Genomic DNA, 57,671 nt, shown 5'->3' on the forward strand with positions numbered 1-57,671 from the left:
GAAGGATCTACGTTTGCTGAATCGATAGCGCTGAGCTTCACTTTACGGAATTACTTGTGAAGATACTTCGTTCCTCAGTATGACAAAATTGGGGAAAATAGAAACGGAGCCACCTTGTGTGATTTCTCCTTACGTCGAAATGACATAGTTTGTGGTGAAGCACGCTCAGTTTATAGAATTTACTTCATAAAGTTTCTCCGTTTCTCCGAATTTAAATCTGACAGGTTTCAAAAACCTGTCAGATTTGGGTTTTAGTTATATAATTAAAGTCAAGGCTAACTCCACTCAGGGTGACAAAATGTATAGAATATCACATGGTAAAATACCCCGTTTCGTTTATCGATCCACACTTTGGAATTTGGGATTTAAAAAATTGGAATTTTAAGAGATATCTCGTTAGTACAAATAAAAAAAGAGACTATTTCACTTGCGAAATAGTCTCTTAAATACGGATATTATCTTTCTTATTTGATTTCCGTTATAAACTCGCTTTTAGGAGTTCTCACTTTTTTCATATTAACCAACCAGTCATTCGCTTCATCTCTGTAACCAAGCGTTAGTATTACGGCACTTTTAAGACCAAGTTCATTCAGACCTAAGAGTTTATCAACTTCTGCAGGAACAAAACCTTCCATTGGTGTTGCGTCTACTTCTTGTTCTGCAGCAGCAGCAAGTGCTATACCGAAAGAAATATAAGCTTGTCTTGCAGCGTGATTGGCATGCCATTCCTGACCAAGTGGCTCATACATTCCCCAAAGTGAATTTTTGTAATCGTCCATAGTATTGGCAGGCAATCCTCTTTCGGCAAGTGTTCTGTCGAATACTGTTGAGATTTTTTCTAATGAATAACCGTCCCAAGCTGCGAAAACCAATACATGAGAAGCGTCTGTAATCTGGCTTTGATCGAAAGCTACTGCTCTTAGTTTTTCTTTTACTTCTTTATTAGAAATTACAAAAATCTGGTACGGTTGTATCCCGGATGAGGATGGAGCTAATTTTGCCGCTTCCAGGATGTAATCGATTTTTTCTTGTGGGACAACTTGTCCGTTCATTTTTTTAGTAGCATAACGCCACTCGAGTGCTTTTATTAAGTCCATATTCTTGATGTTAAATTTAAATTGTATTCAAATGTAAAAACTTTAAATGTATTTTTGTCATTCGATTACCAAAAGTAACCGTAACATTGAGGTAACTAACTGACATTTCATGATAAAAGAGCCCGAACACGATCTGAAAAAATGCAATCAACATATTATGGCAGTGCACGATGCCATGTATATTCTGAACGGAAGATGGAAAATTTCGATTATTGCATCCTTATGTTTTAATACTTTACGATTCACAGATTTACTTAGAGAAGTAGAAGGAATTTCGGGTAAGATGTTAAGCAGGGAATTAAAAAATCTGGAAGAAAATCAATTAGTAACCCGCACGGTTCTTGATACGAAACCAATCACCGTCGAATATAAACTAACGGATTATGGCCACACCTTAAAAGAAGTTATAGATTCTTTGGCAAAGTGGGGACATAATCATAGAAAAAAAATAACAGGAAAAGAATACGCTTAACCCTTTAATGCTGATGCCCTTTGGAAGAAACTCTGACTGGTCAGTTTTTGTTCCGCTTCCTCAATGGCTTTCAGGAGATTATTCTGGTTATCTGAAATCTCTGTTAGTACATTTCGAATAAGATTCCAGACAGGTTGCATTTTTACGACAAGCTCTTTGCCTTTGGTGGTAAGTACAATTAATCGTTTCCTTTCATCGAGTTTGTCTTTTTTAGAGCTGATAATTTTTAGCTTTTCCAATTCTTTCAATAAACTTATAGTCGACGGATGGGTGTAGCCAATTTCGTTTGCAATTTCTACTACGCTTAACATTTCTTTTATATGTAAAGTATAAATGACAGGAAACCATTTGGGCTCAAAATCAATATCAAATGATTTGTAAACCAAAGCACCATCCTTTCGCAGCTGTTCGCTCAGTCGTTGTAGTCTGGTTGATAAGGCTAAAACACCTATTTCGTCTATTATATTCATTTTATTTGATTTAGTTGTAGCTGACGGAATACATTGTCGGCTTGCATTAATGGAAAATCATGCGGGAGTGCTTCTTTTTCTATTGCAATAAAATTATTTCTTTCATAAAATCGCAAGGCGGCCTGTAAAATAGAAACAGTTCCCAAATATAAGTTACTTAATCCGTTTTCCTTGCTGTATGTGATTAGTTGTTCTAATAACTGCTGGGCAATATTGTATTCTTTACCTCTGTATTCTTTTAAAACAAACATTTTTCTGACGGCAGCATTTTCTTCATTAAATTTTACCAAGGCAATGGTGCCCACTAGTTTTTCGTCAATAAAAGCACCAAGAAAACAACCGCCTGATTCGTAATAAAAATTCTTAATGTTTAATAAATCCGGCTGATCTTCTAAAGTAATGGCGACATTAAATTCGTTTTGTTGAATGTTTAAAATCAAATTTATGATTTCTCTTTCGTATTCATTTTGGATAGGTTTGATCTGCATTTTTATAAGTATTAAATATAAGTACAAAACTACGTAGTTGAATACATATATCCAAATAAAAAAACTGAAAATCGTATGGTTTGGATTTTCAGTTCATTGTAATAGTCAAAATTTAGTATAAAAATTTAGTTATTGGATTACTAAATAAACAGTCCTTTATTTTCCGATTTTGTAGATCGATGCATTAGAACCATCTGTAACGGCATATAAAGCCCCGTCTTTTCCTTCTAAAACATCTCTGAATCGGCTTTTGTAGGTCGTAAGTAAACGTTCTTCGCCGACCACAACATTGTCTTTAAGTACTAATCTCACGACATGCTGACCACTTAATGCGGCAACAAATAAATTATTCGCCCATTCACCAATCTGATTCCCGGAGTAAAAAGTAATCCCACTTGGCGAAATTACAGGATCCCAATAATAAACCGGCTGTTCCAAACCACTTTTGGTTGTAATTCCTTGACCAATAGGGCTACCACTATATTCAAGTCCATAACTGATTGTTGGCCAACCATAGTTTTTGCTTGCTGTGATTTTATTGATTTCGTCACCTCCTAGCGGACCTAATTCAGCCTCCCACAGCTCTCCCGTAACCGGATGAATGGCTAATCCCTGAACATTCCGGTGTCCGTAAGAATAAATCTCCGGTAATACACCTGTTTGTCCAATAAAAGGATTTCCGGTTGCAGCCGCTCCGTTTTTGGCAATGCGAACTATTTTTCCAAGAGCCGCATCTAATTTCTGAGCCAATGGTCTCGACTGTATATCGGAACGTTCTCCGGTACTCACAAAAAGATTGCCTTGTTTGTCCCACGCAAGACGCGAACCATAATGAAGGGTACTGTTAAATTCCGGAATAGCTTTGTAGATTACTACTGCATTTTCAATTTTTGTTTCGTCAGTAGAAAGTTTTCCTTTTGCTACTGCAGTTGCCGTACCATTCGTTCCGGTTTGCGAAAAACTCCAATAAACCATTCTGTTAGTAGCGAAGTCAGGATCTACAGCAACGTCCAGTAAACCACCTTGTCCGCTACTGTTTACGACTGGAATTCCGGTAATAGTTCCGCCCACTGTTCCTGCCTGAGTTACAATTCGCATAGTACCATTTTTTTGCGTGACCAAAATTCTTCCGTCAGGTAAGTTTTCCATTCCCCATGGGTTGGTTAAACCTGTTGCAAAAACTTTAACGGTGTATTCTGTTTTGGTTTTTACACCTCCAATTCTGGTTTGTCCTTTAAAGGCTGGGTTGTATTTGGAGTTTGCCGGATTCGTTTCTACAGGTGGCAAGGTTGCTGTTGCTTCTTCTTCTTTTTCGTCGGTTGTATTTGATTTGTCATTGTTGCAGGATACTTGCAAAAGCGCGATCAATACAACGGAAAAACACAAGAAAACAGGCCTGTTTTTTAGAAAATGTCTTTTCATAAATGTCATTTTTTAAGATTAGAATTGGGTTTCATTAAATGTAATAATTTTGGAATTATTTTGTCGTTGAAAGAATTACATAATTCCCATGTCTTGAAAAATAATAAGTTACGAGCTTTGAAAGTTTTCACAAGATTTAATTTACCGGACTAACCTCATCGAATTTTCAGGATTTTCAGCTTTAATTTGAAAGTTTAGTTGTACTCTTTTTTTCAATTTTCGGTAGTTTTTATACATCGGATTTTAGTATCAAATAAATCTAACAAAATTAGCCTAAAAGTAAATTTTTGAAACAATTTTTCATTTCTCAGATGGTCACGTAAAGTATATCTTTGGTTGTTACACGAAGAAAAAAAAACAATTATAAAAAAGGAATTATGATAGTTTTAGGGGACAAAGAACATTACAAAGGAATTGGCCAGATTAAGTATGAAGGAAAGGATTCTGATAATCCGCTAGCTTTCAGATATTACAATCCGGAGCAAATTGTTGCGGGGAAAACGATGCGGGAGCATTTTAAATTCGCGATTTCGTATTGGCATAGCTTTGGCGGAAACGGGTCGGACTTATTTGGACAAGGCACTCATCATTTTGCGTGGAATGAAGCAAGAGAGCCGATCAGAGCGGCAAAAATCAGAGCCGATGCAGCATTTGAATTTATAAGTAAAATGGGGTTTGATTATTTTTGTTTTCATGACTTTGACCTGGTTCAGGAGGGAGAAAATCTGGGACAATCTGAAGTGCGGTTGGCAACGATGACTTCGTACTTGAACGAAAAAAAAGCAGGATCGGAAATTAAGGTGCTTTGGGGGACAGCAAATTGTTTTTCGAATGCCCGTTATATGAATGGAGCCGCAACCAATCCTGATTTTAAGATAGTGGCCAGAGCTGCCGCACAGGTAAAATTAGCTATAGATGCTACTATTGCTTTAGGTGGGGAAAATTATGCTTTTTGGGGTGGAAGAGAAGGCTATATGTCTTTACTGAACACCGATATGAAACGCGAATTGGATCATATGGGACAATTTCTGATTCAAGCACGGGATTATGCAAGAGCGCAAGGTTTTAAAGGAAATTTTTTGCTGGAACCTAAGCCTATGGAGCCTTTGAAACACCAATATGATTTTGATTGTGCTACTACAATTGGTTTTTTACGTCAATATGGTTTGGAGAAAGATTTCAAAATAAACATTGAGGTCAACCATGCCACACTGGCGCAGCATACGTTTCAACATGAACTTGAAGTGGCGGCTCAATCCGGAATGTTAGGAAGTATTGATGCCAACAGAGGTGATTACCAAAACGGCTGGGATACCGCTCAGTTTCCAAATAATATACAAGAGGTCACAGAAGCGATGTTGGTTTTTCTAAAAGCAGGTGGTCTTCAGGGTGGCGGAGTGAATTTTGATGCTAAAATAAGAAGGAATTCCACCGATATGGAAGATATTTTCTTAGCTCATATTGGAGGTGTAGATACTTTCGCAAGAGCTTTATTGACTGCGGATAAAATTATAACGTCATCCCCATATGATAGTTTAAGAAAGCAACGGTACAATTCTTTTGATTCGGGGAAAGGAAAAGAGTTTGAAGAAGGCAAATTAAATTTTACCGATTTATATCACATTGCAAAAGAAAATGATCCAATCGAATTGCAAAGCGGAAAACAAGAACTTTTTGAGAATATTATTAATCGCTATATATAATCTGACGTTTTGAAAAAAAGAAAGACGACTCTCAAGACGTCTTTCTTTTGCTGCTTTTTGTAAGTCATTTTACATTTAATTCAAGTTGCGGGTTAATTATTCTTTTTTAACCTGTTACTATTTGAATGGACTCCAGCTTTAGTTCAATGTGATTAAGTTAAGATATTTTTTCACGCAGATTTTGGAGATTCAGCGGATTTTTTATATTTCAATCCGCTAAAATCTGCGTGAGACTTTTTTTGACAATCCTAATAACTTGTTTCATTTTGGAGATAAGAGAATTGGCAACTTGAATAATTTAGTATTGCTATTGAAAATTTCACACTATTTCATATCTGAAAAAAAGCTTACTTCTCCTTTTGCCGTTATTTGAAGCACCGAATTTTTTCCGTCTTTAGAAACCTCAACAAAGTAGTTATCAGTATCCGCAAACTTCTTATCATACCACAATAGATTAGAGTCATTGCTTTCATTATCATTATAAAAAGACACTTGCTTTTTAGTATACTCTTTGTATTTATCGTTTATTATTTTTAATGCTTTTGCCGGTAAATCTGTAATGTTTTTAGCGGTCATGGTTCCTACCAGTTTTGAGTTTGCGTCATAAAAAGCAGTACTAGCGGCTCCGTCTTTTGTGAAGCTGGCTTCATCATAATAATCGGAGCGTTTCCATTTTGCAGCGGTAGCATTTCCAAAATCGGATTTAAACTGATCTCTGGTAGTACTACTTACATCCTGTCCTTCTAATTTGCGAAGTTCTTTTCTTAGATCCTGTTTTTCTTTTTTCGCATTTGGATCGTTTTTATCTACTGCTTTTAGTTCACTCTTTATTTGTGTTTCTTCTGCTGTCTGAGCTTGTGAAACCGAAACATTTACCATTATGGCAACTAACAATACAATTATTTTTTTCATAATTTTAAAATTTAGTTTTTGTTAATGATTTAAGTTCTGAAATAGGTATTATAAGTGATTTACTTCGTTAATGTCTCCTGTATTCCCGTGTATCTCCTAAAAGAATTATCGGAGGCTTTGTTAGTGTTTTTTTATTTTTAAATGACTTTATCAGAGCGGAAATAACTATTTTGAAAAAAATGTAATTACTTGATTGTAATATTGTTATGTATTTTAAATATGACACGTTAGTATAGTAAAGTTACATATTTAAAATGAAGATGGGGTTAAATGAAGAATGTCCTTCGACATTGAAGTTATCCTGCCGCTTTACATCAATGTCATTAAGTCGAAATATTTTTTCACGCAGATTCTGCAGATTTTTTTTATTTCAATCCGCTGAATCTGCGTGAGACTTTTTTTTGATAATCCTTAAATTAATTGCGGTACGCTTTATATTGCTAAATTTTTTAGTTTGTCGGGATTGATAAAATTTAATGGTTTGCAATAGCGTAATTTTATAAACGTAAAGCGGACAGGAATGGCAGTCTGATTACTTTTTTTTCTTCATTTTTTTCAGGTAATCACTTTTTGCCGCAGGATATTTAGCAAAAGTCAGCGCAAAGCTAAAATCTCCAAATTTAGAGTTGTTTATAGTATCTCTTGAGTAAGGAGCAATTGTACTGAAAATATGACAGTCGAAGCACGTTTTGGTGGATTGTACATAGGTTTCCATTGTTGAATTGGCTATTACCGTACCTGCACCACTAAGCATTGTTGATCTATTTATATTTCTTGGTACCCGAATTGGAACAGTAGGATCAGGCTGAATACTCTGCGACCATATTACATCAATTAACTCATAATATTGCCAAACCGAATTGGGATAAAATTTCTTTATTTTTCGTTGCATCAGAGCATTAATAGGGGCGGCATTATTTTTATCAATACTGTTTACGCGAACGGTTTGTATAGGTACCGGACCAGCCTGATTCAGATAATAACGAGGAGGGGTATTAGGAATACAGGGTACAATTACGAGTGAATCCCCATTTGGAGTACGAATTTTGACCTCGCGGTCTTTACATTTGGGATCGTAAAAATTGTAGCCGTCTGGAGGAGCAGATGAGGTATTTAAATTGTCCCTGTCAGGGACATTGTCTATGTGCTCAAACGTAGCCCATACCCATGTAGGCTGATTTTGTGTTTTATGCAGTATGTGCAATCCCACTAGTGCCACAACTGTCCTTCTTAGCCTTCTTGTAATCGGATCTAATACAATGGCTTTAGATAATTTATATCTTTTCCATTTCGATAATTCCGGCTTCACTACTTCCATCCATGCTGCTTTTAATTCGATGGCACCAACGATTCCGTTGTATTCCCCTTGCGGAAAATTAATGGGTAGATTCCGTTTTATAGTGTCATGTTGTACTTTGGCATTGTAAAATCCTTTCTCTACAATAAAGTCATAGTAGTCTTTGTTTAGCATAATTTCATACCACAAATTAGTGAAGTTTTGTGCTCCCAGCCAGCTTGGCTTGCCAACAGGTGATGCCTGATCGGGGGTGAAAGTGATTGCGGCACCGTTTTCTTCAATTTTATTGACAAATGTCAACAGTTTTGTATCTGTTTTATTGAAAAGAAGTTTTTGTGTTTTGAACATGCGGCTGTATTCGTCAGATACCATAGTTCCCCATGCAGGTGGTCTTGAACCGTCATCTTTAAACATTACTTCTCTGTGCATATAAGTTTCCCATTGCACAAAAGAATAATCATGTGGTGTACCAAAATCAGAAGACGGATTTGTAGGCCAGTTCAAAGAAATAAATTGCTGCCATGCAAAGCAATCAGCTAAGATCTGATGATTAAAAGTGAATAAATCGCCGGGTACTATATTATGAAAGGTTATAGGGAGAATATAGCTTGTTGAATCGGTAGCATAACAATTGCAGGTATTGGTCTTGGTTGGGATAATAGCGGTATAAGAGGAGTCGGAGTTTCCAAGTTCTGCTTTTGTGCTAATAGCGGCAAGTGGGATTATTACCACTCCCAGCCATACTATTTTTTTAGAAAGTATCGTTTTTATATTCATTGTTTCCAGGGTTTAAAAGAAAATAAAAGGGAAAACAGCAAGATTGGAATTGGATTCCTGCTTAATAGTTTTCCCTAATAATAGTAAATTAGTGTATTAGCCAATAGTAATTTTAACCGCTATACTGCCAATATTATCAACAAAACCGGCTCCGTAAGTGCCGTTTAGATCATCATTAATGCACAATTCCAATTCTCCCTGAAGATTATCGGGAACAGTAGTTCCCATACCAACAGGAAATAGGGTACTGCCTACTCGTCCTATTAAAGAACCATCATTTTGTCCCGGCAGGGTATAACCGTCTTGAGCGGCTCTAAAGTTTGGAGTTCCTGAAGCGTCGTACAATTGCCCGTTATTATCATCCGGATTTGATGTCCAGAGTCCGCTGTGGTACGCAATTTTTACCGGAGTTCCCGGAATCACTGTCACTCCCATATTTTGCCATTTCACATTGGCTTCTACTCTTCTCGGGGTGACTGTAAGCATTGCGAGCATTGCCTTACTTTGATTTTGACCGACATTGGTAACAAAAATGCCGTGTGATCCAGACGCAGCATTTGCGCCTACGTTTACGGAAATGTACAAAGCCGTATAACTGCCGGGCATACTATTTCCGGGTACAGCATAGTCGATGTTGACGATGACAGAAGTAACCTCTGCTGTAATGTTAGCATCAGTAAAAGTTATTCTTGGAAAAGTGGAACGATTACCGGGTCTTGCAGTACAGGAGTCACAGATCAATACCATGGGTACCCGGTTTGCCGAGTTAGAAATGGCTGGCGGAATAAACGTACTGTTACTTAATAACGGAATAGGATTATTAACAGGATTAGGAACTTTATATTCATACATAGCCAAAAAATAGTCCTGATGAAAAAGTTGTAAAGGCTGGGCAAAAGTGTTGGCCTCGTCCGGTGTACCTACGGCATTATAGCCTCTGGGTGCCACAGGACTGTCAAAAGAGCTGGCAACAATTTGTACTTGAAAAGTAGCCGCCACCTGTGATCCCCATAAAATAGGTTCCTTACCTATGGTTATATCACTAATTGTATAATTTTTTCGATCCGCCTCGGTAATTTCAAATACAGCATGAAGTATAAAATTACCCGGTAAACGATTGCCGAATTGATCTCTTAGATCTCTGTATCCTCGCGTAATTTTCCAAAATTTAGAGGCTTCATCGCGATCAGGAGTTTCATAATTTCCAAAGTTAGGCATTTGAATGTACAATCCCGGGGGATCCGTAATGGTTGCTACTTGCGGTATGTTGTTGCTAAGTAGGCCAGTAACAACATTATTTACATTGCCTCCAATGGCAGGATCGCTGTTACGGTTTTTTTGTCCGTATTGTGCGAAACATAATAAATCGTTGTAGGATCTTGGTGGCCACCTGGTGTCACCTGTAGCCGGATTATTGCGTTGTACCGTTGCGGCAGTAGCCAATCCGATTTCGGTCTGTAACGTATTTGGGGTACTGGTTAAATGCATGGCACCACCTGATGATCTGGTAGATGTAGTACCAACGTTCCATTTATTTAACGGATTGTAAACCGGGCCTCCTGTAATAGGATTTACAGCACCTCTTAAGCTTAAGTCGGCAAGGGTAATTTCGGGTTTGCCCAGTGTTGATCGATACAGTTCCACTACTTTATTGTGGTCAATTAGCCACAGACTGTTCCAGTATTCCGGATTTTCGCAGGTAAAGTCAATTCGAATAATTTTGTTCAGTTCGTTTCTTGTAACGGCCCATTCACAATATTCATCCTGCCAGCCTCTCGGTCCATAAGGAAAATAGGGAATAGTTTCGGTTGGTATACCGCAGGGATTGTTTTTGATATGTGACGGCATTATACCTGTATCTGCGATTTCATTTAATTTAAATTGTGGAACATTTGGAAAATTAAAAGCCAATCTTCCGGGGAAGGCAGACCATGCCATAGGAAATGTTCTACCTCGCGGATTGTTTTCTATAGGATTGTAATAATTGGTTGTACTTGGTGCATTTGTCACATTCCAGGGATTGTTTAACATACCTTGTTGTGTAAAATCATTCAGGTTTGAACTCCATAAAGTATTCAACGCTATCTGTTTTGCACGATCACCTTGAAAATCCTGTATTGCAGCCGGTGTTCTGAATTGAAAATCAACAGCTGAATTATTGATTATAGCAATGTCATCCTGTTCGTTTGTGTCTTTTGTTTCCATAATATTAGTTTTTTGATTGGTCTTACTCGTATGGCTTTTCAGTACTCGCCCCGTTTTTTAAAGTGGGTTCAGGACTCCACATTATTCCTTTGTAATCTGGATTGTGTGGCAGATAAAATGGTATTGCGATAAAGTAAAAGAGGGGTGTAAAAAGAATGGAGCGTGTAGGATAGAGTTTGGACGAGTAAAATTAGAAACAATAGCTGTAAGAAATTAGCGTAGAAATACCTGTTTTAAGTATTTGGTAATCAGTGAATTGTTGTGATTTTTGATCTGGCATTTTTGTTCAAAAGAAAAGCCCGTCTTACAATTTGTAAAACGGGCTTTAGAAAAAAATTTGAACTGTATTAGGAATCGGGAACGCATCTTATTGATGCGTTCTGTATTAAACTCAAAGAGAAGAAATGACAAAGTTTTGATTTTTATAGTATCGGAACAAATGATCATAAATCAGCAGTTCATACGTTCTTTGTTTAGAATTGTATTGTCGGTTAAGCATCATGTGGATATGAGCCGAGAGAAATTGATCGAGAGGGATTTCGATTTTAGCCTTAATTTCTAAAGCTATTTTGTTGCTTTTTTTGGTTTTAGCATCCACAATTTTTCGGATTGCGCCAAAATGGTTTTTAGATTCAGAAGACAAGATTTTAAGCATTTGTGGAGATAGAACCTGATAGTTTTTTGCTAACTCTTTTTTTTGTTCTTTGTCACTTTCGAATTCCTGTTTAAAAATTGTTTGCAAGTGATCCATCAAGAATAATTTTTCCTGATTTGATAATTGAAAAGAATTTAAAAACGAATCAATCGCATAAAAACTGAATAATAAAGGAAGTTCCTGTTGCTTAAACAAGGGCTTAATTTGGATATACTGCAGTATCATTTCACTGTCTCTGTAAAAGAGGCATTCTGAAGTAATCATAGTTGTTTTGCCGTATCGTTCTATTTCTCTTTTATAAGTATCTGCTTGTAGGGTCCAGACCACATTTTGTTGTATCAGTTCCTTAAAAACTGAGTAGAAGGCTTGTATGGCAACGGATAAATGAGCCGGATTTTCTATTAAAAAACGAATACGGAGATGCTCTTCAGGATCTCTGTAGCGAATAAAGAACCATTTTGTAATGATTTTTTTGTGTTGCAAATGGGTGATAACAGGTTCTAGTTTTTCTAGTAAAACAGCATCGGAAGTTTTTACTCCGGTATAAATCTTATAGTACAACCATTCGCTGCCTAAACAAAAATCTCTTTGCATTTTTTATACTTTTTCTTTAAAATAGGAGAGTATAATCTGGTTAGAAAAAGAATCCCCTGTATTATTTTTTACAACTGATTTTTCTGTGAATAAAAATTCTTCAAGGAAAAAATCTTCTTTTTGTTTCACAGCATTTAAAAATAAAGCAATCCCTATTGGAGATTCAAAATCAAACAATAGCGTATTGTCGGAATGAACCCAATTGGCAAAACGCGGAATATTTCTGTCCGATCTCCAATTAAAAAAAGCTTCCGTCGGTAGCTTTTGATCTGTTTGATAAAAAGGTGCTATTTCTTCTTTTCGGACTCTCCATTTCGCTTTTGAAAGTATAATGTCATTGTAAATTACCCTTGGAAAAAAATCATAATCAGCCTCTAAAACGCCCCAGCTAAACGAGTAGGCCGGTTTTTTATGCTGTAGTCCAAGATCACCCAAAAAATGATATAAGGGTAATGAATTCTTAGAGAAGTTATGCGCATTAGATAAATAAGGCAGTACTTCTTTGTTGTGTTTTCGGGAGCGCAAAACAATTTTTTGGGACGTTACAGCAATATACAAATCGTCTAAATCTAAGTTGTTTTCTCTTGCAACACCGGGCGTACACAGGTAGCTAATTTCATGTTTTCGGAGGATAGGTCTTTTTAGTATATTTCCTGTTCTGGACTCGGGAATATGCACGATTTCGGCCAGTATTTTATCATGATGATATTCTTCTTCTTTTTTTACGATCTCTTTGGTGAGGTTATGAATAGCAGTATTACCGTTGCAAAAACGCCCCAATAGCTTTGCAGCACTTATATTTCCGGCGGAGATTACAGCAATTTTATCGTCATTAAAAAGCTCAATCATTATTGAAAAAGTAACTGGTGAATTCTTAAAATGGTCGTCAAAATCCGGAAAGTCCTTTTCGGTTAGTACGATATTTTCTTCGTTGTTAAAAAGACAATTGTGGAGCTTCTTTTGTAGAATATAATCAAAAGCGGTCCAAATCTGTTTTTTTTCTTTTGATTGTTTAGGACGAAATGAGAAATTTTCCAGTATTTCGTGCGTGTCATTCATCTCCTGATTTTGCAGATAACCAATCCCGATTTCTGTATCGAGTACAGTTGCCAGAGGCATTTCTTTAGATTCATATCTTTTAAGAAAAGCTTTTTTAAAATTCTCAAGATTTTCGGATTTTTTCTGAACCTGTATATCGTTTAGAAATTGAATGGCTTTGAGCACTTTTCTCGACACATTTTTATTCAAATTATTGCTAAGAGTTGCCGTATTCAAGTCCGTTTGAAAAAGGTATTTTTCTTCATAACCGGTTCCGATAGCTTCAATAGTCTGTTTGACTTGTTCATAAGACTCCTTTTTTGGAACTAAAGTTGTGTCCAGATCAGAAAGTTTTTCTCTTAGATTTTCAAGTAATCGTATTTCTTTGCCAAAAAGTGGAATGGTATCAAGAATAGAAAAGACTCTTTTCCATTCATCAGTTCCGGTTACAGCCGCATCTAATTCACTTACTAAAAACTGAAAAGAAATTAATTGCTGAATAAATGCCTGAGCCTCTTTTTTTTCGGATGCATCTGCTGCTAAAAAAAGCACCATTTCATCTACCGTACATCCCGATTTTGTCTGAAGCAAAATTTGTTTCAACAAAGCAGATTTACGTAATGCCGATATCGTATGTTCTCGTTTTGTACCAACATATTTATATTCGATGAATCGAAAAAAATCGCCTATTTCGTAAATGGAAGAGTTGGGAAAATACCTCAGATGAGGAGCTACTTTTTTTCTTTTTGCCGTATCCTGAAGCATGGCAACCCAATATTGCATATCAAATTGCGTAAACCGCGTATGTTCGGTGATCGAGTTTAATGTAATATGAGTGGCCGCAGTATGTAAACTGCCCACAGAACATCCGGCGAATAATCCGAAAGGGGTACAGCGGGAAGACATTCTGGAAACATATTTTAAAAAACTAAGCTCTAATCGTGTTTTTTTTTCTTGGGATAATGTTGGCATTTCCGCTGCCCATTTGTCTAATTGTTGTCGTAATTCGGGAGAAGCCAGATTAATGGCTTCTTTTATAACAGGGTCTTTATAGAATTCTACCGCTTTTTCAGAGGAGTAGCCTTTTAGCAGTCCGAGATAAGCGGACAGTGGAAATAAGGGTGTTCTAAGTACGTATTCTGAAAAGCTGTTGATTTTAAAATCAGACATTATTTTTTCTGTTTGTTTATTTTTCAGCAAGTTCCTGGATCTGTTATAATTTGCTTTATTTCTGTGGTAGTAAAATTCCAACCGTTTAGGTCATCTTTATAGCCGTTGTGATCATCATTTATACCATGGTTTGCAATTTTCTTTGAGTAGACCCAAAGTTGTTCCTGCAAATCCTCGTGATTTATATCAGCCTGAGCATCTTTTACAGATTTACAGGAGTAACAAAAAGAAGGCAAAAAGAATAAAACTGATAATAGATTTCACAAACGGTTGGAATGTTTTTTTAGAAAGTTCGTGCATCAGTGTCGACCGTGTCAGTTGGATTTGTGGGTGCTACATTACCGCCAACAATTACACGCAAATTTTTCAATTTGGCCACTTCCATTTTGTCTAAATCAAATTTTTTGTTTTCTTTCTTAATCTTTTTCATGTTTCTTTTATTTGTTGATTTGTTTGTTTGAATCGCAAATATATTTGTAGTTAAGGAATAATAATTAAAATCTGTTTTTGATTTATCGTAATTCATGAATTCCGATATTTGGAGTGGTTTAATTGATTGACTATTAAGCGGTTTTGTCTTTCAATGTCTCTTCAATTTGTTTCATAAAGTAAGTCGGTTTTATACCTGTTTTCTTGTAAAAAGCGATAGAAAATGATTCCGCATTATTGAATCCAAATTCGAGGGCAAGTGCCTGAATGGTGTATTTTCTTAATTTTTTATCTTCCTTTAAAAACGTTACAGCATGTTCAATTCTTAAATCATTTATATACTGTATAAAACTTTTTTGTTTGTACAAGTTTACAATTTTGGATACATATCGGTTATTGGTATCAAAGGCATCGGATAGAGACTGAAGTGTGATATTGGACTCTAAAAAACGTTTTTCTCTTTCAAATTTCTCCAGTTTTTCTAAAATCTGACCCACTAATTCTTCATTTATTCCGATAGTATTTGCTTTTTCGGGATTTATGTTGTCCTGATGCTCTGTTTTAGGCGCTATTGTCTCGATGGTATCAGGCTCTTTTTGCATCAGTTTTTCAAATCGGGCGCGATGTTTCTTTTTTGATTGGTATTGATAGTATCCAAATCCTACAGCCAGAACCACTAAAATGGAGGATATTACTATGCCCCAATTGGATTGTGTCTTCTCTTTTTCTAGCGATTGGATTAAGGTTTCTTTTTCTAAAATTAAATTTGGCGTATCGTATTCAACGCGCAGTTTTTTGGTGAGCTCTTTATAGTTCGCTTGCAAAACACTGTCAATATGCATGTATCGGGTTAAATACTTTAATTGATTGGTCTTATCTCCATTGTTTTTATAGTAAGTAATTAAGTAGGGATAAGCGCTTTTAAATTCCGGGGCAATTGTTCTAGTAAGGTTATAAATGGAATCTACTTTTATAAAATTCTTAACGGCCTCTTTTTTATTGCCTAAACCATCATAAGTCTGACCCAGATAGAAGTAGGAGGCCAAAACATTGTCTGTGTTTTTGCAAAGTATAAGTTTAGGTAATGCCTTATTGATACTGTCTAAAGCGGCTTTGTAGTTTTTCTTTAGCGTCATATTAGCCCCTTCATTCAAAATAAAAAGGGCATTGTACTCCACGTATTTAGGTGATTTAGACTCATTGTACCCTATTTTGTTGTAATAAGTGGTAGAATCGGTCTGATTAAGCGCTTTATACGCATCAGCCAATGCGAATACAGCATTCTGATAGGGATAATAATTAATAGGCAGGCTAATATCCTTTTTTTTGTAATAGTTAAAACATTCTTTATAGCCTACAAGTGCTTCGTTTATTTCACCTAATTCTTCAGATCTTAGAAGAGCGATGGAAAATTTAACCTTATAGAAAAAATCGATATTGTTGCTTTTGGCAATTCGCTCGGCTATTAAAAAGTTGTCTATTGCCTCTTTGTACTGAAATTTATTCTTAAACTGATAGCCTTTTTTGTAGTAGGCATAAGCAGGAAACTTATTATCATTTAGATTTTTTGAAAGAGAGATAACGCTGTCAAAGAGTTTGATGGCTTCATTTCCTTGTTTTAACAATCCGAGTAAGTACAAACCACGTGCTTTTTCGATAGCAACTCCATCCTCATTGGCCTTGCTCAAATAGGCATTGGCACAGTCCAATTGCAGCTTTTTGTCTTGTTCATTATTCATATAAAGCTCTTTTAACTCTGTATAAGAAAGTTTTATAAGATTTTTTTTGGGTGTTTGTGCCAGTAAAGTGGTACAAAAGAATAATAAAAGTAAAGTTTGTCTAAATTCAGATCGGGTCATGCAGTATAATTTTTCATAAAAGTAAGGTATATGCGTAAAATTCGACCTACAAATAGAATTTTTTATGAAATATGTAATCAATTGATTTTGATGTAATTGTGTATTTTTTTTATCGGAATTCAAGAATTTCGTGTCAGGATTCCTGAATTCCGATAGCGTTCATTTGCGAACAATATTATGTTTTATCTAGTTTTGACTTCAGGAAAATGAAACTTTTAGAATAAAAAAAGCCTACAAATGCGATTGATCTTCCTAGGTGTAAATCGTACTTAATATTCCATTTCTAAAAAAGAAACTTTCCTGATGTTTATGATGGAAATAACCATTCAGATCATAAAAGGTTGAAAAAGAATTTGAATACTGGTATTCTGCAAAAGGCCAATTGAGGAAGAACGTATTTAAATAAAGCGCTTGCAAGCAAACCGATGGCACGGTTTATATGCCGAACTTTTAATGTACCCTATTTAAAACAAAAAATTATGAAATTAAGTTTAGACGCTTTAAAAAATAGAGCAGAAGCAGTAGCTTCACAAGAATTATTGGAAACTATCTCAGGCGGAGTTCAAGAAGCTTGTCACGATGTAAAAGTTGTAGCAGCTGAGTAATTAGTTCTATTAATTGATGCAACAGCAATGTGGCATCAATAGTAATGTACTTATAGATTTGTCCGTAATTAACATTTACATTTTTAGTAAAGGTTCTTTACGGACATTTTTTAAATTTTAAATATTTTTAAATTCTATATTATTATGGATAATGTCACTACTGCTAAAACAGAGCTTGTCAATACCATTAAGTTACTTATCTACAAAGAAGCGCCTGCTCTATTGGAAAATGTAAATTTTGATGATGATGATATTTTTTTAGAGCCCCTGTTATTTTCCTATTTCAGTTCTAAAAGAGAGTACACCTTTTCAAATGAACTTTTAGAAGAGGTAATACAAGGTTATTTTGTAGATAAAAAAGAATTAAAAATCAAACATTCTTATCATAATGATATAGCATACATTCCAAATGTCGGCTATTTCCTGAAAGATAAAGAAGAATTACATGAGCCTATATTAAAGATTGGTGATTTTGAAATATTAAAAGAAATACACCCGACACAAAAACGTTTTTTCAGGGAATATTATAAAGGACATATTTTAAATCATAATCCGGAATATAGTTCGGTTTGGAAAGAAAATTACGAAGAGTTATTTGAAGCTATTGAAATTATAAAAAAGAATCTTCCGGAATTTTACGAGCAATTGGTTTTTTCGAACAAAAAAATCTATTTGCATGACAATCCGAAAATCTTAAATTTTGCCACTGTTGAAACGCTTGGCGCACTGTATTTTTATGTCTTGGGGAAAAACAACCTCATCTACTACATTGAAGAATTGATACATCAGGGATCGCACAATTTTTTTTATTATGTATTACAAAATAAAAAAGATTTTTTTAAAATTGATGTAAGCAATTTAAGTATGCGGGAGTATACCAATCAAGAATGGGATTACAGAGATATTTACGGAGCATTTCACGGATTATATACCGTGACAAAAAGAGTAGAGTGTTTTGATTTATTGGTGTCCCAGAATGTTTTTTCGGGAAGGGAAAAACACGAACTGTTAGGCAGGTTTACCGATCAGATCTTCAGATTTAGAACCGGTCTTGAACTTTTGGACTTTGATGTAGTTTTTACCGAAAAAGGAAAAGAGCTTTACGCGGAATATGATACCAGATGTCACACTATTTTAGAAAAGTATAAAAAACTGGCAACCTTTTTTGATTTAAGTAATCGCGATCTGGATTTCAGATATGAGGATTTTTGCAAATTAAATCCAATTGAGGCATTTTATAAAAAGGAAAAAGAAGGTTTTTTTGAATTTTAACGACAACAATACTAATAACAATTACAATGGGATTAAAAATATTTCTTCTGACTTTACTACTATCGTTTACCATCTCTAATTTTGGTCAGACAAAATCCATAACGCTGTCGGCAAATGTCAATTTGCCTAAGGACACAATTGTATCAAATAGACTGGTAAAATCTTTAAATGATTTTTTGGCATTAAAAGAGAATCCAAATAAAGAAAACGTCTTTGTTGAGAAAGAAGATTTGTTGGAAACCTCTTTGTTATTGGATGAAATAAAAAAAATAGAGCGAAATGCTAAAACTAAGGACGATAATTTCTATAAAGGGTATTTAACAAACGTGGTACAACTGGATAAAGATAATTTTTTAGTTCAGTTTTCATATATGGGAGTAAACGAAAACATCCCGGTTTTGGCAGCCAGTTTTGAATTTATCGCAAAACAAAAAGATACTAAATTCTATTTTTCATCACCGCTAAAGCGAAATACAAGCTCGTGGAAAACTAAAAAAATAGGGAATTGTACTTTTCATTTTAAAAATACTTTAGATAACAAAGTCGCTTCTGAATATGTAAAAACGGTAGCGCTTTTGGACAAAAAACTCAATACAACCAATGCACAAATTGAGTGGTACGGCTGCAAAGATTTTCCGGATATCCTGCACAATATTGGAGTGGATTATAAATTAGATTACAATGGCAAAAGTTCAACGAATTTTACAGCAAACGAAAACAACACTTTATTAATCGTAAGTGGTAATGATGATGAAAGCTTTAGCAGTTTTGATCCGCATGATTTATGGCACGAAAGAGCTCGTTTTGCTTATTCAAGAACACTAATAAACAAGCCGGTCGATGAGGGGTGCGCTTATCTTTACGGCGGAAGCTGGGGAATATCATGGGGAGATATCTTAAAAACATTTAAAGAAAAAGTAGCTTCAAACCCGAAAACTGACTGGCTGACTTTAGCCTTGTACGAAACACCTCAACTTAATTTTGGAGAGAGTCAGGAAAAACACTTAATGGCAGATTATGTGGTCAATGCTTTATTAGTTAAGAAAATCGAGAAAGAAAAAGGATTTTCTGCTGTTGTTGAATTTTTATGTTGTGGAAAAAATAAAAAAGGAGGCAGTGATAATTATTTTATCGTTTTAGAAAAGTTGACGGGGATCAACAAAACTAATTTTAATGCTAAAGTTTGGGAGCTGATTACAGAAAGTAAAGTATAAAATGATTAAAAAAAACTTCCACTATTTTAAACAATTGGACTACAGAGATTGTGGTCCGACTTGTTTAAGAATGATTGCCAAGCACTACGGTAAGACGTTTTCAAGAGAATTTTTAAGAGATAAAGCCGGTATAACCAAAATTGGGGTTACTATGGCGGGTATTGTCGAGGCCGCAGAAGCGATAGAAATGCGAACACTTGGCATGCGTATTTCGTTGGAAAGTTTGATCAATGAAGCTCCTACACCTTTTATCGTACCGTGGAGACAAAAGCATTTTGTTGTGGTATACAAAACGTCTAAAACAAAAGTCTGGGTTGCCGATCCGGCGATGGGTTTATTGGTTTATTCGCACGAAGATTTCAAAAAAGCCTGGACCGATACTACAGACGGAACTGGCTTTGTATTAATTCTCGAACCCAATACCAACTTTAATGACCAGGAAGAACATAAAGAAACGTTGCAGGGCTTTTCGTTTCTGTATCCTTATTTCAGGCCGTATAAAAAATTAATTTATCAGATATTTATTGGCTTACTGGTTGCAACGGTCATTCAGTTTATTTTACCTTTTCTGATGCAGTCTATAGTCGATGTCGGGGTTAATAATCAGGATATTCCTTTTATTTATTTAATTCTGATTTCGCAGTTTGTACTGATTTTGTCGCAAACTTTGGTTACGGTTTTCAGAGAATGGATTCTGATTCATATCACCAGCCGATTTAATATAAAAATGATTTCAGATTTTTTATATAAAATGCTGAAGTTACCGGTAAATTATTTTGAAACCCGAAATGCGGGAGAGCATTTACAAAGAATTACAGACCATACCCGTATTCAGAACTTTATATCTTCGTCGAGTTTGAATATGGTTTTTTCGATGGTAACCTTTGTAATATTCAATATCATTCTGGCTTATTACGATTGGACTATCTTTTTTGTATTTATAATTGGTGCGGTGCTTTATGTAGGTTGGACCTTTTTCTTTTTGAAAAAAAGAGCAGAGCTGGATTTTAAAAGATTTGATCAATTATCACAAAATCAAACGTCATTAATTCAAATTATTAATGGGGTTAAGGAAATCAAAATAAATAATTCACAGCGGAAAAATCGCTGGAGATGGGAGTTTAATCAGATCAGTTTGTTTAAGACTTCGTTGAGTACTTTAAAATTAGCTCAATACCAAACTATTGGCGCTAATTTTATCAATGAATTTAAAAATCTTATCATTACATTTCTTTCTGCCAAAGCGGTTGTAGATGGCAATCTAACCCTGGGGATGATGACCTCTATACAGTTTATAGTGGGGCAGCTTAACCTGCCTTTGAGTAATTTTGTGCTTTTTATTCAATCCTGGCAAGATGCAAAAATTAGTTTGGAACGTTTGTCACAAGTGCATCTTAAAGAGGACGAAGACCTTGTTTCTGCGCATAAAGCAAAAGAATTACCCAACGATAAGTCTATTAATTTAAAAGAACTGTCTTTTCGTTATGGCGGAAAAGCGTCTCCTTTAATTTTAAAAAATATTACCTGCACAATCCCAGAAGGCAAAACTACTGCGATAGTGGGTGCCAGCGGAAGTGGTAAAACGACTTTAATGAAACTGTTATTGAAGTTTTACAATCCTACAAAAGGAAGTATCAATATCGGGGCTATCAATTTGAATGATATTCACAATGATTTTTGGCGCTTAAACTGCGGAGCCGTTATGCAGGATACTTTTATGTTTAACGATACTATCGCCGGCAATATTTCTGAATCGGAACAGAATGAATTTATTGACAGAGATAAATTAAATAATGCGGCATTTGTAGCCAATATTGAAGATTTTATCGAAAGATTGCCCAATAAATACAATACAGAACTGGGAACCTCAGGAATCCGTTTAAGCGGTGGACAAGAACAACGTATTATGATCGCCAGAGCCGTTTACAAAGATCCTTTTTATTTGTTTTTTGATGAAGCTACAAGTGCTCTCGATGCTAATAATGAAAAGGTAATTATGGAAAATCTGGGGAATTTTATTCATGGAAAAACTGCCATAATTGTGGCGCATCGATTAAGCACGGTAAAAAATGCGGATAATATCATTGTTCTTGAAAATGGTGAAATTGTTGAGCAAGGCAATCATGAGGACCTGACTAAATTAAAAGGTAAATATTACGCTCTGGTTAAGAATCAATTAGAATTAGGAAATTAAGATGGAAGAACTAAATGATGACCTGAAAATATACAGTGAGGAAGTAAGAGATATTTTATCGGACCCTCCCAAAACCATTCAGAAATGGGGCAATACAATATTATTGGTATTTATAGTAATCCTGTTTTTAATCTCCTGGTTTGTAAAATACCCGGATATTATAGTTTCGCAAATCGTGATAACAACCAATACGCCACCACAGAAATTAGTTGTTAAAACCTCAGGAAGGATTGAGGCTATTTTAGTAAAAGACAAAACACTAGTCAAGCAAAATATGCCACTGGCGATACTCGAAAATTCGGCTAAATACCAAGACGTATTTGTTCTGAAGAATATTTTGGATACAATAAATATAAACAAGAGTGCATTTCCATTTGAGAAATTAAACTCCGCACAACTGGGAGAGGTAGAAAGTGCTTTTGCCAACTTCAGAAAAGAAAGTGTGGCCGATCAGTTAAATGCAAAACTGCAGCCGTATCGCGTAGAAGGAACGGCTCAAAACTACGAAGCAATTCAGCTTCAGGAACGATTAAATCTTTTGGAGTCGCAAAAAGAAATCAATCAGAGTGAATTAGTGCTCCAGAAAAATGAATTAAACCGATTTGAAACCTTATTTCAAAAAGGAATTTATTCTTCGCAGGAAGTAGAGAGACAACGATTGCTTTTTTTACAGGCCCAGAAAAGTTACAAAGGTTTGCTGAGTACGATTTCGCAATTAAAATCGGCATTAAATGAATTAAATCGCAGCAGTAAAACAACTCATATAAACGAAAGCAAAGAACTAATTAATCTGGAGAACAATAAAATTCAGGCCTTTTACCAATTAAAAAAGGCTGTAAAAGACTGGGAATTAAATTATGTTTTAAGATCTTCAATCGATGGTAAAATTAGTTTTTTACAAATTTGGGCAGAAAATCAACCGGTTGAAGCTGGAGTGACGATTTTTGCCATTATTCCAAGTCGCGAAAGTGGTTATATTGGAAAAGTGAAAGCTCCGACATTAAATTCGGGAAAAATAAAAGTAGGTCAGAAGGTCAACATTAAACTTACCAATTTTCCGTACAGAGAATTCGGAATATTAAAAGGTAAAACCCAGGCAATTTCTTTAACTCCGGATAAAGAAGGCAATTTATTAGTTGATGTTTTATTGCCAAACGGTTTGGAAACGTCTTATAAAAAAGGAATTCCTTTTCAGCAGGAAATGCAGGGAAATGCAGATATAGTAACGGAAGACCTGCGATTAATTGAAAGATTACTGTATCAATTTAGGGATATTTTTGAAAGATAAAGGTAAGGGGGGAAATTCCAATTTTTTGAAATTCCAAATTCCAAAACTTGAAACCTGAAACTTGAAACCTGAAACTTGAAACCTGAAACTTGAAACTCAAATCTCAAATCTCAAATTCCAAGTTTTGCATTTTATATTTCACATTTGACATGTTGAGTTTAAAACTTTAAGGAACTTTTAGACTTTCTTGCTGTACCGCAATCCTTTTAATTTCGAAGAAGGAGAAATCACGATCAATATTCCGATATTTTGATTCCTCAATCGTCGAGGGGATATATTTTGCTTTTTTTTCTTTGAAGATACTCACAATTACTTTGTGATCTCTACAAAATAAATTTGTTAAAAAATTGTATCTGAGTGTTTTACTTTCTAAAAAGCAATAAACCGTTGTTTACCTCATCAGATGCTATAAAATAGCTGTTTTCCTGATCGAATTGAATGGAGAAATCCGATTGGAACTCCAGAATTTCAAATTGCGATCCATCTCCGGAAAGAAGTATTCCTAAATGTTCTTCTAAAAAAGCAATTTCATGTTCACAAATTAATTCGTTGAAAGGCAGGAAAAGATCGTAGGTCTTTACTTCTCCATTTTGTTCTGTACGGAATGTTATTTTGTAAATTTCGGCTTCAAATGATACCGGAGAAATTTCTTTGTTTGCAACGTAGAAAGAATTACTTAAGTCGATGCTGTTTCCTGTTCTTTTAATTTTAAATACCCGCTCTAATAAATTGGATGCATTTTTGGTTACTGATTTTAACGTCATTGGTCATGTTGTTCTTTGGAATTTTAAAAAAATGAAACAATTAAATTTGGGGTAATTTGTTGTTAATAGTACTCGTAAAGTTACTTTTTCTTTTTGTTGTGAAGAACGAAATTAACAGCGATTTAGGAGAACAAATTCTTCTTTTTTTAGTTTCTATTTCCTTTGTTTAAAGGTGGTTAAGAGCAAAACAGACCGGTCTTTTTTTGTTTTCTTATTTTATGGTTTGGTGTCTGTAAAAGAGACTTTTTGATGGTGTTATTTTTCGGTATGAAATTTAGGATCAATAGTGATTAGAAGTTTTTTAAACAGCCGTATCAAACTATTTCTAATGGATTTGAGAATTAGTGTCATGGCGTCGAAATTTTCTACTTCTTTTTTTGTCTTTATGGCAATAATATTACTGATTATCGAAATGCCGTCACTTACGATAAGCAAATCCATAACAATGGTTACAAACCATTTAAAGTTATAATTTAGCCCTTTACTCATCAAGGCCAAAGCAGTTGGGATTAACAGCACGGCTAATTTGGATACAAATCCTAAAGCCAGTTTTTTAAAGCTAAAAGCATTTCCTAACACTATAGTTTTGATAATGCCTAAAATAGTATCTAATACCATTAAGTAAAACAATACTTTCACAATTTCGACATCCATTTCTAAGTAAACAAAAATGCCATAAAGCAATAATTTGATTTCGTTTGAATATTCTGAAATTTTATGTATCATCGGGATTGTGGTTTTATTAGTCGGTTGGGATAGGTTTTTTGAAGGGATTAAAATCAATTAGATCCGGTAAGTTGGTTACTCTTTTTCCGAATATCGACAGTGTAGGATGACTGTCGTTTTTTCTTAAATCATTATTTGCAACTTCCTTTACAGTATCAAATTGATGGACAGGAGCAGGGCTGACAAGAGTGTCATTTGTTACAGTTCTGATGATCCTGTTTCCCATAATGTTAAGGTGTAAACGAAGGTTTTTTGAAAATCTTAAATAATCGTTCCAGTCTAATAGGGTATACAGAGTGTAAATAGGGTAAAAGCCTAAAGAACTGAGTAAGGCAGTGGAAAAAAAGATCCATTCGGTATAGTTTTTTTTTGAAATAAAGGAGACGGGCAGTAGCAAAATTGCGATTGGTAATACGGTCAGGATGGTTACTAGTAACCAAAGCAATGCCGCAGCGGTAAAAATAAATTTTACTACTTTCATAGGTAATCTTTTTAGGGTGAATGATTTTAAGTAAGTACTCTTTTGGGGCAAAGTGCCCCAGAAGAGTACAATAAACTTATTATTGCATTGGTATATCTTTTTTATTATGAGCAACAATTCCCGAAATAACATAATTATCTACAGTTTCTACATCCAGAACAGCTACTTCCAGTGCTTCTTCTTTAAAAAGAATCGATTCGATAGCTTTTGTTTTTCCGTTTTTGTCAATCAATGACATACTTTGCAATACATTTTTAGTATTTAGCCATTGCAGGTTTTCACTGTCTTGAGTAATTAGTAAAGGATGTTCTGCAGTAACTTTAATGGTGGTATCTGCGGTTTTAATTTCGTAGTAATTAGGTTGTAAACTCGTTCTTTTGTTTACGACTGTTACTTCTGTTTTTACCGCTTCATTCAATTTTCCTTTCCATAACATAAAATTTCCGGCAGCCTCATCAATTTCGTTTGGAAAAGAAAAACCTTGTAGTTTATCTCCAACGACAATATTTTTTAGTTTTTTCGATTGTCCGGAAGCCATAGTTACCAAAGATTCTACGTCAAAACAAGTGGGGTCTGGCGGGATTATAATTATAGAAAATGGTTCGGTATAGTTAGATGAGTTTCCATTTTGATCAACCGCTTTTACTTTATAATTATGGATTTTTATTTCGTCATAGTACCTGTAATCGGTATAAAAGAGTTGATCCGTTGGAGCGAAATCGCTTGAATTATTAGGAACTCCATCTATTGCTCTATGTACCACATATTGAACTGGACCACTGTTGTTTCCAGCTTCCCATGCAATATGGATCTTACTATCGGCAGGATTATAATCAACCGTTAAATATGTTGGTGTCGCAAGCTGAATCGCGGCAGGAATTTCTACGGTAGCATTATTACTGCCGGAAGAATTTCCTGCTTTGTCTTTTGCAATAATCTGGTACGTGTACGATACGCCTGGAGGCAACCCTGCGTCATAATGAGAAAGAGCGGTACTGAGTTTTGTAGCCAGTAAGGCACCATTTCTATAGACTAGATAATTAGTAACACCAACAGCATCGGATGATGCACTCCAACTTAACGATGCATTTCTGCCGTCGAGTGACACTGTTAAAGTTGGAGCTGTGGGAGCTATTTTATCACTTGGCCGACCTGTATATTCTATGAAATGAACTACTTTGTAAGGACTTTGTAAAGGGAAAGGATACCCTTTTCCGGTTTCTCCTGTTCTGTTTGTTTCAGACAACCCTTCATCTCCATTACCCGAGTTGACTATGGTTTGCATATCATTGCGGCCACCACCATCAGTAGGTAAACCATGAGTGTGAGGGGGCATTTCGTTGATTTCTATGCTTTTAGCTACGTGACCTCCAACGTTTTCTAAGGAGTCAAACGGCCATATCCTATTTCCATTTTCAAAATAATAAGTTAGATTCTCATAATAACTTCTTTGCGCAAATTGCTTAGCTCGTTCTTGAGGATCAGGATTATAAAGTCCTACAGGCATCCTTCCACTCAAGGGCTCATACTCTTCCCATCCCTCAGGAAATGGCGCTGGTTTCCCCCAAATGGCAATCATACCAATAGGCACTGCCGTTGACACAGGTCTTGCTTCTAAAACATCCAGACGACTAATCAAAGAACTGAGAAGCTTATTACTTTTAATAATCTGATTTTGTCCATCTAATAACAACACGGCACCATCGGCATCTGAGGTCAAGGTATTATTTAAATGTACTTTTCCTCCAATGTGGGTATGATCCCAATCTGCTTGATAATTTAGGGTAAGGCTCGAGGTTGTTGCATTTTCGGTGCTGTCTACTACCGCTCTTCCTAAATAATTGGCACCGTGTTTTAATCCTCTTCTTAACGGTGACCCTAGTCTGAAATCGTAGGCTCTTACATTTGCTTCAGGACTTTCACTTACATCTAATCTTGAGATATGATAAGCCGCCATATTCAAATTTCCTTTCATCGCTTTTGAGCCGTCAAGAGGTAGGTAGGTATCTTTAATTACATTAATTTGGTTAGTGTTTTCGTTGATCCCCGGCTTAACGACATTAGCAATATCACCTTCGATTGCAGTAATTCTTGGCTTAACGACATTAGCAATATCGCCTTCGATTGCACTAATTTTTGGTTTAACGACATTGGCGATATCGCTTTCTATTGCATTAATTTTTGGCTTAACAACATTGGTGATGTCACTTTCTATTGCACCAATTCTTGGTTTAATGACATTGGCAATATCGCTTTCTATGGCACTAATTTTTGGTTTAACAACAGTAGCGATATCATTTTCTATCGCATCAATTTCATTCTGTAATCTTTGCAGAATGGCTTCAATAGCAGCAATATCCTTAACTATTTGGAAATCGTCCAATTCATAATAATATACTGTTAAGGCATCATTATTAGTTGTACCGCTTCTATCGGCATTGTTATAGTCGGTTTGACTGATGTATTGGGCTTCGTAATCAAAATAGGCGGTTTGAAATGTTCCCGTACCATATACTAAACTGGTCCCTGTTCGGGTCGTTTTTAAGCAGCTGTCTTGGGCTCCTTTTGCAATTGGATATAAAATACCCTCTATTTTTTCTTCTCCCTGAGCGTTTTTTTCGATTTGGTGTATCACTGCCAAGCCTTGTTTATCGCTTGTTGCGGGAGCTATAATATAATTTATGGCTTCTCCAATAGTGGCAGGAGTCTTAATACTTAAATGTCTTTTTAATGCTTCGTATAATTCAGACCTGTAGGCGGTCTGAAGTCTTTCTAAAGTTTCTTGTTCGAGTGGAAATCCTCCTGAATGACTAAAATTTATTCTTTTCATTTTTTATTAATTTAAATGGCTGTTGTTTTTTTTAAGTTTGTTCATACTTCTCTATTCTAGCTTCTATAAACTCTAGTTTATTTTTCCGGCTCATAAGAATAGCTTTCATAACTTTTACCGGCTAATCTGTAAAAATTAAGAAGATTGTGATAGGCCATAGTGGCCACTTTTATAGGTTCCGTTTTGTGAGGAGAGGCGTCTCTGTTTGCTTCGCAGACTATGGTTCCGTTTTTTAGTAAACTTTCCGGTATAAAAACTCTGAAATTGGCATAGCTTATCTTGGTGTAATCGCTTCGATGAGCCAGATAAACCGGTTTATTGTTTCTTTTTTTATACCCATTACGGTCAAAAATCTTTAACAGCGGAATCGATAGTTTAAAGATTTTTAAGGTTGGAGTTGATAAAACTTTATCCGGTTCGTAATACTCTTTGTTCAGGTAGACATACTGTATGGTAGGTTTGACCGATTCGTCTATATAAATAAACTCCTCCCGTCTTTTTTGCTCCATACTTAAATTAGGATTGTAATTTTTGGTCACATTAAAAGTCTCATTGAGTACTTTCTCCAGATAGATAATCTGACCGGTATGCTGCATTTTATAGAGAGTCTCTTCATAAATCTTAGCGATAGGCGAGAGTAAAACATTAAGCCAATGATAATGTGTCTGTTTTCTAAGAACCGGGGGGATCAGCCATAACAATAACTTTTCCCATTTTACTGTGGTGTATTTATTCATTGTCTATATTAGGTTATTGTTTATCTCGGTAGAAATTATAAGGAATGTAGTTTACCTCAACCGTTAGGGTATCCAAATCAAAATAACCGGCTTTAGGAATGAAATACTCCAGGTTACTAACATCGTAAAGTTCAGGAGCCAATTCATCATTTGGATTTTGAGCGACACTGGTTTGGAGCTTAGTTAATATTGGAATTTTAACGCCTGCGGCTTTCTGTAGCGCATCAACGAGATACGTTTTGACAAAGGCACCGTTAAATTCAATATTTCTTAAATGTTCTTTGGCAGCTTCCAGTATTGGATAAGTCTCGTTATCTGTTATCAATGAGCCGTTTTTGGAGTCCGGTTCGTAACCCTCCAACTCATATTTCTTCAATTTGTCTTTTTGCTCCGGTGTCAGGATACCCGTTAAACTCTTTAATTGATTGTATTCAATATCGTTTGGGTTAATATAAATTTGCAAAGGATCGATATAAACATTTAAATTTAATTTCAGAATATCACCTTGATCTGAAGTGATATGCACCTGATTTCCTGCATCTTTAATTTTGGCGATATATTCTTTAAAAGCATAAAGTTCGTTGGGAACGTCTATTTTGGCGATCTGATCTCCTTTTACCGTAGCGACTTTTATAAAAACAACCCCGATTTTGTTGTGGAAGAAGTCCGAAAAAATTTGTTCAGGTTTTTTTTCAGTATCAAGGATGGTTCCTAAGTCAACCTCACTTACGGCGCAATATTTTATTATTTTAGAGGATTCAATTTGTTCAGGACTAAGATCAGTGGTGTCAAATTGATACGAGCCCTCTTTCCAAACGAGTGACATTCCGTTGCTGGAATCAGGGTCTAAAGGGGTGCCGTAATGAAAGTTTAATGCCTGTTCGCGATACCAGTTTAAGGTATGAGGCCTTGATATTAAGGCATTTTTTTCTACGATTTTTTCGTGTAACCAAACAGCCGTAGCCACAATATTGACCCAAAGATTCCAGACACTTGTCTTTGATTGTGTTAAGTTGTTCAGGGAAGTATATTTCCCTTTCTCTAACAGAATTTCATTCTGTATTTCAGCAATTGTACGTGCCATATTTTAATTTTTTAATATAGTTTAGCCTGTAAGACATGTGTAATATGCTTATAGATACTTGTTTATGTTTGTTTTGTAAATACTACGGAGAAGTAGTTTTCTTTTTAGAGATTTCTAAAAAAGGACGTTAAAGAGGTAGTAGTAGCTGCCAATTGAGTTGTTTTCTAAGCACTATTTCAGGTAATTACAGCTAAGGTTGTTTCTTAATAAATGATAAAATCGTCTTCAATAATCATATAATCAATTCCCGAGAATTTATCCAATAAATACTCTTCTTCTTCGGTAAGAGCGGTTGCGGGCTTTAAATTTCTGGAACTGTAATACTCGACGATATCTTTCTTAAAAGCTTCTCTGCCCGTTTTTAAATCTTTGTAAACAGAAATATCTTCTGTAAGATCAAATTGATCATTGTCTTCTAAAAGGTCGAAGACTTTTTCGATACTTCCGTACTCTTGCAAGGAGATGTCGAAAATGTTTTGGTTTTGTTGTGGTTTAATAGTTCCCATCGATTCTAATGTTTTGTAAATCGTTAACATCCAGTGTTGTCACATGAAAGTTGTCATACGTTAATTGTTTATCTATTTCGTTTTCTAATCTTAGTCTGGAAGTGGCATCAGGACTATTGATGTATTTTTTAATACCTACTCCAAGTATTGGAAACTCTTTATAGCCTCCTTTTTGACTTAGCAGCAGATGTTGCAGGTTTTGCTGATCTGCCACTTCAAGGACAAAATCTTCGCCTGCAATCAGCAAGTCTTCTTCTATGATAAAATCGTTCATATTTCGGTTCTATTTGTTGTTTTTTTTGGATTAATTCTGCTCATGAAATCGTCTTAGAATCTGCGCGCTACATCCTAAAGATGATTTTTATTTGATACTGTAAAAATAAGCTATGCTTTGCCCTTTGCCAAGGTTTTTAGTGAGACTAATCTGTAGTTTCAGTAAGTTTGATTTTGTTTTAGAACGGCTTTTTTTCGTAGTAACAGCAACTTTTTTTAGCCGTTTTTTTGCTTCGAAAATGGGAGGATCAAATTCTGGGAAGTACGAATTCAAGAATGACTTTAAGAATCATTTTTATAATGTTGTTTTTAATGGCATTCAATCTTATTTTAGAGATCCCGGTGTTTTGCAAGGCTTTTAAAACCAATAAATCGAGTTGACTTTTTAAGAGCCATTCAAATTCTTCTTCGGTCAGGGCTGCAGAAGCATACAAAGTGACCCAGCGTTCGAGTTTTTCTTTAGAGGTTTCCAAAAAAAGATTCAGGTCTTTTTCCAATTCGGATTTACGGTCTTTGTAACTTTTTGTTATAAGAATCCTTAACTGTTTTTTTAAGTCTTCTATTAGTTTATCGTGATCCATAAGTTTTAAGTGTTGCCGTTAATTAAATCTAAAAGAGCCTCTTTAGTTTCTTTGTCTTTTTTAATTTCATATTGAATGAGCAAATCCAAAGCATCACTAAGCTGTTTTTTGGATTCTTCGATAAAACCCTGTGACAAAACGCCTTTTGTTTCCCAAAGTTTGAAAAAACTGCTTAGCAGATTTTTTTCCTTATCGGTGAGTAACTTCCACATCGTAAAAGTGATTTCATTATGAGGTTTGTTTTTTTCGTATTCTGTCAATTTTTCAATGTCAAGCAATACTGTTTCAACTTCGTCTTGATGCATGGAGTAGGGAGTATTGGCCTTACTCATTAGGGCAGTGATTGCTACTTTTAATGCGGTCGTTTTTTGATGTGAATACGAATCGTATAAAGCCGTTTTTGTCGAAACACAGGAAGTCATTACAAAAGCAATTAAAAAAGATATAAATTGTAATTTCAAATGTTTCATCTGTTTACTTGTATAAGATTACATAGTTTTTTTTGTCTCGTTTTAACTTGCTGAGTTGTTTCCAGTCGCCACATCCTTTTTTGTCAAAGTGTGGGAGATCTTTAAAAGTTTTCCAGTCGCCACCCCAATTCCAGTTGTATTTGGCGAAAATTTTCACACATTCCTGCCAATCCGAAACTTGGTCGTTGTCCCAGTCTTTTGCAGTATCCCATGAAGCGACTTTGCCGTCTATAATAAGACAGATGTCAACCGCAAAACCAAAGTTGTGAATCGATTGACCTCCTCTGGCATTGGTTACTTTTTTCCCGGGTTTGGTTCGTCCAAAAGCATAAAGATCATCCTGCTCTGAAAAGGTTCTGAGGCCTTGTGTAATGCGCACTTTAGCTTTTCCGGTCAAGGCAAGATCACATTCCGCGATAATTTTGGTAACTTCTTCTCTCACGGTAGGATGAAGCAAATCGATGTGTTTTTTTGTTGTTTGATCCATATTTGTATTTAGTAATGATTTCAGGTTTTAAGCGCAAGAAACCATCCCGATTGTTCGAAAACAATCCTGATGTTGATTTGGCGATAAGGTTATTTGTGTTTGAAATTTATTTTCGACTAAAACCAGGCAACAAATAAATTTCTCAAAAGTTCTTTTTTAGGGTCGCATCCAATCTGGAGCAAATGGTTGTAAAGAACAGTGTAAAAATACGCTGAAATATGGGGTTCTGAAAATTATTTGGCTTTGTAAATCAGTAGTTTCAGTAAGTGATAGTGCGGTTTTTTGATTTTATTTTCAGAGCTTTTAAATCAGAAAAAAGATAAAAAAATACCCGTTTTTCTGTAGTGGAAAAACGGGTATTTAGTTGAAAAAATTAACAATAGACAATTAATTGATGGCTCTTAAAATGATAATTTCTATATTATTTTTTAGAATAGTATTTATTCCAAAATGGAACTGCTACTGTCATTCCATGGTTGAATCTGTTTTTCCAATCCATTATATCCTTATGCTCATCGAATCTCAGTTCAGGACTTACACCGATGCCAAAAAGACCTTGTCCTTTTGCCATTTTTGAGAGAACTTGAATAATCTTTGGGTTTAGCCGTTGATATTTAAAATAAGTTGGACCAACAATATCTCTTTGTTCAACGGTTAACGTTACCGTATCCCAGTTTTTTGCGGTCTGGCCTTTTAAAACGGGGCCATTGTATAAGTCTCTTAATTTTTTAAAAACATTATTAAAAATATCCTTATTGCCAGATTCTGCAAACGCTTTTATATCGGATTCCACATCATTATCAATAAGAGAACTGTTGATACTGTGAATATTGGACATCTGGGCAGCAACAACAAATGCTGCGCCTGCCCATTTCGTTTCGTAACCTCTTAATTCGGTCGTTTTCTGAAACCATTTGTAAAAGCCTGCTCGTTCCTCTATGGTCTTATAGGCATATTCACCGTTTTTTTGTTGAAGATTAAAATGATTCGCATTTTGCCAAACTAAATTATTTGTAATCCTGTCATCTTCTCTCCAATCCCCTTTTCCAAGCACGCCGTTGTAAGAATTTGGGCGTTCAATCGCTGGTGCCATGTCATCAAGGTCATCAGAAACGATAGTATTATTTTGAGACGATGTTACTTGGGGAATAGTACTGTTATGAGATGAAATTTCGTTCTCTTTTGTAATTGCAGTAAGATTCGCAGGATTGTTTATTTGAGAATTTTCAGCATTTTGAAGTAGTTCGACAGCATTTTTCTCGTCTTCCACCTGCTGACGCCAAATGCCAAGAATAATTTGTCTCAGTCTTGCCATTTCTGCCGGACTAGTATCTTTTAAATTTATTTTATGGTTTCGAATAATCATTAGGATGGAGTTTTATAGAAAGACAGAAAGCGATTTTGCGATTACAACACCTCTACTTTTACAGGTTTAGGTTGAATATGATCAGAGAAAGCGGTGGTAATGTTGAGACGTAAATCGTCTTCTTGCTCGATTTTGCCGTCACCGCCCAGGTAACAGTTTTTGAATAAAACTTCCAATGCCTTAAATTCATCCATTTTAGAAGCCTGCAATACCGCCGAACGAATACTGATGTCCGGTACTTTGAAATAAGCAAACAGGATAGTCCCGTCATCATCTGTGATCGTAAGTTTGATTACTTTTTTATGTTTGTATTTCCATTGGTTTAACTGTGCCTGCGTAATATTTCCGTCAAGAACATCGGCTGTTTTGGGTTGAGTTATTTCCATTTTGAAAAGTTTTTAGTTGTTTTTATGATAGGGTAAGTACTGTCTGATTTATGGGTGTCTGTTGTTAATTGCAGTTGCACAAGTAAATACAAAAGCATAAGCATACTTCCCGACACGAGGAATATGATTCTTTAAATAATTAAGGTATTGGTATTGCTTTCTCATTAGCATTTTCATCAAACCTAAAACCTAAAACATGAAACATGAAACCTGAAACTTGAAACATGAAACCTGAAACTTGAAACATGAAACCTGAAACATGAAACATGAAACCTGAAAAAAAAAGAGGCCGCCAGAGTTATTTTTTTGGAGTTAAATAAGCTCAAAGCAGCCTCCTGAAGTAGATTCCCAATCTAAAACGGACCAATCAAGAGCAGGTAGAATAGTTTGCTTGCAAAAATCATGTTCCTTGAACTTCTTTTTTGCGTAACGCAGTTGAATATTGGGTTTCTCTTTGAAGTCGGTTTTAGAGGAAGGGAAGGGGGGAATTATAATTTTAGGAATTTATCAAGTGGATTAATTCCATTCAACGTGAGAGCAGATCAAATCAAAAGAAACGGCAATTTTAGTATCTCCCTGGCTGATTCCTCTGCTGTTTGAGTTGAACTCACAGTTTCTTACGGTGTGTGTAATCACTTCGTTACTGTCATCTAAATAACTTACGATGATGCTGAAAGGATTGATATCCTGTAATCTTTGTCCCTTTGGCAAAGCGGCCAAAATAGCTTCTACTTCATAGTTGTATAATGTAATCGAAGCTTTTGCCTCATATTTACCTCTACCTCTGTGCACTGGCATATCTCCGGCACCATAATGGTTTTCTTTAGATACTGAATCGCTATAGTTTACAGCCGTAATACCGGTAACGATGTTTCCTGCAATACTTACTTCAATTGATGACCAGCTGTGTTGTTGTCCGTTAATTAATGGTAATTTATTCATAATGTAGCTTTTGTTTATTTTTTAATGATCCTGATAACGATCGGGGAGTACCGCCATTCTTCAGTTGTTTGTTACAATTGAAGACTGACGTTATCCGTTGTGAATTTTTATTGTTTTTGAGGTATAGTTTTGGGAAACTAATTAGGCTTTGTCAATTCCAAAAGGATTTTTGAATCCTAAATCAACTTTAATTTTACGAGCCGTTCCAACCGGTGTAATCTCAGCAACTACTTTTAATTCTGAAGTAGCCAGGATGTTTTGTTTTGGATCTACATAAACATCAAATGCAGATACTTCCTGATTGGCTACCATTCCTTCTAAGGCGCTTCTGCATAAACCTTCGAAGCTTTTTGAAACAGATTGTGGTAATTTACCATCGATATCAACTAAAACCGGAGAAGCTAATTTTGGTAATAAAGCCGTACGTAACAAACGAGTTGCTTTATTGATTGTACGGTTGTTTTCTACATAAGCATAGTCTGATGTACCTGCAATACAAGTATGACTATCATTAAAATAAAGACCCGGTAAACCAGTATGGGTTCTCGCGAAAATGTATCTTTTTTCGTTTAACGTTTCTAAAGTCCCCAACGTTTTAATTTCTTGCCCACCAATAAAACCTGCTTTTGCAAAACCTTCACCTGTAAGATTGAATTTTTCGATCCAGGCAATGTTCTCAGACACTTTTGCTCTGGAGATAGCTCCCAATGCCAATCCTACCGCTGCGGTATTTTTGTATGAATCTGTGTAAATGAATTCAATAGCGACTCCATTTACTTTTTTAGGTTCGTTTTGATCATCAAATACGAAATAAATACCCTCATCATCTCCCTTGCCCACTGTTTCATTTGGAGCTAGCGTATAAAGTTTTAAAGTGTCTTTTTGAACTAACTTTTTTTCAAATGCTTTTTCGGCATCCATGGCTACGACAACAGATACATTTTCTGCACCCAATGTATCCAAAGAAGTAGCTTCTGCTGCAATAAAACCTTTTCCTTCTAAAATAACTTCAAAAGGCATATAGTCTTTATAACCAAGTGCTGCTTGTGTTTGTGCTGTTCTGGCTGCAGCTGCCATATCTTTAGCTGATGCACTGCCGCTAAAAATTATTGCCATTTGACGAATGTTTCCATTTGCCAGTTCTTGCATTTCCATTGCTTTTTCAGCGATAGCCGGGTACGAATCGGCAGTAGTTGCCAAAATATACAAGTCTCCTGAAGGATTCATTCTGAAGAATTGTTGAATTTGGTAGTATGCCGATTGTCCATTTACATCATAATCAGCCGTAATTCCTAACGCTTTCGCATCCTCTAATGAAGCTAAACGCTCTATTTTGTCTAATGCTAATGTTGCAGTCGCAACTCCGTCAAAAAGTAATCCTGAAACCATGTCCTGTTCCGGAGTTCTTCTTCCTAATCCGCCTGATAGTTTGCTAATCACTACATCGTTTAATGTACTCATAATATAAATAGTTTAATTGTTTAAAAAATATTTTTGTTTTTTGCTTGAAATGAAGCATAAGAATGGCCGTAACAAGTTGTTAAACTGGTTATTGTCAGTGAATTATTGTTTTTAAATTGAATTGTAATCTAAAAAAGATTGGTGCTTTTGAACCCTTTGTAACAACGGATTCTTTAGTTGGATTTTACTCTTGGCCAAGAGATAAACTTGCTTTTGATATCGAATACAAATTTAAGGCTTAAGATCGCTTTTTCCAATTTTTTTGATGTGCAAAGCCAGTAGTTTCAGTGGTTTAAGCTCTGGCTTCAGAAGAAAGACCTTCGTTTATAATGGTATAAATCGTGCGCTCCGTCAAGAACAAAGTATCGGAAAGTTCAGAGACCACAACCTTCATTTGTTTGGCCTGATTACTATTTAAGTAGTTAATCACATAATCTCTTCTTTTGTCTAATAGTGTTCTGCTTCTTTTCATATTTGTGGTATTAATTGGTAGTGGGTTAGTTTTTTTATGGTGTAGGCTTTAGGCCGCAAGCTTTATTCTATATTCTGTAAACTTAATGTGCTGGTAAATTCAGATTAAATATTGTTTGTTACTTCTACAGTGCCACCCACTTTATTTGGGTTTATTTCAATTATTCCGTTGGTGAGGTCGTAACCAAGATCTTCGAGTGCTTCATTACTTAGTCCGTTATTGAAAAGGATGTATTTCTTTTTTAATATGTTTTCAACTAAAGTGGTTTTATAGGTTATTTGCCAGATGAAATGGTCGTTTTTATTCCAATACACCTGATCATTGTTGCATTGTTTTTCGTTTACTTTAAATGTTGAATTGGTATCGATGAAACTGGTACTGGTACTGGCAGTCAAGATAGCCTTGTCGATACGCTCTGCAATTTCGAATGCCGCTTCATAACTTGTTGAAGAAATAATACCAACGGGCATCACAACATAGAGAGAAAAAGAAACATCAGCTTTGTAATTTTTCTCAGAAGAGGTCTCCCAGGTTACATTGTTGTATTTAAACAGTACTAAAGGTTTTTCGATAGTGGTTTTAAAAATAGCATCACTATACAAATGAACTACCGGCGCATCAGAAATAAACTGTGTTTCGATGGCGCTCTTTTTCTCTTTATAAAAATCTTTTAAAATCATATGTTGGATTATTTTTAAGCAAATATAAAACATATGTTTGGATATTGCAAACATATTACATAAAAAATGCAATAGTTTCAGTAATATGATAAGCCTGCTAATTGCTGTTTTTTGACCTGAAAAAAGGCTGTTTAATACAGTACTTTACTACAATAAAGAGTTCTTTATCTCTTGAAATAGTAGGGTTTAAGAAAAGTTGTACCTATTTCGTTTCAGGAAAAAATAAAAATTGAATTTGGGTATTATTGCAGGTAAGTGTGCTGTATCAGTGATTTAGCACGAGTTTAGTCAGCTTTGCATTACGGAAATCAGGTAAGAAAAAGAGTAATGGAGTATTGATAATTAAGTGTTTAATGAAAAAAAAGAGAAAGAAAGACAATTGTTAAGCATATATTATTTATTTTTGCAACATATAGTGGAATGTTTTACAGGAAATAAAAACATATTACATAAAGCAATGATAAGATGGAAATACACGCTAAAATAAAACGTATTATAGACGAGATGAATCTGAATAATAATTCCTTTGCTAAGTTAATAGGAGTAACGAGTACTACAATAGACAGTATTACTGGAGGCAGATTACAATCTGATGGAAACAGGAAAAGAACTAAACCGGGCTTCGATCTGATCAATAGTATAATTAAACACTGTAATGTAAATCCGGAATATTTTTTTGGTGACAGCGAAGAGATTTTTGTGACTGCAACAAATAGTAATGACGTCAATTTAAAATTACCTAAGATTATAACGGTAAATGAAAAAGGAGACGAGAATATTAATTTTATAGGGGTGAAGGCACGAGCCGGTTATTTAGACGGTTATTCTGATCCGGAATATATGGAGAGCCTTCCTTCCTTTAGCATGCCAATGTTAAAAAACGGAACCTACAGATGTTTTGAAATTAAAGGAAACTCAATGTCAACCACCATACACGACGGCGATTATCTTTTTGGAAAATACGTTGATAATTTTGATGATATACTCGACGGTAGGATTTACGTTATTATCAGCAAGAATGACGGGGTTGTTGTAAAAAGGGTGCTAAACCGAATCAGAGAGAGTGGAAAATTAATTCTTAAATCAGACAACAGAGACGGAAATTACCCGATGTATTCGATTTATGCCGAGGATATTTTGGAAGTTTGGTACGCCAGTATGTACGCTTCTAAGCAAATGCCGGATCCGATTAATATTTATGAAAAACTACATACACTTGAAAGTAAATTCTACGAATTGGAAGAGACTTTAAAGAAAAAACTGAATTAATACAAAAGCAAAAACGAGGCTATCTAAAAATTACTTTTTGATAGCCTCGTTTATTTTAGATGTTTTTAAGTGGAGTGTTTTTTATTGTGAAGTTATTTAAAGTAGCAAATCCGGTATTTTGAAGCTTCGATTAGTTAGTATCTGTCTGATTGAAAGAGTTATTTTTTTGGATTTAATACTGCGGGTTTAAAATCAGAGTATTTTTTTTCCATTTGTTTCTTCCAATTTTCGTAGGTAATGGTGTTGACATTTTTTTTGTGAAATTTCTCGTATTCCTTTGAAAAGTATAGTTGAGCATAATGATCTCTGTCAATTTGTTCCCTTGTTAATTCCTTTTTTCTATTAAACAAAGCAAATATTTTTTCTCCTGTACTGTACAACCAAAGTTCTTTTTTAGTAAGAACTAACTTTTTTAAGCCAGTGTCATAATACATCCAACCGTTCTGATTTTGCCAGGCGGTTGATAAATAAGTGTTTAAAATGGAACGATAGTTATAAAGGACCAGCTTATTGTATTTGTAGTCACTCCCGTCATCAATAAGAGAATAATTTGTATTGCCAAATAGTTGAATGTTTTTAGTTGTAAAATCAGCAAGTTCTTTTAAGAATTCGGAATCGTTGGCTTCTTTACATGCTACCGAAATAAAAGTACCACCATCCGGTAGCCTGTTTATTAAATTTTTTAAACCCAAACAAGCTTTGATTTTTAATTCATCCGGACCGTTTTTGCTAAACAGAAGTTTTGATTTTTCGAATACTCGTAAAGCATATGCATCATCTATAGTAACGGGAACTTCTCCTAATTTAGAAATTACGAGTTTTATTTCACGAATTTTGTTGGAAAATAAAATAGCCCTGTTGTTTTTACCTTTAGAAGTGTCAGAGAAGATATTTCCATGATGTACAATGCAAATATTTTCAAATTCATAGCTATCGCCAAGATTATTAATCTCTTTTAGATTAGCCAGACTATCTAGTTTTTTAACGGTCCAGATGTCATTATAAGTTCTTGAAAATTGTGTTGTACCTCCTAACTCCAAAACAATTAAAAGATTTATCTTTTTCTTTTCTACAACTAATGTTTGATCTTGAAAAGCAGTATCACCGTTAACTTCTTTAATTCTAAATGTTCTTTCCATCTTGTTTGTTACTAGTTTACGGTTTCAATTGCAATTTCTTCTTTTAAAATGGCAAGACCATCTGCATTGACCTCTCCGCTGAATTTTATTAGTTTGGTATTTGTTTTGACATCTTTGCCATCGACTTCGTCGATTACAACTACCACTGTTTCTCCTTCTGCGTAGTTTTTTGTTTTTACAACTAGGCTCACTTTATCTCCAACATAGGCGGTATCGATATCTTGGTCTAAATCTGCATTTTTCCAATTCACGCTTTCGATTTCCTTTGTTAAGGGAGTTACTGTTGGTGGTACATAAGCATCAAATACAACTTTTTTAGGCCCATTTTGAAGCGGATTTGTGATCTTGATTTCGCCCTTAAATTCGCATTTTAAAGTTGAAGTTTCTAAAAGCGCTTTTTTATTGTTTGCATTTACATTGGTCGCGGGTTTCTCCCATTTAGTTATTATATTAGGAGTACACGGCTTATTATTTTGTTTAGAACAGTTTCCGAAAAAAGGAGCTGTGAAAGTTTTTTCTTCGTCTGTAGCCATTAATTTTTCCTGAATAAAAACGGTGCTTTGAGATTTTACTTCTAAGATGCCTACTGCATTACCGCTATCGCACATACATAAAGCACCATCACATACATATTTGGTAGCCATAATTAGTTGATTTTTACGTTGGCTCCGCTAATAGTTGTATCACCGGTAGCATTGATATTTATTTTTTCGGTAGATTTCATATTTATGTTTTTCCCTTCGATGTTAATATCGCCTTCGGTTTTTAGGGTAATGGCTGTTTTTCCTTTTAGTTCAATTAAATTGTTATCGTCTTTTTTTAATCGAATACTATCGCTTTCGCCATTGAGTTCAAATGCCAATTTTTTGAGTTCATCCTCTTGGAACAGATAACCGGCTATTTTTTCTTTTTCAATGGTTAAAGAAGCCTGTTTTTTATCCTGATCGGTTTTTAATAAAATGGCGTACTTTTCGGGTGTTGCGACCAAAGAGTTTAATTCTTTACCTTGATTATTCTTAAATTTTAAGGAAACCGTATCTTTTGCTATCGCCAAAGCCAGACGTTCTTTTACTTCTTTGTTTTCAACAGAATTAAAAGTAGCTGTCAAACTGTCCGGCGAAAAATGCGTAACGGCCAATGGTTTTTCGTCAGCATCAAAGTAGCTGATTTTAAAATTTTGGTCCTTATCAAACTCTATCTTAGCGACATCTGTAATTTTGGCCTCATTACTTTCGCCTTCGGTATCCGTTTTCATGTAACGAATATGCAGTTTGGTACCATCGGCGCTATAATCAAAAAACAATTTGGGATCACTTGTGACTTGTATGCGCCCCATTACTCTGTCGACTTCAGCATATTGCGAAATAAAGGCACGGGTTTCAACGCCATCTATTATAGTAGCCAAAACCCAGCTGTCTTTTTTAGGAATTGTGATAATTCCGTGCTCTAAATCCTGAATGGAGGCCTTTAGTCGTACATTTTTAAGTATGGCACCATCGCTTCGCATAATGTTGACGGTATAAGCATCTTCGGGATTATGAAGTGATGCTTCCTCTTTGTTTATTTCAATGACTCTTGCCGCAAAAGTTTCAATACGTTGATTTTTAGCAGCAACATTTTTTACTAGATCTGTTATATTTTCCATTTGTGTATTTTTATATTGCTTCGACTCTTCTACCTATATAAATCCTTTGTCTGTAACCGTTCTCGCCATAACTTCGTTCTACTTTCTCGACCTGAAAAGTTCCGTTTTTTTCAATATCCTTTGCATTTTCAAGAATCACTTTATCTGTAGGGCGTACAAACGGCTCTCCAAAAGTGAGAAAAGAACCTTCAAAACCACTTGGTTTAGATCCCATTGCTCTGAAAGCAGCATGTTGGAACAATTCTGCAGCAGTTTCTGCAGCAGCTTTTTTAAAAGCCGTTGGATCTGTAGGTAATTCATCTGTATCACTGTGCAATACATGCGTTTTTATTAACTGTCCGTTGGGGTCGCCTAATTCAATATAAATTGGAGTGTTTGAGTTTTTGAAGTATTTTTCTACTCGTGTACGGGTATTCTTCGTGGACTCGTTCACTACTACCAATTTGTCTTCTATAATATTGTAATGAAACCTGAAAAGTGCTTTTCCTAAAAAACCTCCGGGAATGACTTGCATTACTTTGTTTAATTGGGAACTTAACAAGTCAAGGCCTTTATTGATTAGTTTTTTTGTAATCGCTCCTACTAATGGACTTTTAATAAAATTTCGATCGATAAAACCTCCTAATTCAGTGGCCGTATATTGCTGTGGATTATTGGTAATGGTAAGTACCGGCCCAGTTTTTTCGATTTTAAAATAGGTGAAAATCCCGCGATCTTTCAGCATCTCAAATATTTGTGCCAGACTATGGTTTCGGTTAATCATGATGTTACCTAATTCCTCGTTAAGCGCATTTACTTTAAAAGGTAATTTTAGCTCTTTGATTCTTTTTTCGAAGAACGTTTTAGGATTAAAATTTTCAACATTTATAGTAGGGTTTGCCGCAACAACATTAAGGACATCATTCGGATTCTGAACATCATCATTTTTTACTGCTTTTATCTTTTTTAAAGCATACATCATGTCCTCACAAGATATAGTTGCATTGATGTCTGATTGGACTCCGGTTATATACCCTCGAAAAGCCGATTTGTAATCGCCGTCATAGCCTAAAAATATTTCTATAAAATTTTCCAGTTTAAAAAAATCATGAATTGATTTTTCCTTACCACTTGCATTCGAAAACAGATTCTGATCAAAATCTTTGGTATCGGTATATACTTTTTTTGGCATTACAAGAGTTGCTGTATCGGTAAGCGATTTATACGAACTGCTGATGTCTACATTTTTTACATAGGTAAATTCGTAGAACTTCGGAGTTGGGATAAGTTTTACCGTTTCGTAGACTCTAATTTTAGCATTTAGTTTAAACATTGTCTCTAATTATTAGTTCTACGGTTTCATCTGAGGTCGCACTGGCAGTAAATTTTTGAATGTTTTTTGTTCCCGAAATAGAAGGGATAGAGTAGGAATCGATTACTAACTCGTAAATTCCAAATCGATTCAAAATGGCATGCGTAATTCTTAAGGAATAGGGAGCATTTAGAAATTGTTTCAATAAAAAAAGTTTTTCTTTTGGGTATTCGTCCCCTTTTTCATTCGCAATTAATCCGTCAATAGAAATACTAAAATCACCATTGGTAATATGTTCTTTGATCGTTGAATCTCTTCCTTCGATGCTCTCTTTTTTTATGGTTTTTGAACGATTTAGATTAACGGTAACAGCATCGATTCGCAAGCTGGGAAGGGTAAGATCTTTTTTTACCAGAGGTTCGAAAACCAAAGGAGCAAAAACTCTCAGATTAAATTCACCGCCTGTTTTGTCTATAATAAAATCTTTCGATTCCGATTCGTTATAGTTAATACCGGTATATTCGTTGTCTTTGGAGTCTAAAATTTCGTTTACATTAAAATTGAATTTCATACGTATTTATTTTTTTATTTTTAGTTTGAAAATGTTTTAGCAAAGGCTGTGATAAAGGTATTTTCCAGTCTTATCTCGTTGTGTTTTTGCAGCCACAGGGCTTCTTCGAGTAATTTGTAAAACTCGTCCATCGATAATTGATACGGATCTACCTGAAAAGCCTGTCTGATAAGAGCAGCCGATTTTTTGAATTCATCTCTCTGCGGTGTGGCATCGATTGTAAATTCGCTATCTGCTTTTATCGTGGCTACAAGCGAATTTCCTGCAGAAAGCATGAATTCGTCTTCATAATTTTCTTTTTCAAGCACGCATTCTTTAAATAAATACAAAATGGCTTCATGCGGATTGTCCTTGTATATCTTTTGGTATTTTAGAAATGTAGTAAAGGATGGTTTTTTGCAGTAAGCAGTGGTCGATTGATTGTCGGAAGTAAGTTTTAGTACCGTTCCGTATTTTTCTTTTAGTTTTTGAAGGGTAATTTCGTCTGGCATTTTTTGTGATTTTATAAATTAGGTCGTTTTAAGGGGAACCGGAAGTAGCTCTAAAAGTTTTTTGCAGCATTTGACTCTAAATAGCGCTGTCTCTGCTTTCTTTCTTTATGGCTTCAGACAAGCTTTCCTTTTTTTCAGATGGGCTCAAAGGACTAATCGTAAAACTGTCTATAAAAATGTTTCCTTGTACTGGTTGTGCCAGGGGATTTTTAAAAGCACTCATGTCCGGTGGTTTAGGTGTTTCTCCCAGGTCTTTTGGTGTATAATCCATAATTAGTTTATTGTTATTTGATTATTAAAATTGATCTACAATTGTTGAGGTTTTGCTTTAAAATAAGCTGAAAATGAAAGGGAATGACTGCTCTTGTCAGGCGTACTGACAGTAGCATTAGCGTATGTAAAAGTAGTTCACAAGAAGAGAAAAAAAGAAAAATTGAACCTTTGGTTTCTGTAGTTTCAGTAGAAAATAGTAACTGTTTGTTGTTGGTTAACAGTGCGTTATGTTGTGGTGGTTGTTGGTTTTAGAATTGCGTTAGTTTGGCAATATTTACCATTTGTTTTTTACAAACAAAGTACATCAAAGTCTACAAGAAAGCTTAAAAGCTCGAATAGACTTTGATGCACTATTTTTTTATTACTTATAAGCTATTTGTTTTTGGATTTGATGTCTAGCTTAATTTTATCCACGCCGACCAGACTCCATTTTTACAATTTCGAACATAAGTATTAGGTACTGCGCCCATTGATACATAGGTTTGGGTTCCGTAATCTTCAGCGTCATCTGTTTTACAACTGGTTAGTATTCCCCAGGTTGCGGAGGTGCCTGTCTCAGGACAAAAAGCACTTTCGGTATGTACCTGACAGGTGTTGACCGAACTTCGTCTGTAACTCGTAAATAAAGTGTTTAGATTCGTGATACTTTTGTATGGAACGTCAGGTACGCTTATTTTATCTCTTACTCCGGCATGAGTTTCCCATAATACTCCACTAGAGTCACGCTCTATTGCTCCATTTTGCGGGGTCGTGGTTAACTGTCCGTTTGGAATTATGAATGCCGGATTTATTGTGTTACCGGGAGATGTTACTATAAAATCATCTTTCAAGGCTAATGTTCCAGATTTGTTCGGTACTAGAAAGGTTCTTGAGGCGGTTAAATTATCGGTATTAAGTTCTGCCTGAACCGATGATCTGCCAAATTTTATTCCATGGGAGCTTATTTCAGTTTTAAAATTACCGTTAGAATTGGGGCTAAGCAGCATTCCATCCTCTATTGCAGTTAACATATTGTAGGCAGAATTGTCTGGTCGTTTTAGAAAAAGCGTACCGTAATCTAGCATTACAAAGTTGTTAAAAGTTTTATGACCACTTATAGTTTGACTTCCGGTTTTCTTCACATTGTCACTATCTATAATGGTAACATAACCAAGTGTTGCTATTTGACTGGAATCGGATCCCGGCGCTGGGGTTATTGCTGTTGGTGCCCCCAAAAGTCTAGGGGAATAAATTGGTGCGTAATAGGAGGCAGGTTGTCCGGCAAGATTTGTTGCGTTATTGGCTGTGCCAGTTGTATCTTGGTTTAAGATTGGAAAATCGCTCGCTACTGCAATGGTATGGGCTCCGCTGGAAGTGGTGTTTTTCAGAATACCGGTTTCCAGAGCTGTTGTAGGTTCAGCATAATCTGTTCGAACTTGGGCAATAACAGGAACTCCGGTAGACGTTGTATTCTTTAAAATACCAGTTGCCAATCCTGAAAGTAAAGTTCCATTAATTCCTTTTACCGTTAAAACATTTTCGCCGGTCGCATCACCTGTATGGATGGCGTTGGATTTTTTTGCATCTAATTGTGTCTGAATACTGGAAGTAGCATCATTAAACGCTTGTTGCGTCGCCGATTGAAATTTTCTTTCTGCCGTTTCCGTAATCTGATTAGCCGTATAATCTCCGTTTTGGGAGGTAACAGCGCCATTACGACCAAAGACCGTTGTAACATCACTGGTAGGAGTAAGTAATTCCTGCCAATCTGATTGTACGGTTGGATTTGTTCCTTTTAGAATGAAAGATTTGTTTAAATCGGTTCTAACTGCAATATCTCCGGTTTCAACTGCTAAAGCCAACATTTCTGCTTGGGAAGCAATTACAAAAGTGTTGTTTATAGTTAGGGCAGGAAGTTGTGAAGAAAGTAATTTTCCGTCTGCACCAAGCCCTGCATAACCATTAACTGTGTTTTTATTTGCAGCGTTTTCGGGAATAAAACCTAATGCGGGCTGTTTTGTATTCCAAGTCGTTTTCTCGTCATCTGTTACAAATCTGTTATTGGGATTCTGAGTAATAATATCAGGGGAATGATTAACAGGATGAGTGTAATTTGCAAGTGTACCAAGTCTGGTGATTTCAGTATCAGCAAGTAAACTTTTACCAGGAGATTTGTCTACTTTTTTATTTTCTAATAGCTTTCCCATCTCGGCAGTTAACGCTTTTGCAGTACCACCGGTTTTGAGATCATTTACCAAAATAGTGCTTAAAGTGGCCTGGATAGTTTCAATGGCATCTACAATTTTTTGAACCGTGTCCAGATTACTATTGTCTGAAGCCAGCAAAATAGTAATAGTATTAATTTGCTCCTGCAAAATCACACCCTGTTCAGCACTTAAAAGCGAAGCAGAACCACCGGAAATCAAATCATTCACAATGTCTAAATATTGACTCGCTAATTTTGTAAAATGGTTTAGTGGAGCATATCCGTCAGCACTACCTTTTTGGTTCTTGTCTTCTTTAGCTTCAAACAAAAAAGCGTGTGCGGTTTTATCGATTTTGTGGGCTTCAAACTGTACTTTCTCTGTTTTAGCATTTAGTGTGTCCGCTAGATCGGTTATCTTGGTTTGAGGAATTTGTTCGTCTTTATGCCAAAAACTTTGCCAGGTGTCCCAAAATTGCTTTTGGGTTGGCTTTTTTCCGGTTTTAAACCAGCCTAAAATGGTATTGATGTTTGTTATCATATTACATTGAAATTAATGGTTAATTGAATTGTTTTTTTGTACGATTAGTGCGCTTTTTTACGGATCTCAGAATGGCTGTTTTTGCAGAAAATTGATCTCCTGTTTTGATTTAAAAAGGATGGAATTAAACCTCTCAGGGAGTTCAAAACGTAAAACAAAGCCAGCATTAGAAGGTTTTAATTCTCTAAGTCTGGCTTTGAGTTTAGTTAAATTATTTAAAAATAATGATTTAGCTGATTTTTTAGATTGCTGTCTCTGAGAATGATGCCCTTGTTGATCGCTCTAATGCAGTAAAATGCGGAAGTAGCTTTTACATGAATAGGACACAACCAAGTCTAAATTTTGTACTATTTTACCAGGTTGTTAAAGAAGAACGAACCCACGTATTTGTTGCTGTACAAACATAGATGTAAGTTGTTGTTATTCGAATTTCCCCAAGTGTGCCCGGAGCAGTTGCAGAGACTGGGGCGGTATCAAAGGCACTTTTATTGATTTGCCCGTTAAACGTCCAGTTGGTGCCATTGTTTTGAGCTTTTATCTGGCCTATACCGTTAGCAATTATAATATTATTCTCTAAAGCCGCCGGCAATCCTTCTGCTTTTCCAAGGACAATGTTTCCGGAACCAGTAGTTATACCATTAAAAATACCGCCGTTTGGGGCTATTACTAAGTTATTGCTACCCGTACTAACGGTCAATTTATAATCAGAAGTAGGTGTTAAGGTACCAATTATTACATTCCCCGATCCTGAAGATATGCCGACTCCCGAGCCATATCCGAGTGCTACATTTCTGACACCTGTAGTATTTCTCCATAAGGAATAGGTTCCTATTCCAGTATTTTGGTCCGCGTAATTTCGAACTAAACTTTGAAATCCTACAGAGGTATTACCACTTCCAACAGTATTAAAATTTAAAGTTTGATGGCCTAAGGCTGTGTTCTCATATCCGGTAGTATTATAATAAGATGCCCCAACTCCAAGCCCGGTGTTTGATTTTCCTGTTGTATTATATTCTAAGACAAGAAAACCAATTGCGGTATTATATTCTCCGGTAGTATTAGATCTTAGCGTGTTTACGCCTATTGCAGTGTTGTTAGAAACGTTGGAATTACCTTTTCCAATTCTGATACCATTGATTAATTTATCAACTCCACCCAATTCTTGTAATACTTTGTTGTCCACAATTCCCGGTAGTGATGCACTTACGGGAGTAGAAGAAGATCCACCGGAAGTATTAATAATATAAGGGTTGTAGTTCGTTCCGGTTCCTGTAATAGTCATATTAGTTCCGGCTTGTATCTTGGTTTCACTGCCATTGGCAGCAGCAGGGATATCGACTTTTTTTACAATTTTATCTGTTCCAATGACAAGAATTTTTTCAGTGTTATTCCCAAGGGGCACATTATCAAGTTGTAATTTTTTAGTTATAATCTGGTTTTGAGCATTTACGATCGTTCCGATGGCTAAAATGCATAGTGTAATTGTTTTTTTCATAGGGATTATTTTTTTAAGGTTTTGCTCTGGTTTACTCCGGTTGTCCAATTATAAATTCTTCCGAATCCTCCAAACCACCAATCGTATCTATTAATTTAATAACTGTGCCCGCAGTAAATTCAAACCAGGTTACCCATGTTTTCGGATAAGTGCCATTAAACCATGCGTTTGAGAATTCTTGTTCTCCCGGTTTTTTGTACATAAGATAAACTCCGCTATATGCACCACAGCTCAAAGATCTAAGCAGGACTTCATTATTAAGTTCATAAATGATGAAGTCATCATTACTTGAATCATTAGAAGTGAATGATACAATTCTGCCTACTTTATTGTTTAATTTGGTAAAACTGGTCATCAAACTGGTATCTCCACCGTAGTAAGTTGCTTCACAAAGGAAATTGTCTTGACAATAACCAATCACACTGTCACCTATTTCTAAATAATCAGCTGTATTTGGTTCAACTTTAAAAACGATAAATTCTCCGGGTTTGACAATTTTAGTTTTTGCAAATAATTGGGCATGTGCTGTTTCATCTGTTTGGTGACTATTAAATAGATCGGTCTCTACTTTATTATTCAGGGTATCCACCAGATTGGTTATGTTTTTTTGTGAAATCTGTTCATCCTTATGCCAGAAACTTAGCCAGGAATCCCAAAATTGTTTTTCAGTTGGTTTTTTGCCGGTTTTAAACCAGCTTAAAATGATATTAATGTTTGTTGGCATACTGTTTTGGAATTAATAGTTAATTGAATTGTTTTTTTGTAAGATTAGTGCGCTATTATGTAAGCGCCAGAGTCAATGTTTTTGCGAAAAAAAAACATTTAATTTTGTAAACTGGAATGCATTATAAAATGCTGGTATTTGATATTTTGGGATATATAAGGTAGTTGGGGAAAAGAGAAAAAAGTAATATACAACTCTTGTTTCCAGTAGTTTTAGTAGAAAAAAAACAGCATGTAATGATTGATAGATAAAAAGTTAGAAGATTTTAATTACCAATTTTTTTATTCTTAAATTATTTAGGCAATATTAGGATGAAGTATATGTATTGCACCTTTGATTTTATTGGATAGTCCATCCTCTGGAACGAAGTGTGGTCAATCCTTCGGTATTTGTTGGAGCGTTAAAGGTTGTTCCAATATATAAAGTTCCATTCAAAACCTCATCAGAAATACAGTAGTCTATGATTTTATCTTTAATTTTAGGTGTAAATGTATTGGGGCTAATAGCTAATCCTTTAAACTTGCTATTGCCGATTCTATTAATGTCAGAAATATCCTTGTTTCCCCAATTGCTAATACTTTCAAGGACAGGACAATTTTCTATGAATATGTTGAATATTCTAGGATAGACAGCGATTAAATTTTTTAACGATGGGCAATTCTTAAACGTTAGATCTGGGATTTTTTGCGTTATAAAATCTAAATCTAGTCTATTTAATTTAGGATGTGATATTGGAACCGTAAAATCAAAAACATCTGTAGCATTTCCAATGGATAAATATCCTAAATTTTGATAATCAGCTAAAATTTCAGTGACATCATAAATTTTAGTTTTAGAAAGACCGAGAGATTTTATCTTAATGTTTCCAACATTATCAGGTGGTAATAAGTCTTTTGTAAAATTAGCATTGTTATTAAAATCATATCCTGCTAGTGTCGAATTATTATGAAAACCACCATATATAGTTGTTGTGATGTCATTATTCAGTAACTGCTGGGAAGAATCCCATGTAGTAATAATTATGCTGAAATTGATATAGGTAATACTTTTATTATTTAAGTCAATAAAATTTGTATAAAACTCTTTTGTCGAAATGTAATATCCTATTTCTTCATTGATATTGTTATACGATAAATCAAAAGTTTGATTATCTGTATGTAAACCATTATAATAAACATGATTGCTGACCATGCCTACAATTTTTACATAAATTATTTTACCGACAGTTTTGGTATATTTTGGGAAATTAATAGAATAAGTTGCAGCATTTGATTTAGTTTTGAAATATAGATTGTATTCTATTTTGTTTTTATAGTTTTTCTTTCCGAAAACGGTATTTTGTAGTATGCCTGCCATATTATATTGAAATTAATCATGTTTTTTTAATAGTTAAAATGATTTAATAAGTAATCATTAATACTCCCGATGCTGTACGATAAATATCACCTGCTGTCAAACCGCCTGCTAAAGCTGCTGTATTGTTCTCATAAACAGGTGCTGTTCCTATATTCATTGTTCCAATCAAAGATACTTTTGTGCCTCTTACCGTAATTTTATTTCCTATGTTAATAATGCTATTTGCGGCCGCGTCAGCTACAGCTCCTTCAGATCCTATATAAATGTTGCTACTTCCTGTTGTAACATATCTTCCTGCAAATTTTCCAATCCCAATATTAGCCGCTCCTGTAGTAACAGCGCCTAAGGAATAATTACCTACTGCATTATTTGAATTTCCTGATGTATTTAAACCTAAAGCAGTATGTCCAATAGCCGTATTAGAAAATCCTGATGTATTGTAACGTAAAGCATAAGTTCCGATTGCTGCATTTTTATCTGTACCGGTAGCATCAGACATGCAGTAGGCTCCAATAGCGGTAGATTGTCCTAATCCTGATATCATAGTAGACAGAGCTTTACATCCAATGGCTACATTATAAGGTGATGTTTGGTTTTCGGCTAATGCATATCCACCGAATGCAGTGTTTGCACTGGCGGTCGTGTTTTTGCCTAATGCTTTACCTCCAAATGCATCGTTATAAGAGCCAGTTGTGTTGGCATGTAAAGCGAAATTTCCTAATCCGGTGTTTGATTCCCCTACAGTATTAAATTCCAGAACTCCAAATCCAACACCTGTGTTATTCGATCCGGTTGTATTTACAGACAGGACATTAACACCGAGGATTGTATTTGAAGTACCTGTACCTTCTCCTTGCCCAATTCTAACGTTATTAATTAATTTATCGACTCCACCCAGTTCTTGTAATTTTGTATTGTCAACAATTCCCGATTCCGATGCGCTTACGGGAGAAGAAGACCCACCGGAAGCATTAAGAATATAGGGGTTGTTAATAGTTCCCATTCCTGTAATAGTGGTGTTGGCTCCTGCCTGTATCTTTGTTTCACTACCATCGATTAGAAGAGCATTTACTTTTTTTACCACCTTATCCGCTCCAATGACAAGTAGTTGATCTGTGGGTAGTCCGATGGGTACAGAATTAAGTTGTAATGGTTTTGTTGTAATCTGGTTTTGAGCATTTGCGATCGTTCCAATCGTTAAAATGCATAGTATAATTGCTTTTTTCATAGGTATTATTTTTTTAAGGTTTTGCTCTGATTTACTCCGGTTGTCCAATTATAAATTCTTCCGAATCCTCCAAACCACCAATCGTATCTATTAATTTAATAACAGTACCCGCAGTAAAATCAAACCAGGTTACCCATGTTTTCGGATAAGTGCCATTAAACCATGCGTTTGAGAATTCTTGTTCTCCCGGTTTTTTGTACATAAGATAAACTCCGCTATATGCACCACAGCTCAAAGATCTAAGCAGGACTTCATTATTAAGTTCATAAATGATAAAGTCATCATTACTTGAATCATTGGAAGTGAATGATACAATTCTGCCTACTTTATTGTTTAATTTGGTAAAACTGGTCATCAAACTGGTATCTCCACCGTAGTACGTTGCTTCGCAAAGGAAATTGTCTTGACAATAACCAATCACACTGTCGCCTATTTCTAAATAATCAGCTGTATTTGGTTCAACTTTAAAAACGATAAATTCTCCGGGTTTGACAATTTTAGTTTTTGCAAATAATTGGGCATGTGCTGTTTCATCTGTTTGGTGACTATCAAATAGATCGGTCTCTACTTTATTATTCAGGGTATCCACCAGATTGGTTATGTTTTTTTGTGAAATCTGTTCATCCTTATGCCAGAAACTTAGCCAGGAATCCCAAAATTGTTTTTCAGTTGGTTTTTTGCCGGTTTTAAACCAGCTTAAAATAGTCTTGATATCTGTCGTCATAGTGTATTGGTATTAATTTTAATAGTGTAATTAAATGGTAGATTTTTTAGAAAGTCAAACTTTCCTGAGATTGATTTTGGAAAGAATACGATATCGGTTTCCGCGTAGTATTCCCTTTTTTAGGGCAATTGATTTGATGTTTTTTTACTGATGGAGGACTATTTTTTACTTCCCGTCCTCCTGAGAAATACGTTTACTTTGTTACACCGGTCTGATCACCATCTTTGCTTACAATTAAGCCAAGAGCAATGCAAAGACCTGTTATTTGTGTGCCAACTTCTGTTGTGATATAACCCAAAGCAACTGCCGCTGCTACTCCTCCAACAATAATTCCTGTTACTGTTGTTTTCCAGTTTTTAATCATGTTTTTCATTTTTTATAGTTTAAATAATTAAGAGATTCAATACGTAATGACAGGTGCGCTTGCACCTTATACAGTAAATATTTTAGAATGTTAAAACCTCTGCTGAGGTTGTTGTGTTGTTTTCGTAAACAGGAGCGAACGAGAAATAATTAATGCTTAAAAATTTTCGTTTTCCCCATTTAGTATCTAATGAGACTTGGACTGTTTTATAAGATTGGTTTGGTAAATTTTGAAATTTCGGCTACCTATAAGACAAGCATATTAGCTGTTATTTAAGGGTGTAAAAGTAAGGTAGAGAAATGTAAAACGACCTAAAAAAAGACCACTGTATTCAGTAGTTTCAGTAAGTTCTGTTTCTGCTGAAACTACTGAATACAAGTGGATTGAAATTTTAAAATCACGAACTCTGATACTACTTTTACACTCAGAAAAATACTCTAGCCATGCGTAAAAATGCCATTCATAATTTCAATATTTCAATAGAAGATAGTACTGCTACAGGTAGCTCCGAACAATTAACTAAAGACATTCTAAAAGAGTTGGCCAAAGTTTCAAAAGAGATGAACCAACAAAAAGATATCGTACAAGAATGGGAGGAGCAAAAATCCCGTGAGGCTGCTGCTATTTTAAACAATTCCAATGCCTCAACCGAAGGAGGCGCTACCGATACGACTGTCGGAACGAACCAAAATTCGTTTACATCGATTAGGACTACTCCTTTGGTTTCTGAGGAGGCAAAGTCAGATTTTACTGCATCCACTATAAGAGAGACTACCAATAATAGTATTTCTTCAACTTCTTCGGGAACGATGTCAAATGATGCTGTGTCAACTGTAGGAAGGGGTAGCACTAGTAGTATTTCTTCAGTTGCTTCAGGAACTTCATCAAATACTGCTAAAACAACTTTGGGAAGGGATAATACGCAAACTATTTCTTCAGAAACTAGCGTAAATCCAACTGTACCAGCAGAAGGAGCTACCATTTTACCAAACTTATTGAATAGTACTTCTTCGACTACAGAGACAGCACAACAAACTTTAACCACTCCAACCGGAGGAGGCGTTGTTGATACTACAGGCAGAACGACTAAGAATTCTTCCACATCAACAGGCAATACTTCTCCGGGATCAGGAGCTGCAAGTAGCATTCCAAATTTAAGTAGTGGTCTGGCGACTCAAACTTATGCTAGTGTGGCAGCACAACAAATCGTGGCGGTACCGCAAAAAATGCAAATAAACACGGGCGAACCAACATTAGAAGTTATAAAAGCAGCAATTAAAAGGAAATTAGCAGTAGCTAATGAAACGAAGGATGCTGTTGCGATAACGTACTGGACCAGTATTGCTAAAGCTTTTGAGGAAAGAGACTTTGCAGCAGATTTTGATGGTAAACCGGAGCATAGATTATTTACAGAAATGTATGCCTTATTGAAACAATCCAATCAAAAGGTTATAGAAACTCAAAACTTTAATTGGGACATTGTCCGCAAAAAAATGATTAAAGCAATTGACTCCAATATATTGCATGGGAGAATTTCTAAAGGAAGTAAAGAGCGTTGGACGACGATTAAAAAACAATTAGGCGATGATAGTATTAACGTTGCTAACCTTTTTGAGCAATATGATGAACTTTTCTTATTGCTAAAAGAAGTCGAAGGGCTCGATGCCTTACCGAATACCATCACAATAACTTCCAAAACCAAAATATACCCGAATTTAAGTGCCGACAAACTATATGCATCAATTGGAAGAGAAGAGGTTTACGTATTCCTGAGAAAAATAGAAGACATTCAAGGAAGTGCCGTAAACAAAGGAGGTGTGAAAATTAAAAATGCAGAAGCAATTTCTTTTATTACAGGAGAAAGTCTCGAATTTTTCGTTGATGAAACCTTTATAAATGAAAGTCTGCATGCGAAAGAAAACATAAACTGGATTGTTTATAATAGTAAAAACAAAAAGGACAAAGGAATTGTTTTTGCAGACAAAGGAACTTCGTTTCACTATAATTTTGACAAAGCAGGAACGTATAAAATAGAAGCATACGGATTTAGACCCGGAGCAAACAATACTAAAACGATAAAAGGATCTGCTTTTGTAGAAGTAGAAATAATGGCTCAGGAAATTGTAATTACTCCTCCTGCTGCTATTAAAGACAAACTTACAAGACCTTCTGCAGAAGCACAGTTATTTAAAGTGGCTTTAAAAGACACGAAAGTAAAAACATTAAATCCGTTAAAACTTTATTATCAGGTAGTGTATACAAATGCCAATAAAGTAAGTACGATTTCAGAAGAACAAGAAGTAGATTCAACAGGTACTATTAAACTTGTTATGGCTGATTTGGGTGAATTTACTATTAAAGTATGGAGTAAAGACCAGTACGCCTTGAGCAAAAATTATAGTATTAAAACGATTAAGAATTTTGTTGACACTATAACAAAAGAAGGGGATGAAAAGAATATTTATCTATTGAAACCAATAAGTCAGGAAGCCAAATTCAAAGTTAAAACATTTAAAATTCCGGCTACTCTCCAGGAAAAGCAAAATGTAAAATGGCTGGTTTATGATAAAAACAATAAAGTATACATTCCGAATGGCTTGACATTGCAAGTAGAAAATAATCAAGCCAAAAAGCAATATTTAGCTAAAGGAGAATTTTTTGCTTTTCCTATTCCTAATGTAGAAGGAGAGTTTACTATTGAAGCTTACAGTAACAGTAGCACAAAAGAGGGAGGTAAATCGAATTCAACTTGTAAAATAGAGGTGAAATATCCGCAAGCAACAGAGGCAAGTTGGGCGTACAGTAATGGTAGTAAAAAGGGAACATCTGGTTTTGCGGGAGAAAGCAATTGGATAAAGGCAACTATTCCTAATTACAATAATCAGATTGTTAGGATCTATTTCTATTTGAATACAATTAAAACGAATCATTATTGTGATGTAAAAACAAACGAAAATGGCGAGATTTTTAAAGAAATAAAATTTGATTCTAATTTCAAAAAACAGATCGGATTCCAAAACAGAAAAACGGCCAATATCGGGTTTAAACTGGAAGGAATACAACAAGGAAAATTATATCCATTTAAAAAACCGGCTTATAAAGAAACAGATGTAGCATTGCATGTTAGCGTTGAGAAAAAAATCATTGACGCTTATTTCAGATACGATGGCAATAGGGTAACAGCAGAAGATGAAATTTCTTTTAATGCGAAAGGCACCATCTTGACTATAGTCGTTAAAACCCAAAATATGATTGGTGATGAGGTTGTGTTAACCGCTCACAAAGTGGGAGAAAAAGCGGTTTTTTCGAATAAAGCAAAAGTAAATGCAGCAGGTGTGGCGGCTACAAGTTTTTCTATAAAACGTCCTGAAGGATCGAAAAATGAAGAAAAAATGAGTTATTATGTGGGAGTTGAAGGTTATTCTACGAAACATTTAACTTATAAAGGAGTGAATATGGTGGCGGGGACTTCAAGTTCTATGAAGAATGACTCGAAAGGAGGTAGTAAAAATGCTATTGATATCGCCTATTTTCTGGAAAAATACAAAGGAGAAAATGAAGCGAATCTTAAAGTGTTGTTGACTGACATGAATGAATATTTTATGTTAGAAAAATTAGTGCCACTAAAAGAACAGGTAGCTTATATGCTTGCTACGGTTTACACGGAAACATTTAAAACATTTAAACCCGTAAGAGAAAGTTTTTGGATAAAGGATAAAACTTCAAGAGAAAGAACCTATCACAGGTACGATCCGATTTTGGCAAATACTGAAAAAAGAAGAAAAACGGCAATTGAAAGAGGGAATACAAAAGAAGGAGATGGAGTAAAATATTCCGGTAGAGGTTATGTGCAATTAACATGGAAAAATAACTATGTAAAGATGAAAGACCAGTTTGGTGTAGATTTAGTCAACTATCCTGATAAGGCAATGGAGCCAAAAATTGCTGCCAAAATTATGATTTGGGGAATGAACAATGGTATTTTCACGGGTGTTAGTATCAGCAAGTATGTAAATGAGTCAAAAACGGATTATGTTAGTGCCAGAAAAGTTATTAATGGAAAGGATCAAGCCAGGTCAATAGCAAATGATGCTGAAGATTTTGAGCAAATGATAAAAATAAACAAGAGTACAAAAGTAGGCGAGGTAAAAAGAAAGCACAGTAATATTGTTACGTTTGATCGTGGTTTGTCACAAGAGCGAATTAATCAAATTAGTAATAAGACGATAACAGTTTTAGAAAATGCGGCCAATGATTCCCTAAATAAATCGGTAATCATAACCAGTACAATTAGAAATCCTATGCAACAAGCCAAAGCGATGTATGATAATGAGTCATCTGGCAATCATATTAGATATGCAGAACCGGGTAGAAAAGTAGTTAAGCTATATAATGATTCTGTGAAAAAAGGAAAATCTGAAAATGAAACCCTGAAATTGATGGCTGAAAAAATAACAGCACTTTATAAATTGGGTGAATTAGTTTCAAAGCATTGCGTACCAGAAGAGGTTTTTAAAAATAACAATATTGTTGATGTTTCTTTTAGTCGTGGGTTAATTAATAAATTAGATTTTATACAAAGTTTACTTAGGATAGATGCTGTGACTAAAATTATACATCCTTTTCCAGGACTTAAAGCGCATAAAAAGCTGGTTCATGATTCGAAAGAAGGTGCAATACATGTTGAGGTAAAACAATAAAAAAAAGGATCATAATGTGGATTAAAATTTTAGATATCAATAAAATTACACTAAAAGATTTTTTTAAAGATTTATAAATAATAAAAACATTTACTAATAAAGGGACTGTGTCGTAGTTTTAACGAGACAGTCCCTTTATTAATTCATGGCTATAAAATAACCGGAAAGCTATAACTAAACCTTGCGCCCCTTGCGTAACCCATTGCGATCCTTGCGGTTAAATCCCCGTAACTAATAAATAACTAACAAATTAGTTTAAATATTAATAAAT

The 57,671-nt window shown here is 35.2% G+C and carries 51 protein-coding genes; 9 read left to right on the plus strand and 42 right to left on the minus strand.

Going from position 1 to position 57,671, the window contains the following annotated elements; all coding sequences use genetic code 11:
• Positions 1 to 464 precede the first annotated feature (464 nt).
• Positions 465 to 1,097 carry an NAD(P)H-dependent oxidoreductase gene (locus tag ACHRV5_RS18780; protein ID WP_047778675.1) on the minus strand — a complete coding sequence of 211 codons (633 nt, stop codon included), beginning with the start codon at positions 1,095 to 1,097 and terminating at the stop codon, positions 465 to 467.
• 109 nt (positions 1,098 to 1,206) lie between these two features.
• On the opposite strand from ACHRV5_RS18780, the gene ACHRV5_RS18785 reads away from it, so the two are divergent.
• Complete coding sequence (locus ACHRV5_RS18785) at positions 1,207 to 1,569, plus strand: helix-turn-helix domain-containing protein (protein ID WP_047778676.1); 363 nt, start codon at positions 1,207 to 1,209, stop codon at positions 1,567 to 1,569.
• Here the strand turns inward: ACHRV5_RS18785 and ACHRV5_RS18790 are convergent.
• The 3 genes from ACHRV5_RS18790 to ACHRV5_RS18800 all read right to left on the minus strand — a co-directional run bounded on the left by ACHRV5_RS18790 (position 1,566) and on the right by ACHRV5_RS18800 (position 3,949).
• Entirely contained in the window at positions 1,566 to 2,039 is a 474-nt protein-coding gene (locus ACHRV5_RS18790) for a MarR family winged helix-turn-helix transcriptional regulator (RefSeq protein WP_395427784.1), read from the minus strand. The genes ACHRV5_RS18785 and ACHRV5_RS18790 overlap by 4 nt on opposite strands.
• Complete coding sequence (locus ACHRV5_RS18795; protein WP_205625367.1) at positions 2,036 to 2,527, minus strand: GNAT family N-acetyltransferase; 492 nt, start codon at positions 2,525 to 2,527, stop codon at positions 2,036 to 2,038. Before ACHRV5_RS18795 ends, ACHRV5_RS18790 begins: the two co-directional genes overlap by 4 nt.
• Positions 2,528 to 2,683: 156 nt before the next feature.
• Positions 2,684 to 3,949 carry a PQQ-dependent sugar dehydrogenase gene (locus ACHRV5_RS18800; protein WP_395427785.1) on the minus strand — a complete coding sequence of 422 codons (1,266 nt, stop codon included), beginning with the start codon at positions 3,947 to 3,949 and terminating at the stop codon, positions 2,684 to 2,686.
• A gap of 377 nt (positions 3,950 to 4,326) precedes the next feature.
• Between ACHRV5_RS18800 and xylA the strand changes: the two genes are divergently transcribed.
• Complete coding sequence (gene xylA, locus ACHRV5_RS18805) at positions 4,327 to 5,652, plus strand: xylose isomerase (RefSeq protein ID WP_047778744.1); 1,326 nt, start codon at positions 4,327 to 4,329, stop codon at positions 5,650 to 5,652.
• A 324-nt stretch (positions 5,653 to 5,976) separates the two neighbouring features.
• Here xylA and ACHRV5_RS18810 read toward each other — a convergent pair whose 3' ends face one another.
• From ACHRV5_RS18810 to ACHRV5_RS18840, 7 genes are all read right to left on the minus strand, one after another.
• The gene (locus ACHRV5_RS18810) at positions 5,977 to 6,564 is read right to left on the minus strand and encodes a hypothetical protein (protein WP_047778678.1); all 588 of its coding nucleotides are present in this window, start codon (positions 6,562 to 6,564) and stop codon (positions 5,977 to 5,979) included.
• Between the two features lie 532 nt (positions 6,565 to 7,096).
• Entirely contained in the window at positions 7,097 to 8,638 is a 1,542-nt protein-coding gene (locus tag ACHRV5_RS18815) for a hypothetical protein (protein WP_395427786.1), read from the minus strand.
• Between the two features lie 96 nt (positions 8,639 to 8,734).
• Complete coding sequence (locus tag ACHRV5_RS18820; RefSeq protein WP_395427787.1) at positions 8,735 to 10,843, minus strand: hypothetical protein; 2,109 nt, start codon at positions 10,841 to 10,843, stop codon at positions 8,735 to 8,737.
• Positions 10,844 to 11,234: 391 nt separating this feature from the next.
• Positions 11,235 to 12,092, minus strand: a complete 858-nt coding sequence (locus ACHRV5_RS18825; RefSeq protein ID WP_395427788.1) for a thiopeptide-type bacteriocin biosynthesis protein — start codon at positions 12,090 to 12,092, stop codon at positions 11,235 to 11,237.
• 3 nt (positions 12,093 to 12,095) lie between these two features.
• Entirely contained in the window at positions 12,096 to 14,300 is a 2,205-nt protein-coding gene (locus ACHRV5_RS18830) for a lantibiotic dehydratase family protein (RefSeq protein WP_395427789.1), read from the minus strand.
• 283 nt (positions 14,301 to 14,583) lie between these two features.
• The gene (locus tag ACHRV5_RS18835; protein WP_047778682.1) at positions 14,584 to 14,826 is read right to left on the minus strand and encodes a hypothetical protein; all 243 of its coding nucleotides are present in this window, start codon (positions 14,824 to 14,826) and stop codon (positions 14,584 to 14,586) included.
• Positions 14,827 to 14,863: 37 nt separating this feature from the next.
• Positions 14,864 to 16,468 (minus strand): helix-turn-helix domain-containing protein, encoded by a 1,605-nt coding sequence (locus tag ACHRV5_RS18840; protein ID WP_395427790.1) that lies wholly within the window; start codon positions 16,466 to 16,468, stop codon positions 14,864 to 14,866.
• 599 nt (positions 16,469 to 17,067) lie between these two features.
• Here ACHRV5_RS18840 and ACHRV5_RS18845 point away from each other — a divergent pair.
• The 5 genes from ACHRV5_RS18845 (at position 17,068) to ACHRV5_RS18865 (ending at position 23,161) form a co-directional block, all read left to right on the plus strand.
• On the plus strand, positions 17,068 to 17,193 hold the full coding sequence (locus ACHRV5_RS18845) for a hypothetical protein (protein ID WP_255663417.1): 126 nt from the start codon (positions 17,068 to 17,070) through the stop codon (positions 17,191 to 17,193).
• Between the two features lie 144 nt (positions 17,194 to 17,337).
• Entirely contained in the window at positions 17,338 to 18,465 is a 1,128-nt protein-coding gene (locus ACHRV5_RS18850; protein ID WP_395427791.1) for a hypothetical protein, read from the plus strand.
• 26 nt (positions 18,466 to 18,491) lie between these two features.
• Positions 18,492 to 19,679: a hypothetical protein gene (locus ACHRV5_RS18855; RefSeq protein ID WP_395427792.1), complete on the plus strand. Its 1,188-nt coding sequence runs from the start codon at positions 18,492 to 18,494 to the stop codon at positions 19,677 to 19,679.
• A 1-nt stretch (position 19,680) separates the two neighbouring features.
• Entirely contained in the window at positions 19,681 to 21,873 is a 2,193-nt protein-coding gene (locus ACHRV5_RS18860; protein WP_395427793.1) for a peptidase domain-containing ABC transporter, read from the plus strand.
• Position 21,874: 1 nt separating this feature from the next.
• Positions 21,875 to 23,161, plus strand: coding sequence for an HlyD family secretion protein (locus ACHRV5_RS18865; protein WP_395427794.1), 1,287 nt, complete (start codon positions 21,875 to 21,877; stop codon positions 23,159 to 23,161).
• A gap of 362 nt (positions 23,162 to 23,523) precedes the next feature.
• Here the strand turns inward: ACHRV5_RS18865 and ACHRV5_RS18870 are convergent, their stop codons facing one another.
• The 17 genes from ACHRV5_RS18870 to ACHRV5_RS18950 all read right to left on the minus strand — a co-directional run bounded on the left by ACHRV5_RS18870 (position 23,524) and on the right by ACHRV5_RS18950 (position 37,407).
• A complete protein-coding gene (locus tag ACHRV5_RS18870) occupies positions 23,524 to 23,925 on the minus strand; it encodes a hypothetical protein (RefSeq protein ID WP_395427795.1) in 402 nt (133 codons plus the stop codon).
• 255 nt (positions 23,926 to 24,180) lie between these two features.
• Positions 24,181 to 24,651, minus strand: coding sequence for a phage holin family protein (locus ACHRV5_RS18875; protein WP_047778689.1), 471 nt, complete (start codon positions 24,649 to 24,651; stop codon positions 24,181 to 24,183).
• A 16-nt stretch (positions 24,652 to 24,667) separates the two neighbouring features.
• Complete coding sequence (locus tag ACHRV5_RS18880) at positions 24,668 to 25,132, minus strand: hypothetical protein (protein WP_395427796.1); 465 nt, start codon at positions 25,130 to 25,132, stop codon at positions 24,668 to 24,670.
• A 79-nt stretch (positions 25,133 to 25,211) separates the two neighbouring features.
• The gene (locus ACHRV5_RS18885) at positions 25,212 to 27,962 is read right to left on the minus strand and encodes a hypothetical protein (RefSeq protein WP_395427797.1); all 2,751 of its coding nucleotides are present in this window, start codon (positions 27,960 to 27,962) and stop codon (positions 25,212 to 25,214) included.
• Between the two features lie 77 nt (positions 27,963 to 28,039).
• Positions 28,040 to 28,699, minus strand: coding sequence for a hypothetical protein (locus ACHRV5_RS18890; protein ID WP_047778692.1), 660 nt, complete (start codon positions 28,697 to 28,699; stop codon positions 28,040 to 28,042).
• Between the two features lie 13 nt (positions 28,700 to 28,712).
• Complete coding sequence (locus ACHRV5_RS18895; RefSeq protein WP_395427798.1) at positions 28,713 to 29,783, minus strand: hypothetical protein; 1,071 nt, start codon at positions 29,781 to 29,783, stop codon at positions 28,713 to 28,715.
• 203 nt (positions 29,784 to 29,986) lie between these two features.
• Positions 29,987 to 30,289 (minus strand): hypothetical protein, encoded by a 303-nt coding sequence (locus tag ACHRV5_RS18900; RefSeq protein ID WP_047778694.1) that lies wholly within the window; start codon positions 30,287 to 30,289, stop codon positions 29,987 to 29,989.
• Positions 30,276 to 30,563, minus strand: a complete 288-nt coding sequence (locus tag ACHRV5_RS18905; protein WP_395427799.1) for a hypothetical protein — start codon at positions 30,561 to 30,563, stop codon at positions 30,276 to 30,278. The genes ACHRV5_RS18900 and ACHRV5_RS18905 overlap by 14 nt, the downstream gene beginning before the upstream one ends.
• A 247-nt stretch (positions 30,564 to 30,810) precedes the next feature.
• A complete protein-coding gene (locus ACHRV5_RS18910; RefSeq protein WP_395427800.1) occupies positions 30,811 to 31,143 on the minus strand; it encodes a hypothetical protein in 333 nt (110 codons plus the stop codon).
• Positions 31,144 to 31,148: 5 nt separating this feature from the next.
• Positions 31,149 to 31,613 carry a hypothetical protein gene (locus tag ACHRV5_RS18915; protein WP_395427801.1) on the minus strand — a complete coding sequence of 155 codons (465 nt, stop codon included), beginning with the start codon at positions 31,611 to 31,613 and terminating at the stop codon, positions 31,149 to 31,151.
• 4 nt (positions 31,614 to 31,617) lie between these two features.
• A complete protein-coding gene (locus tag ACHRV5_RS18920) occupies positions 31,618 to 32,100 on the minus strand; it encodes a M15 family metallopeptidase (protein WP_395427802.1) in 483 nt (160 codons plus the stop codon).
• 421 nt (positions 32,101 to 32,521) lie between these two features.
• Positions 32,522 to 33,466: a hypothetical protein gene (locus ACHRV5_RS18925; protein WP_395427803.1), complete on the minus strand. Its 945-nt coding sequence runs from the start codon at positions 33,464 to 33,466 to the stop codon at positions 32,522 to 32,524.
• A 41-nt stretch (positions 33,467 to 33,507) separates the two neighbouring features.
• Positions 33,508 to 33,852, minus strand: a complete 345-nt coding sequence (locus ACHRV5_RS18930) for a hypothetical protein (protein ID WP_047778700.1) — start codon at positions 33,850 to 33,852, stop codon at positions 33,508 to 33,510.
• A 516-nt stretch (positions 33,853 to 34,368) separates the two neighbouring features.
• Entirely contained in the window at positions 34,369 to 34,794 is a 426-nt protein-coding gene (locus ACHRV5_RS18935) for a hypothetical protein (RefSeq protein WP_035684757.1), read from the minus strand.
• A 141-nt stretch (positions 34,795 to 34,935) separates the two neighbouring features.
• The gene (locus tag ACHRV5_RS18940; protein WP_395427804.1) at positions 34,936 to 36,255 is read right to left on the minus strand and encodes a DUF2586 domain-containing protein; all 1,320 of its coding nucleotides are present in this window, start codon (positions 36,253 to 36,255) and stop codon (positions 34,936 to 34,938) included.
• A gap of 292 nt (positions 36,256 to 36,547) precedes the next feature.
• A complete protein-coding gene (locus ACHRV5_RS18945) occupies positions 36,548 to 36,727 on the minus strand; it encodes a hypothetical protein (RefSeq protein ID WP_131701558.1) in 180 nt (59 codons plus the stop codon).
• 104 nt (positions 36,728 to 36,831) lie between these two features.
• Positions 36,832 to 37,407, minus strand: coding sequence for a hypothetical protein (locus tag ACHRV5_RS18950; protein ID WP_047778702.1), 576 nt, complete (start codon positions 37,405 to 37,407; stop codon positions 36,832 to 36,834).
• 465 nt (positions 37,408 to 37,872) lie between these two features.
• Between ACHRV5_RS18950 and ACHRV5_RS18955 the strand changes: the two genes are divergently transcribed.
• Positions 37,873 to 38,676, plus strand: coding sequence for a S24/S26 family peptidase (locus ACHRV5_RS18955; protein WP_230002843.1), 804 nt, complete (start codon positions 37,873 to 37,875; stop codon positions 38,674 to 38,676).
• Between the two features lie 158 nt (positions 38,677 to 38,834).
• On the opposite strand, the gene ACHRV5_RS18960 is transcribed toward ACHRV5_RS18955, so the two are convergent.
• The 14 genes from ACHRV5_RS18960 to ACHRV5_RS19025 all read right to left on the minus strand — a co-directional run bounded on the left by ACHRV5_RS18960 (position 38,835) and on the right by ACHRV5_RS19025 (position 52,709).
• Positions 38,835 to 39,815, minus strand: a complete 981-nt coding sequence (locus ACHRV5_RS18960; RefSeq protein ID WP_395427805.1) for a hypothetical protein — start codon at positions 39,813 to 39,815, stop codon at positions 38,835 to 38,837.
• A gap of 11 nt (positions 39,816 to 39,826) precedes the next feature.
• Entirely contained in the window at positions 39,827 to 40,459 is a 633-nt protein-coding gene (locus ACHRV5_RS18965; protein WP_395427806.1) for a DUF4280 domain-containing protein, read from the minus strand.
• A 2-nt stretch (positions 40,460 to 40,461) separates the two neighbouring features.
• A complete protein-coding gene (locus tag ACHRV5_RS18970; RefSeq protein WP_395427807.1) occupies positions 40,462 to 41,460 on the minus strand; it encodes a hypothetical protein in 999 nt (332 codons plus the stop codon).
• A gap of 10 nt (positions 41,461 to 41,470) precedes the next feature.
• Positions 41,471 to 42,772: a hypothetical protein gene (locus ACHRV5_RS18975; protein WP_395427808.1), complete on the minus strand. Its 1,302-nt coding sequence runs from the start codon at positions 42,770 to 42,772 to the stop codon at positions 41,471 to 41,473.
• Positions 42,765 to 43,322 (minus strand): DUF6046 domain-containing protein, encoded by a 558-nt coding sequence (locus ACHRV5_RS18980; RefSeq protein ID WP_395427809.1) that lies wholly within the window; start codon positions 43,320 to 43,322, stop codon positions 42,765 to 42,767. The genes ACHRV5_RS18975 and ACHRV5_RS18980 overlap by 8 nt, the downstream gene beginning before the upstream one ends.
• A 20-nt stretch (positions 43,323 to 43,342) precedes the next feature.
• Complete coding sequence (locus ACHRV5_RS18985; protein ID WP_395427810.1) at positions 43,343 to 43,813, minus strand: hypothetical protein; 471 nt, start codon at positions 43,811 to 43,813, stop codon at positions 43,343 to 43,345.
• A 76-nt stretch (positions 43,814 to 43,889) separates the two neighbouring features.
• A complete protein-coding gene (locus ACHRV5_RS18990; protein WP_395427811.1) occupies positions 43,890 to 44,084 on the minus strand; it encodes a hypothetical protein in 195 nt (64 codons plus the stop codon).
• Between the two features lie 397 nt (positions 44,085 to 44,481).
• Positions 44,482 to 46,809 carry a pyocin knob domain-containing protein gene (locus ACHRV5_RS18995; RefSeq protein WP_395427812.1) on the minus strand — a complete coding sequence of 776 codons (2,328 nt, stop codon included), beginning with the start codon at positions 46,807 to 46,809 and terminating at the stop codon, positions 44,482 to 44,484.
• Between the two features lie 352 nt (positions 46,810 to 47,161).
• Positions 47,162 to 48,304 carry a hypothetical protein gene (locus tag ACHRV5_RS19000; RefSeq protein WP_395427813.1) on the minus strand — a complete coding sequence of 381 codons (1,143 nt, stop codon included), beginning with the start codon at positions 48,302 to 48,304 and terminating at the stop codon, positions 47,162 to 47,164.
• Between the two features lie 31 nt (positions 48,305 to 48,335).
• Complete coding sequence (locus ACHRV5_RS19005; RefSeq protein ID WP_395427814.1) at positions 48,336 to 49,028, minus strand: hypothetical protein; 693 nt, start codon at positions 49,026 to 49,028, stop codon at positions 48,336 to 48,338.
• 339 nt (positions 49,029 to 49,367) lie between these two features.
• On the minus strand, positions 49,368 to 50,384 hold the full coding sequence (locus ACHRV5_RS19010) for a hypothetical protein (RefSeq protein WP_395427815.1): 1,017 nt from the start codon (positions 50,382 to 50,384) through the stop codon (positions 49,368 to 49,370).
• Between the two features lie 43 nt (positions 50,385 to 50,427).
• A complete protein-coding gene (locus ACHRV5_RS19015; protein WP_395427816.1) occupies positions 50,428 to 51,612 on the minus strand; it encodes a hypothetical protein in 1,185 nt (394 codons plus the stop codon).
• 31 nt (positions 51,613 to 51,643) lie between these two features.
• On the minus strand, positions 51,644 to 52,336 hold the full coding sequence (locus tag ACHRV5_RS19020; RefSeq protein ID WP_395427817.1) for a hypothetical protein: 693 nt from the start codon (positions 52,334 to 52,336) through the stop codon (positions 51,644 to 51,646).
• Positions 52,337 to 52,529: 193 nt separating this feature from the next.
• On the minus strand, positions 52,530 to 52,709 hold the full coding sequence (locus ACHRV5_RS19025) for a hypothetical protein (protein WP_047778710.1): 180 nt from the start codon (positions 52,707 to 52,709) through the stop codon (positions 52,530 to 52,532).
• Positions 52,710 to 53,143: 434 nt separating this feature from the next.
• Between ACHRV5_RS19025 and ACHRV5_RS19030 the strand changes: the two genes are divergently transcribed.
• On the plus strand, positions 53,144 to 57,400 hold the full coding sequence (locus ACHRV5_RS19030) for a hypothetical protein (RefSeq protein WP_395427818.1): 4,257 nt from the start codon (positions 53,144 to 53,146) through the stop codon (positions 57,398 to 57,400).
• Positions 57,401 to 57,671 lie beyond the last annotated feature (271 nt).

This window comes from Flavobacterium sp. FlaQc-52 (genome assembly GCF_044007495.1).
GTDB classification, from domain to species: domain Bacteria; phylum Bacteroidota; class Bacteroidia; order Flavobacteriales; family Flavobacteriaceae; genus Flavobacterium; species Flavobacterium cupriresistens.

Coding starts and splice junctions, on each gene's coding strand:
- ACHRV5_RS18780 (WP_047778675.1), bottom strand. CDS start 1,097: ATGGACTTAATAAAAGCACTCGAGTGGCGTTATGCTACTAAAAAAATG.
- ACHRV5_RS18785 (WP_047778676.1), top strand. CDS start 1,207: ATGATAAAAGAGCCCGAACACGATCTGAAAAAATGCAATCAACATATT.
- ACHRV5_RS18790 (WP_395427784.1), bottom strand. CDS start 2,039: ATGAATATAATAGACGAAATAGGTGTTTTAGCCTTATCAACCAGACTA.
- ACHRV5_RS18795 (WP_205625367.1), bottom strand. CDS start 2,527: ATGCAGATCAAACCTATCCAAAATGAATACGAAAGAGAAATCATAAAT.
- ACHRV5_RS18800 (WP_395427785.1), bottom strand. CDS start 3,949: ATGAAAAGACATTTTCTAAAAAACAGGCCTGTTTTCTTGTGTTTTTCC.
- xylA (WP_047778744.1), top strand. CDS start 4,327: ATGATAGTTTTAGGGGACAAAGAACATTACAAAGGAATTGGCCAGATT.
- ACHRV5_RS18810 (WP_047778678.1), bottom strand. CDS start 6,564: ATGAAAAAAATAATTGTATTGTTAGTTGCCATAATGGTAAATGTTTCG.
- ACHRV5_RS18815 (WP_395427786.1), bottom strand. CDS start 8,638: ATGAATATAAAAACGATACTTTCTAAAAAAATAGTATGGCTGGGAGTG.
- ACHRV5_RS18820 (WP_395427787.1), bottom strand. CDS start 10,843: ATGGAAACAAAAGACACAAACGAACAGGATGACATTGCTATAATCAAT.
- ACHRV5_RS18825 (WP_395427788.1), bottom strand. CDS start 12,092: ATGCAAAGAGATTTTTGTTTAGGCAGCGAATGGTTGTACTATAAGATT.
- ACHRV5_RS18830 (WP_395427789.1), bottom strand. CDS start 14,300: ATGTCTGATTTTAAAATCAACAGCTTTTCAGAATACGTACTTAGAACA.
- ACHRV5_RS18835 (WP_047778682.1), bottom strand. CDS start 14,826: ATGAATTACGATAAATCAAAAACAGATTTTAATTATTATTCCTTAACT.
- ACHRV5_RS18840 (WP_395427790.1), bottom strand. CDS start 16,468: ATGAATAATGAACAAGACAAAAAGCTGCAATTGGACTGTGCCAATGCC.
- ACHRV5_RS18845 (WP_255663417.1), top strand. CDS start 17,068: ATGAAATTAAGTTTAGACGCTTTAAAAAATAGAGCAGAAGCAGTAGCT.
- ACHRV5_RS18850 (WP_395427791.1), top strand. CDS start 17,338: ATGGATAATGTCACTACTGCTAAAACAGAGCTTGTCAATACCATTAAG.
- ACHRV5_RS18855 (WP_395427792.1), top strand. CDS start 18,492: ATGGGATTAAAAATATTTCTTCTGACTTTACTACTATCGTTTACCATC.
- ACHRV5_RS18860 (WP_395427793.1), top strand. CDS start 19,681: ATGATTAAAAAAAACTTCCACTATTTTAAACAATTGGACTACAGAGAT.
- ACHRV5_RS18865 (WP_395427794.1), top strand. CDS start 21,875: ATGGAAGAACTAAATGATGACCTGAAAATATACAGTGAGGAAGTAAGA.
- ACHRV5_RS18870 (WP_395427795.1), bottom strand. CDS start 23,925: ATGACGTTAAAATCAGTAACCAAAAATGCATCCAATTTATTAGAGCGG.
- ACHRV5_RS18875 (WP_047778689.1), bottom strand. CDS start 24,651: ATGATACATAAAATTTCAGAATATTCAAACGAAATCAAATTATTGCTT.
- ACHRV5_RS18880 (WP_395427796.1), bottom strand. CDS start 25,132: ATGAAAGTAGTAAAATTTATTTTTACCGCTGCGGCATTGCTTTGGTTA.
- ACHRV5_RS18885 (WP_395427797.1), bottom strand. CDS start 27,962: ATGAAAAGAATAAATTTTAGTCATTCAGGAGGATTTCCACTCGAACAA.
- ACHRV5_RS18890 (WP_047778692.1), bottom strand. CDS start 28,699: ATGAATAAATACACCACAGTAAAATGGGAAAAGTTATTGTTATGGCTG.
- ACHRV5_RS18895 (WP_395427798.1), bottom strand. CDS start 29,783: ATGGCACGTACAATTGCTGAAATACAGAATGAAATTCTGTTAGAGAAA.
- ACHRV5_RS18900 (WP_047778694.1), bottom strand. CDS start 30,289: ATGGGAACTATTAAACCACAACAAAACCAAAACATTTTCGACATCTCC.
- ACHRV5_RS18905 (WP_395427799.1), bottom strand. CDS start 30,563: ATGAACGATTTTATCATAGAAGAAGACTTGCTGATTGCAGGCGAAGAT.
- ACHRV5_RS18910 (WP_395427800.1), bottom strand. CDS start 31,143: ATGGATCACGATAAACTAATAGAAGACTTAAAAAAACAGTTAAGGATT.
- ACHRV5_RS18915 (WP_395427801.1), bottom strand. CDS start 31,613: ATGAAACATTTGAAATTACAATTTATATCTTTTTTAATTGCTTTTGTA.
- ACHRV5_RS18920 (WP_395427802.1), bottom strand. CDS start 32,100: ATGGATCAAACAACAAAAAAACACATCGATTTGCTTCATCCTACCGTG.
- ACHRV5_RS18925 (WP_395427803.1), bottom strand. CDS start 33,466: ATGATTATTCGAAACCATAAAATAAATTTAAAAGATACTAGTCCGGCA.
- ACHRV5_RS18930 (WP_047778700.1), bottom strand. CDS start 33,852: ATGGAAATAACTCAACCCAAAACAGCCGATGTTCTTGACGGAAATATT.
- ACHRV5_RS18935 (WP_035684757.1), bottom strand. CDS start 34,794: ATGAATAAATTACCATTAATTAACGGACAACAACACAGCTGGTCATCA.
- ACHRV5_RS18940 (WP_395427804.1), bottom strand. CDS start 36,255: ATGAGTACATTAAACGATGTAGTGATTAGCAAACTATCAGGCGGATTA.
- ACHRV5_RS18945 (WP_131701558.1), bottom strand. CDS start 36,727: ATGAAAAGAAGCAGAACACTATTAGACAAAAGAAGAGATTATGTGATT.
- ACHRV5_RS18950 (WP_047778702.1), bottom strand. CDS start 37,407: ATGATTTTAAAAGATTTTTATAAAGAGAAAAAGAGCGCCATCGAAACA.
- ACHRV5_RS18955 (WP_230002843.1), top strand. CDS start 37,873: ATGGAAATACACGCTAAAATAAAACGTATTATAGACGAGATGAATCTG.
- ACHRV5_RS18960 (WP_395427805.1), bottom strand. CDS start 39,815: ATGGAAAGAACATTTAGAATTAAAGAAGTTAACGGTGATACTGCTTTT.
- ACHRV5_RS18965 (WP_395427806.1), bottom strand. CDS start 40,459: ATGGCTACCAAATATGTATGTGATGGTGCTTTATGTATGTGCGATAGC.
- ACHRV5_RS18970 (WP_395427807.1), bottom strand. CDS start 41,460: ATGGAAAATATAACAGATCTAGTAAAAAATGTTGCTGCTAAAAATCAA.
- ACHRV5_RS18975 (WP_395427808.1), bottom strand. CDS start 42,772: ATGTTTAAACTAAATGCTAAAATTAGAGTCTACGAAACGGTAAAACTT.
- ACHRV5_RS18980 (WP_395427809.1), bottom strand. CDS start 43,322: ATGAAATTCAATTTTAATGTAAACGAAATTTTAGACTCCAAAGACAAC.
- ACHRV5_RS18985 (WP_395427810.1), bottom strand. CDS start 43,813: ATGCCAGACGAAATTACCCTTCAAAAACTAAAAGAAAAATACGGAACG.
- ACHRV5_RS18990 (WP_395427811.1), bottom strand. CDS start 44,084: ATGGATTATACACCAAAAGACCTGGGAGAAACACCTAAACCACCGGAC.
- ACHRV5_RS18995 (WP_395427812.1), bottom strand. CDS start 46,809: ATGATAACAAACATCAATACCATTTTAGGCTGGTTTAAAACCGGAAAA.
- ACHRV5_RS19000 (WP_395427813.1), bottom strand. CDS start 48,304: ATGAAAAAAACAATTACACTATGCATTTTAGCCATCGGAACGATCGTA.
- ACHRV5_RS19005 (WP_395427814.1), bottom strand. CDS start 49,028: ATGCCAACAAACATTAATATCATTTTAAGCTGGTTTAAAACCGGCAAA.
- ACHRV5_RS19010 (WP_395427815.1), bottom strand. CDS start 50,384: ATGGCAGGCATACTACAAAATACCGTTTTCGGAAAGAAAAACTATAAA.
- ACHRV5_RS19015 (WP_395427816.1), bottom strand. CDS start 51,612: ATGAAAAAAGCAATTATACTATGCATTTTAACGATTGGAACGATCGCA.
- ACHRV5_RS19020 (WP_395427817.1), bottom strand. CDS start 52,336: ATGACGACAGATATCAAGACTATTTTAAGCTGGTTTAAAACCGGCAAA.
- ACHRV5_RS19025 (WP_047778710.1), bottom strand. CDS start 52,709: ATGAAAAACATGATTAAAAACTGGAAAACAACAGTAACAGGAATTATT.
- ACHRV5_RS19030 (WP_395427818.1), top strand. CDS start 53,144: ATGCGTAAAAATGCCATTCATAATTTCAATATTTCAATAGAAGATAGT.